The organism is Microbacterium aureliae (assembly GCF_054780155.1).
Genome location: NZ_BAAGWW010000001.1, coordinates 840,463 through 895,494 on the forward strand (window position 1 = coordinate 840,463; position 55,032 = coordinate 895,494).

At 71.7% G+C, this 55,032-nt stretch carries 55 protein-coding genes, 4 tRNA genes and 1 pseudogene (2 of these 60 cut by a window edge); 22 read left to right on the forward strand and 38 right to left on the reverse strand.

The annotated features are described in order from the left end of the window. Positions 1–417, reverse strand: partial view of a DUF2332 family protein gene (locus ACYVF4_RS04060; RefSeq protein ID WP_460719970.1) — the beginning only. It extends 558 nt beyond the left edge of the window; only the first 417 of its 975 coding nucleotides appear in the window; its start codon is at positions 415–417; its stop codon lies beyond the left edge, outside the window. Between the two features lie 86 nt (positions 418–503). Between ACYVF4_RS04060 and msrB the strand changes: the two genes are divergently transcribed. Next, entirely contained in the window at positions 504–911 is a 408-nt protein-coding gene (msrB, locus tag ACYVF4_RS04065; RefSeq protein ID WP_460719972.1) for a peptide-methionine (R)-S-oxide reductase MsrB, read from the forward strand. Continuing rightward, the gene (locus ACYVF4_RS04070) at positions 908–1,468 is read left to right on the forward strand and encodes a nitroreductase family protein (RefSeq protein ID WP_460719974.1); all 561 of its coding nucleotides are present in this window, start codon (positions 908–910) and stop codon (positions 1,466–1,468) included. Before msrB ends, ACYVF4_RS04070 begins: the two co-directional genes overlap by 4 nt. Here ACYVF4_RS04070 and ACYVF4_RS04075 read toward each other — a convergent pair. The 4 genes and pseudogenes from ACYVF4_RS04075 to ACYVF4_RS04090 all read right to left on the reverse strand — a co-directional run bounded on the left by ACYVF4_RS04075 (position 1,465) and on the right by ACYVF4_RS04090 (position 3,556). Continuing rightward, on the reverse strand, positions 1,465–2,235 hold the full coding sequence (locus ACYVF4_RS04075; RefSeq protein ID WP_460719976.1) for a DMT family transporter: 771 nt from the start codon (positions 2,233–2,235) through the stop codon (positions 1,465–1,467). The two genes, ACYVF4_RS04070 and ACYVF4_RS04075, sit on opposite strands and share 4 nt — an antisense overlap. A gap of 76 nt (positions 2,236–2,311) precedes the next feature. After that, positions 2,312–2,470, reverse strand: a pseudogene (locus ACYVF4_RS04080) (DMT family transporter); the annotation flags it as partial. A 2-nt stretch (positions 2,471–2,472) separates the two neighbouring features. Continuing rightward, positions 2,473–2,545 (reverse strand) — tRNA-Thr (locus tag ACYVF4_RS04085). A 42-nt stretch (positions 2,546–2,587) separates the two neighbouring features. Beyond that, positions 2,588–3,556: a DsbA family protein gene (locus ACYVF4_RS04090; RefSeq protein WP_460719978.1), complete on the reverse strand. Its 969-nt coding sequence runs from the start codon at positions 3,554–3,556 to the stop codon at positions 2,588–2,590. Between the two features lie 223 nt (positions 3,557–3,779). Here ACYVF4_RS04090 and ACYVF4_RS04095 point away from each other — a divergent pair, with 223 nt between their 5' ends. Together ACYVF4_RS04095 and ACYVF4_RS04100 are read left to right on the forward strand one after the other, a co-directional pair. Beyond that, positions 3,780–4,886: an ABC transporter ATP-binding protein gene (locus ACYVF4_RS04095; protein WP_460719980.1), complete on the forward strand. Its 1,107-nt coding sequence runs from the start codon at positions 3,780–3,782 to the stop codon at positions 4,884–4,886. Between the two features lie 70 nt (positions 4,887–4,956). Beyond that, positions 4,957–6,264, forward strand: a complete 1,308-nt coding sequence (locus ACYVF4_RS04100) for a DUF4032 domain-containing protein (RefSeq protein WP_460719983.1) — start codon at positions 4,957–4,959, stop codon at positions 6,262–6,264. Positions 6,265–6,288: 24 nt separating this feature from the next. Here the strand turns inward: ACYVF4_RS04100 and ACYVF4_RS04105 are convergent, their stop codons facing one another. From ACYVF4_RS04105 to cysS, 4 genes are all read right to left on the reverse strand, one after another. After that, positions 6,289–6,930 carry an NAD(P)-dependent oxidoreductase gene (locus tag ACYVF4_RS04105; protein WP_460719985.1) on the reverse strand — a complete coding sequence of 214 codons (642 nt, stop codon included), beginning with the start codon at positions 6,928–6,930 and terminating at the stop codon, positions 6,289–6,291. An 81-nt stretch (positions 6,931–7,011) separates the two neighbouring features. Next, positions 7,012–9,528, reverse strand: coding sequence for a glycogen/starch/alpha-glucan phosphorylase (locus ACYVF4_RS04110; protein WP_460719987.1), 2,517 nt, complete (start codon positions 9,526–9,528; stop codon positions 7,012–7,014). A gap of 112 nt (positions 9,529–9,640) precedes the next feature. Further along, positions 9,641–10,642 (reverse strand): 23S rRNA (guanosine(2251)-2'-O)-methyltransferase RlmB, encoded by a 1,002-nt coding sequence (gene rlmB, locus ACYVF4_RS04115; RefSeq protein ID WP_460719989.1) that lies wholly within the window; start codon positions 10,640–10,642, stop codon positions 9,641–9,643. After that, a complete protein-coding gene (cysS, locus tag ACYVF4_RS04120) occupies positions 10,635–12,041 on the reverse strand; it encodes a cysteine--tRNA ligase (RefSeq protein WP_460719991.1) in 1,407 nt (468 codons plus the stop codon). Before cysS ends, rlmB begins: the two co-directional genes overlap by 8 nt. Before the next feature lie 62 nt (positions 12,042–12,103). Between cysS and ACYVF4_RS04125 the strand changes: the two genes are divergently transcribed. Next, positions 12,104–13,018, forward strand: coding sequence for a DMT family transporter (locus ACYVF4_RS04125; protein ID WP_460719993.1), 915 nt, complete (start codon positions 12,104–12,106; stop codon positions 13,016–13,018). Further along, on the forward strand, positions 13,019–13,492 hold the full coding sequence (locus ACYVF4_RS04130) for a GNAT family N-acetyltransferase (RefSeq protein ID WP_460719995.1): 474 nt from the start codon (positions 13,019–13,021) through the stop codon (positions 13,490–13,492). Here the strand turns inward: ACYVF4_RS04130 and ispD are convergent, their stop codons facing one another. Continuing rightward, positions 13,493–14,698, reverse strand: a complete 1,206-nt coding sequence (ispD, locus tag ACYVF4_RS04135) for a 2-C-methyl-D-erythritol 4-phosphate cytidylyltransferase (RefSeq protein ID WP_460719997.1) — start codon at positions 14,696–14,698, stop codon at positions 13,493–13,495. Between the two features lie 94 nt (positions 14,699–14,792). After that, the gene (locus tag ACYVF4_RS04140) at positions 14,793–15,275 is read right to left on the reverse strand and encodes a CarD family transcriptional regulator (RefSeq protein ID WP_460719999.1); all 483 of its coding nucleotides are present in this window, start codon (positions 15,273–15,275) and stop codon (positions 14,793–14,795) included. Between the two features lie 148 nt (positions 15,276–15,423). On the opposite strand from ACYVF4_RS04140, the gene ACYVF4_RS04145 reads away from it, so the two are divergent. Next, a complete protein-coding gene (locus ACYVF4_RS04145; RefSeq protein WP_460720001.1) occupies positions 15,424–15,936 on the forward strand; it encodes a DNA modification methylase in 513 nt (170 codons plus the stop codon). 80 nt (positions 15,937–16,016) lie between these two features. On the opposite strand, the gene ACYVF4_RS04150 is transcribed toward ACYVF4_RS04145, so the two are convergent. Together ACYVF4_RS04150 and ACYVF4_RS04155 are read right to left on the reverse strand one after the other, a co-directional pair. Further along, entirely contained in the window at positions 16,017–16,700 is a 684-nt protein-coding gene (locus tag ACYVF4_RS04150) for a response regulator (RefSeq protein WP_460720003.1), read from the reverse strand. Then, positions 16,697–17,953 carry a sensor histidine kinase gene (locus tag ACYVF4_RS04155; protein ID WP_460720005.1) on the reverse strand — a complete coding sequence of 419 codons (1,257 nt, stop codon included), beginning with the start codon at positions 17,951–17,953 and terminating at the stop codon, positions 16,697–16,699. Before ACYVF4_RS04155 ends, ACYVF4_RS04150 begins: the two co-directional genes overlap by 4 nt. A gap of 169 nt (positions 17,954–18,122) precedes the next feature. Here ACYVF4_RS04155 and phoU point away from each other — a divergent pair, with 169 nt between their 5' ends. After that, positions 18,123–18,806, forward strand: coding sequence for a phosphate signaling complex protein PhoU (phoU, locus tag ACYVF4_RS04160; protein ID WP_460720007.1), 684 nt, complete (start codon positions 18,123–18,125; stop codon positions 18,804–18,806). An 89-nt stretch (positions 18,807–18,895) separates the two neighbouring features. Here phoU and ACYVF4_RS04165 read toward each other — a convergent pair whose 3' ends face one another. Next, entirely contained in the window at positions 18,896–19,642 is a 747-nt protein-coding gene (locus tag ACYVF4_RS04165; RefSeq protein ID WP_460720009.1) for a phosphoglyceromutase, read from the reverse strand. A gap of 59 nt (positions 19,643–19,701) precedes the next feature. On the opposite strand from ACYVF4_RS04165, the gene ACYVF4_RS04170 reads away from it, so the two are divergent. Then, the gene (locus tag ACYVF4_RS04170) at positions 19,702–20,526 is read left to right on the forward strand and encodes a class I SAM-dependent methyltransferase (RefSeq protein ID WP_460720011.1); all 825 of its coding nucleotides are present in this window, start codon (positions 19,702–19,704) and stop codon (positions 20,524–20,526) included. 156 nt (positions 20,527–20,682) lie between these two features. Here ACYVF4_RS04170 and ACYVF4_RS04175 read toward each other — a convergent pair whose 3' ends face one another. From ACYVF4_RS04175 to ACYVF4_RS04190, 4 genes are all read right to left on the reverse strand, one after another. Continuing rightward, positions 20,683–21,786, reverse strand: a complete 1,104-nt coding sequence (locus ACYVF4_RS04175; RefSeq protein WP_460720013.1) for an FUSC family protein — start codon at positions 21,784–21,786, stop codon at positions 20,683–20,685. Between the two features lie 19 nt (positions 21,787–21,805). After that, a complete protein-coding gene (ygfZ, locus tag ACYVF4_RS04180) occupies positions 21,806–22,891 on the reverse strand; it encodes a CAF17-like 4Fe-4S cluster assembly/insertion protein YgfZ (protein WP_460720015.1) in 1,086 nt (361 codons plus the stop codon). Beyond that, a complete protein-coding gene (locus ACYVF4_RS04185; protein WP_460720017.1) occupies positions 22,891–23,490 on the reverse strand; it encodes a nitrobindin family protein in 600 nt (199 codons plus the stop codon). Before ACYVF4_RS04185 ends, ygfZ begins: the two co-directional genes overlap by 1 nt. A 135-nt stretch (positions 23,491–23,625) precedes the next feature. Further along, complete coding sequence (locus tag ACYVF4_RS04190; RefSeq protein ID WP_460720019.1) at positions 23,626–23,916, reverse strand: hypothetical protein; 291 nt, start codon at positions 23,914–23,916, stop codon at positions 23,626–23,628. Positions 23,917–24,040: 124 nt separating this feature from the next. Here ACYVF4_RS04190 and ACYVF4_RS04195 point away from each other — a divergent pair, with 124 nt between their 5' ends. The 7 genes from ACYVF4_RS04195 to pstB all read left to right on the forward strand — a co-directional run bounded on the left by ACYVF4_RS04195 (position 24,041) and on the right by pstB (position 32,098). Next, positions 24,041–24,739, forward strand: a complete 699-nt coding sequence (locus tag ACYVF4_RS04195) for a winged helix-turn-helix domain-containing protein (RefSeq protein ID WP_460720021.1) — start codon at positions 24,041–24,043, stop codon at positions 24,737–24,739. A 58-nt stretch (positions 24,740–24,797) separates the two neighbouring features. Continuing rightward, positions 24,798–26,963, forward strand: a complete 2,166-nt coding sequence (locus ACYVF4_RS04200; protein WP_460720023.1) for an RNA degradosome polyphosphate kinase — start codon at positions 24,798–24,800, stop codon at positions 26,961–26,963. Then, complete coding sequence (locus tag ACYVF4_RS04205) at positions 26,960–27,898, forward strand: NUDIX hydrolase (RefSeq protein WP_460720025.1); 939 nt, start codon at positions 26,960–26,962, stop codon at positions 27,896–27,898. The genes ACYVF4_RS04200 and ACYVF4_RS04205 overlap by 4 nt, the downstream gene beginning before the upstream one ends. Before the next feature lie 145 nt (positions 27,899–28,043). Beyond that, the gene (pstS, locus tag ACYVF4_RS04210) at positions 28,044–29,153 is read left to right on the forward strand and encodes a phosphate ABC transporter substrate-binding protein PstS (protein WP_460720027.1); all 1,110 of its coding nucleotides are present in this window, start codon (positions 28,044–28,046) and stop codon (positions 29,151–29,153) included. 74 nt (positions 29,154–29,227) lie between these two features. Next, positions 29,228–30,181, forward strand: a complete 954-nt coding sequence (gene pstC, locus ACYVF4_RS04215) for a phosphate ABC transporter permease subunit PstC (protein WP_460720029.1) — start codon at positions 29,228–29,230, stop codon at positions 30,179–30,181. A 1-nt stretch (position 30,182) separates the two neighbouring features. Next, entirely contained in the window at positions 30,183–31,286 is a 1,104-nt protein-coding gene (gene pstA, locus ACYVF4_RS04220; RefSeq protein ID WP_460720031.1) for a phosphate ABC transporter permease PstA, read from the forward strand. 32 nt (positions 31,287–31,318) lie between these two features. Continuing rightward, on the forward strand, positions 31,319–32,098 hold the full coding sequence (gene pstB, locus ACYVF4_RS04225) for a phosphate ABC transporter ATP-binding protein PstB (RefSeq protein ID WP_460720033.1): 780 nt from the start codon (positions 31,319–31,321) through the stop codon (positions 32,096–32,098). 65 nt (positions 32,099–32,163) lie between these two features. Here the strand turns inward: pstB and ACYVF4_RS04230 are convergent, their stop codons facing one another. From ACYVF4_RS04230 to sigK, 4 genes are all read right to left on the reverse strand, one after another. Next, positions 32,164–33,048, reverse strand: a complete 885-nt coding sequence (locus ACYVF4_RS04230; RefSeq protein WP_460720035.1) for an aminodeoxychorismate lyase — start codon at positions 33,046–33,048, stop codon at positions 32,164–32,166. Between the two features lie 373 nt (positions 33,049–33,421). Then, entirely contained in the window at positions 33,422–34,060 is a 639-nt protein-coding gene (locus tag ACYVF4_RS04235; protein WP_460720036.1) for a DNA-directed RNA polymerase subunit beta, read from the reverse strand. 22 nt (positions 34,061–34,082) lie between these two features. Next, entirely contained in the window at positions 34,083–34,889 is an 807-nt protein-coding gene (locus tag ACYVF4_RS04240) for an anti-sigma factor (protein WP_460720038.1), read from the reverse strand. Continuing rightward, on the reverse strand, positions 34,886–35,488 hold the full coding sequence (gene sigK, locus ACYVF4_RS04245; RefSeq protein ID WP_460720040.1) for an ECF RNA polymerase sigma factor SigK: 603 nt from the start codon (positions 35,486–35,488) through the stop codon (positions 34,886–34,888). The genes ACYVF4_RS04240 and sigK overlap by 4 nt, the downstream gene beginning before the upstream one ends. A 96-nt stretch (positions 35,489–35,584) precedes the next feature. On the opposite strand from sigK, the gene ACYVF4_RS04250 reads away from it, so the two are divergent. The 4 genes from ACYVF4_RS04250 to ACYVF4_RS04265 all read left to right on the forward strand — a co-directional run bounded on the left by ACYVF4_RS04250 (position 35,585) and on the right by ACYVF4_RS04265 (position 38,119). After that, entirely contained in the window at positions 35,585–36,259 is a 675-nt protein-coding gene (locus tag ACYVF4_RS04250) for a fasciclin domain-containing protein (protein ID WP_460720042.1), read from the forward strand. 191 nt (positions 36,260–36,450) lie between these two features. Beyond that, entirely contained in the window at positions 36,451–37,839 is a 1,389-nt protein-coding gene (locus ACYVF4_RS04255; RefSeq protein ID WP_460720044.1) for a serine/threonine-protein kinase, read from the forward strand. Positions 37,840–37,861: 22 nt separating this feature from the next. Then, a tRNA-Lys gene (locus ACYVF4_RS04260) sits at positions 37,862–37,934 on the forward strand. 116 nt (positions 37,935–38,050) lie between these two features. Further along, positions 38,051–38,119: transfer RNA gene (locus ACYVF4_RS04265), tRNA-OTHER, on the forward strand. Between the two features lie 59 nt (positions 38,120–38,178). Here ACYVF4_RS04265 and ACYVF4_RS04270 read toward each other — a convergent pair. The 3 genes from ACYVF4_RS04270 to ACYVF4_RS04280 are packed head-to-tail and all read right to left on the reverse strand — an operon-like array spanning position 38,179 to position 41,245. Next, entirely contained in the window at positions 38,179–38,418 is a 240-nt protein-coding gene (locus ACYVF4_RS04270) for a nitroreductase/quinone reductase family protein (RefSeq protein ID WP_460720046.1), read from the reverse strand. Next, positions 38,418–39,002 carry an isochorismatase family protein gene (locus ACYVF4_RS04275; RefSeq protein ID WP_460720048.1) on the reverse strand — a complete coding sequence of 195 codons (585 nt, stop codon included), beginning with the start codon at positions 39,000–39,002 and terminating at the stop codon, positions 38,418–38,420. The genes ACYVF4_RS04270 and ACYVF4_RS04275 overlap by 1 nt, the downstream gene beginning before the upstream one ends. After that, entirely contained in the window at positions 38,999–41,245 is a 2,247-nt protein-coding gene (locus ACYVF4_RS04280) for an MMPL family transporter (protein WP_460720050.1), read from the reverse strand. The genes ACYVF4_RS04275 and ACYVF4_RS04280 overlap by 4 nt, the downstream gene beginning before the upstream one ends. 82 nt (positions 41,246–41,327) lie before the next feature. Here ACYVF4_RS04280 and ACYVF4_RS04285 point away from each other — a divergent pair, with 82 nt between their 5' ends. After that, positions 41,328–42,296: an EamA family transporter gene (locus ACYVF4_RS04285; protein ID WP_460720052.1), complete on the forward strand. Its 969-nt coding sequence runs from the start codon at positions 41,328–41,330 to the stop codon at positions 42,294–42,296. Here ACYVF4_RS04285 and ACYVF4_RS04290 read toward each other — a convergent pair whose 3' ends face one another. The 11 genes from ACYVF4_RS04290 to ACYVF4_RS04340 all read right to left on the reverse strand — a co-directional run bounded on the left by ACYVF4_RS04290 (position 42,297) and on the right by ACYVF4_RS04340 (position 52,009). Beyond that, positions 42,297–42,689: a hypothetical protein gene (locus ACYVF4_RS04290; RefSeq protein ID WP_460720054.1), complete on the reverse strand. Its 393-nt coding sequence runs from the start codon at positions 42,687–42,689 to the stop codon at positions 42,297–42,299. A 34-nt stretch (positions 42,690–42,723) separates the two neighbouring features. Next, positions 42,724–42,799: transfer RNA gene (locus tag ACYVF4_RS04295), tRNA-Thr, on the reverse strand. An 80-nt stretch (positions 42,800–42,879) separates the two neighbouring features. Beyond that, positions 42,880–44,418, reverse strand: coding sequence for an alpha/beta hydrolase (locus tag ACYVF4_RS04300; RefSeq protein ID WP_460720762.1), 1,539 nt, complete (start codon positions 44,416–44,418; stop codon positions 42,880–42,882). A gap of 11 nt (positions 44,419–44,429) precedes the next feature. Then, positions 44,430–45,602 carry a DNA polymerase III subunit delta' gene (locus ACYVF4_RS04305; RefSeq protein WP_460720056.1) on the reverse strand — a complete coding sequence of 391 codons (1,173 nt, stop codon included), beginning with the start codon at positions 45,600–45,602 and terminating at the stop codon, positions 44,430–44,432. A 10-nt stretch (positions 45,603–45,612) separates the two neighbouring features. Beyond that, positions 45,613–46,284: a dTMP kinase gene (gene tmk / locus ACYVF4_RS04310; protein ID WP_460720058.1), complete on the reverse strand. Its 672-nt coding sequence runs from the start codon at positions 46,282–46,284 to the stop codon at positions 45,613–45,615. After that, positions 46,281–48,974: a type I DNA topoisomerase gene (topA, locus tag ACYVF4_RS04315; RefSeq protein ID WP_460720060.1), complete on the reverse strand. Its 2,694-nt coding sequence runs from the start codon at positions 48,972–48,974 to the stop codon at positions 46,281–46,283. Before topA ends, tmk begins: the two co-directional genes overlap by 4 nt. A 75-nt stretch (positions 48,975–49,049) precedes the next feature. Continuing rightward, complete coding sequence (locus ACYVF4_RS04320) at positions 49,050–49,367, reverse strand: Rv3654c family TadE-like protein (protein ID WP_460720062.1); 318 nt, start codon at positions 49,365–49,367, stop codon at positions 49,050–49,052. Continuing rightward, a complete protein-coding gene (locus tag ACYVF4_RS04325; protein WP_460720064.1) occupies positions 49,368–49,670 on the reverse strand; it encodes a TadE family type IV pilus minor pilin in 303 nt (100 codons plus the stop codon). Positions 49,671–49,713: 43 nt separating this feature from the next. Next, positions 49,714–49,908 (reverse strand): DUF4244 domain-containing protein, encoded by a 195-nt coding sequence (locus ACYVF4_RS04330; RefSeq protein ID WP_460720066.1) that lies wholly within the window; start codon positions 49,906–49,908, stop codon positions 49,714–49,716. Between the two features lie 41 nt (positions 49,909–49,949). Further along, positions 49,950–50,927, reverse strand: coding sequence for a type II secretion system F family protein (locus ACYVF4_RS04335; RefSeq protein WP_460720068.1), 978 nt, complete (start codon positions 50,925–50,927; stop codon positions 49,950–49,952). After that, complete coding sequence (locus ACYVF4_RS04340; RefSeq protein WP_460720070.1) at positions 50,924–52,009, reverse strand: TadA family conjugal transfer-associated ATPase; 1,086 nt, start codon at positions 52,007–52,009, stop codon at positions 50,924–50,926. Before ACYVF4_RS04340 ends, ACYVF4_RS04335 begins: the two co-directional genes overlap by 4 nt. A 418-nt stretch (positions 52,010–52,427) precedes the next feature. On the opposite strand from ACYVF4_RS04340, the gene acs reads away from it, so the two are divergent. Next, positions 52,428–54,398 carry an acetate--CoA ligase gene (acs, locus tag ACYVF4_RS04345; RefSeq protein WP_460720072.1) on the forward strand — a complete coding sequence of 657 codons (1,971 nt, stop codon included), beginning with the start codon at positions 52,428–52,430 and terminating at the stop codon, positions 54,396–54,398. A 46-nt stretch (positions 54,399–54,444) separates the two neighbouring features. Here the strand turns inward: acs and ACYVF4_RS04350 are convergent, their stop codons facing one another. After that, complete coding sequence (locus ACYVF4_RS04350) at positions 54,445–54,912, reverse strand: RidA family protein (RefSeq protein ID WP_460720074.1); 468 nt, start codon at positions 54,910–54,912, stop codon at positions 54,445–54,447. A gap of 1 nt (position 54,913) precedes the next feature. Further along, positions 54,914–55,032, reverse strand: partial view of a DUF4177 domain-containing protein gene (locus ACYVF4_RS04355; RefSeq protein WP_460720076.1) — the 3' portion only. Its footprint extends 97 nt past the window's final position; 119 of the gene's 216 nt are visible here — the last part of the coding sequence; its start codon lies off the right edge, out of view; its stop codon occupies positions 54,914–54,916.

Here is a 55,032-nt window from a genome sequence, read left to right on the forward strand (position 1 = left end):
GCGCTCGTAGCGGTAGGAGTAGCGGTCCGGGTACAGGCACAGCCCCGCGCTCGCCCCGACCTCGAGCAGCGCCACGGGGCCCGCCACGAGCGACAGCGCCGGGAGCAGCGCCGCGCAGCGCAGCGGCTCGTTGGTCTGCAGCATCCGCCGGGATGTCTCGGCCACCACCTCGTCGGCGTGCCCCGACAGCCAGTCCGCCCACGTGCCGTACGGGCCCTCGGGGGCGCCGAGCAAGCGCGCGACGGCGAACACCAGCGGCGGCTGGCGGCGAGTGGCCGGGATGCGCGCGAGGATCGCCTGGGCGACAGGGTCGGCCGCGACCCCTGCCGCCCATTCGGCGTACAGCTCGCTGCGCCCGGGCGCCTCGTCGCGGGCGAACCGGGCGAACCGCTCGCGCACGGCGTCTTCTTCGGACATCCGCCCATTCTCGCGGCAGACGTCCAGGCGACGGGGAACACCCACCGGCGGGGTGGGGTTCAATGGGAGAGGACCGAGGAGGATCGATGACCTACGCCGTCAACAAGACCGACGAGCAGTGGCGCGCCGAGCTCACGCCCGAGCAGTACGCGGTGCTGCGCCAGGCGGGCACCGAGCGCGCGTGGACCGGCGAGCTGCTGGACGAGAGCCGCGCGGGCCTGTACACGTGCGCCGCGTGCGGCGCGGAGCTGTTCCAGAGCGGCACGAAGTTCGACTCGCACTGCGGCTGGCCGAGCTTCTACGAATCCGTCCGGCCCGAGGCGGTGGAGCTGCTCGAGGACCGCTCCCACGGCATGGTCCGCACCGAGGTGCGCTGCGCCGCGTGCGGCTCGCACCTGGGGCACGTCTTCCCCGACGGGTTCGGAACGCCCACCGGCGACCGCTACTGCATGAACTCGCTGTCGCTGCAGTTCACCCCGGACGACGAGGCGTGACCGGCGCGCTCGAGGCGGTGCAGTCGCGCCGCTCGTGGTCGAAGGTGACGGATGCCGCGCCCACCCGCGAGGAGCTGCTCACCCTCGTCTCGGCCGCCGGCCGCGTCGCCGACCACTCGTCGCTGCGACCGTGGCGGCTCATCGAACTGCGCGGCACCGACCGCGAGATCCTCGGGCGCGCGATCAGCAAGGCCGAGGGCGACAAGGGCGTCTCGAGCAAGCCTCTGCGCGCTCCGCTGCTGATCGCCGTCGTCGCAAGCTATCGCAAGACGGGCAAGGTGCCCCGGTGGGAGCAGGAGGCCGTCGCCTCGGGCGTCGCCCACGTCCTCAGCCTGCTGCTGGACGAGGCCGGGTGGGGCGTCATCTGGCGCACCGGCGGCTTCACCCGCTCGAAGGCCGTGGCCAAGGCCCACGGGCTGAAGAAGAACGAGGAGCTCCTGGGCTGGCTGTACGTCGGAGGCAAGCCCGAGCGCGAGGGCGGCGGCAAGCGGCACGTGCTCGACGCCCGCACCGTGCTGTCCCGGATGCCGGGATCCGCCGAGCCCGCCGAGGACTAAGCCGAGGGGGCCTGAGCGTCCGGCCGGCGTCTGGCGGATCGGCGCAGCAACCCGCGGGGCGTCGCGGCCACGACCACCGAGACCAGCGCGACACCGACCATCGCGGCGCCCTGCAGGAGTCCGGGGCCGGCCGGCGACGGCCACGCCGCGTCGAGCAGGAACGACGTCAGCAGCTGGCCGGTGACGGCGCCCAGCCCCAGCAGCAGGACCCCGGTCCGCTGCACCAGCGCGGCCGACAGGAAGATGTAGACGACTCCCACCGCTCCCCCGGCGTACAGCAGCGGATCCGCCGGGAAGGGCCTCGGCGGTCCCGCCACGGCGACGTGGATCGCGGCGGCCACCGCGAGGATCGCGGTTCCGCCGATGAAGTTGACCAGCGTCGCCACGAGCGGTGTGCCCACCCGCACGCGCAGCCGCCCGTTCGTGGCCTGCTGCCACGCGATGCCCGCACCGGTCAGGACGGGCAGCACCAGCATCCATGCCGGGATGCCGCTCACGCCCTCGCCGACCAGGGCGATCGCCACCGCGCCGAGCGCCAGCGCGCCGCCCGCCAGGCGGCGCGGGGTGACGGCGACGACGCCCGCCGGGCCGTAGCCCACGCGGTCCAGCACGAGGCCGTTGACGGTCTGCCCGGCCACGACCCCGACGGTGAACAGCGACACCCCGATGAGTCCGACGGCAAGGCCCTGCGTGGCGACGGTGAAGGCCCCGGCGGCGCCGCCGATCAGCATCCACGCGGGGATGGAGCCGTCCCGGATGCCGCGCAACAGCGTCGCGGTGCCGCGGCGCCCCCCCCGGCGAGGCGGCCGTCAGGACGACGAGGATCAGCAGTCCCGAGCCGAACGACACCACAGCGGCGACGAAGCCGTCACCCAGACGCAGACCGAGCTGGCCGTTGATCCGGGCCTGCAGGGCGGTGAGGACGCCGACGGCGACGGCGCCGGCGATCGCCGGCCACACCGGGGTGAGCGAGTGGGTGCGCGGAGGGGTGGAGCTCGCCATCGAGCCGACTACGGGACTCGAACCCGTAACCCCCGTATTACAAGTACGGTGCGCTACCAATTGCGCCAAGTCGGCAGGCCACCGAGTCTACCGGCGCCCGCGCGAGCCGCCGGAACGTCAGGGTGCGGGGGTGGCGCTCGGGGTGGGGGTCGGCGTCGGGGTCGACTGGTAGTACGCGTCGCTGGCGACGGTCAGGACGAACTGCGCGAACTCCTGTGGGTCGTTCAGAGCGCCGACGTACTGCGTGCCGTTGACGAGCACCGTGGGGGTGCCGGTCAGCGCGATGTCGGTGTCGGGCAGGCCGTCCAGCGCGCGCTCGGTCGCCGTCCGCGCCCAGGCCTGGAAGGTCTGCTGCTCGATGCACGCGCGCACCTCGCGGGGCTTGTCGGCCCCCGATGCGATGGCCAGCGACGCCAGCTCGCTGTCGGTGTAGCCGTCGGAGTCGACCTCGGGCTGCTGGCTGAGGAGGGCGTTGTTGTACGCGAAGAACCAGTCGGGCGAGTGCGTCGCCACGCAGGCGGCGGCGCCCGCGGCGCGCAGCGAGTACTTCGTGCCGTTGGACTTCGCCGTCAGCATCGACACCGGGTGGTAGGTCAGGGTCGCGGCGTCCTCGGACACCCACTCGGCGAGCTGCTGCACGTTCGCGAGCTGGAACTCGCGGGATCCGGTCGAGAGATAATCGACGTACACGCGGATGTCGACGGCGGGGCGGGCGGTCGGCGTGGGCTCCGGCTTCTCGTCCGCCGACTTCGACGTCGCCTCGGGGGTCGGGGTGGGCGTCGGAGTGGCGGCCGGGCCCTGGTCTGCGGCGCCGCTCGAGAGCGAGACGCCCGACACGCTCGAGACGGTGAAGCCGTCGTCGACGAGGTTGCCGGGGCGCAGCAGGGGCTTGGATGCCGCGGACGAGACGACCCAGGTGATCACGACGGCACCGATCACGACGACGGCGACGGCCGTGAGCGCGAGCGTGGCGACGCGGATGCGACGGGCGCGCGACTGGCGCACGTGCACCTGCTGGGCCTTCTCGCGCACGGCGTCGCGGCGCTCGCTCGGCGCGGGCGCATTCGCAGGATCGTCGCTCGACATGGAACCTCTCGGGACGTGAAGGGTGCCGGATCTCGGCGGAGGCCGCACGTCAGAGGCGGCCGGATCCGATGTTAACCAGGCAGTCTGGGAAATGCCCAGACGCGCGCGCGGGGCGCGCCGTGGCATACTGTGCTTGCGCCCGATGGCGGGCGCGCGGGAAAGCCCCCGCTCATCCTCACTACGGATCGTCCGGCACGTACCTGCCGGTGAAGGAGAAGAGAACATGGCGTCCGTCACTTTCGACAACGCAACGCGCCTGTACCCGGGGGGCACGCGCCCCGCTGTGGACAAGCTCAACCTCGAGATCGCCGACGGCGAGTTCCTCGTCCTCGTCGGCCCCTCCGGCTGCGGCAAGTCCACGTCGCTGCGCATGCTGGCCGGTCTCGAAGAGGTCAACGCCGGCCGCATCCTCATCGGTGACCGCGACGTCACCGACGTGCCGCCGAAGGACCGCGACATCGCGATGGTCTTCCAGAACTACGCGCTGTACCCGCACATGACCGTCGCCGAGAACATGGGCTTCGCCCTGAAGATCGCCGGCGTCGGCAAGGAGGAGCGCGCAAACCGCGTCCTCGAGGCCGCCAAGCTGCTCGACCTCGAGCAGTACCTGACCCGCAAGCCCAAGGCACTCTCGGGCGGTCAGCGTCAGCGTGTGGCCATGGGCCGCGCGATCGTGCGCCAGCCGCAGGTGTTCCTCATGGACGAGCCGCTGTCGAACCTCGACGCGAAGCTGCGCGTGCAGACCCGCACCCAGATCGCCTCGCTCCAGCGCCGCCTGGGCGTCACCACGGTCTACGTCACGCACGACCAGACCGAGGCCCTCACCATGGGCGACCGCATCGCCGTGCTCAAGGACGGCCTGCTGCAGCAGGTCGGCACCCCGCGCGACCTGTACGAGCGTCCGAACAACGTGTTCGTCGCCGGCTTCATCGGCTCCCCCGCCATGAACCTCTTCCCGGCCGACCTCGCCGACGGCGGCGTCCGCTTCGGCACCGAGGTCGTGCCGCTGGACCGCGACACCACCGGTCGCGCCCACGGCAGCGAGGTCACCATCGGCATCCGCCCCGAGGACATCGTGGTCGGACCCGCCGACGGCAAGGGCCTGTCGGTCGTCGTCGACCTCGTCGAGGAGCTCGGCGCCGACGGCTACCTGTACGGCCACACCGACATCAACGGCAAGCGCACGGACATCGTCGCGCGCGTCGACGGCCGCCGTCACCCCAACGCGGGCGAGACCGTGACCCTGGCGGCCACCGCCGGTCACGTCCACGCCTTCGACATCGAGACGGGCGAGCGCCTCAACGACGCCCCGGTGGTCTCGGGAAGCTGACCGATCCTGCTGCGGCGCGGGCGGGCGACACGCCCCCCGCGCCGCGGCGTTTCCGCTGACCGGAGGACCGATGCCCGACGCACTCAGCATCACCGCCAGCTCCGTCGACCCGGGACTGCTGGCGCTGCCGTGGTCGACGCCGCTCGGCGACTGGCCGTCGAACACGATCGTCTACCTGCCCAAGGGCATCTCGCGCCACCTGGTGCGGTTCGCGAACCTGTCGGGGCGGGTGGTGGCGATCAAGGAGACCACCGCCGAGATGGCGCGGCGCGAGTACGACATGCTCGGCAACCTCGCGCGGCTGGACGTGCCGTGCGTGGAGCGCGTCGCCGTCATCGACGGCCGTCGGACGCCGGCCGGTGAACCGCTGCCGGCCGCGCTGGTCACCGCGCACCTGAAGTTCTCGCTTCCCTACCGCGCGCTGTTCACCCAGGTGCTGCGTCCCGACACCGCCACGCGGCTCGTGGACGCCCTGGCCGCGCTGCTCGTGCGCCTGCACAACGTCGGGTTCTTCTGGGGCGACGTGTCGCTGTCCAACACCCTCTTCCGCCGGGATGCCGGCGCCTTCGCCGCCTACCTCGTCGACGCCGAGACCGGCGAGCTGCACGAGACCGGCCTGACCCCCGGGCAGCGCGAGCACGACCTCGAGGTCGCCCGCACCAACATCGCCGGGGAGATCATGGACCTCGAAGCCGGCGGCCGCCTCGAGGGCGGCGTCGACGCGATCGCCATCGCCGACGGCATCGTCAGCTCGTACCGGTCGCTGTGGGCGGCGCTGACCGACACCGAGACCTTCGGCGCCGACGAGGCGTGGCGCCTGACCGAGCGCGTCCAGCGCCTCAACGCGCTCGGCTTCGACATCGGCGAGATGTCCATCCAGTCCCAGGCCGACGGCACCCGGGTCTCGATCCAGCCGAAGGTGGTGGATGCCGGGCACCACCAGCGCCGTCTGCTGCGCCTCACCGGGCTCGACGTCGAAGAGAACCAGGCACGGCGCCTGCTCAACGACCTGGACGAGTTCCGCGTGCGGATCTCGCGGCTCGGCGACGACGAGGAGATGGCGGCGCACGAGTGGCTCACGCGCGTCTTCGAGCCCGTCGTGAAGGCTGTGCCGTGGGACCTGCGGGCAAAGCTCGAGCCGGCGGAGCTGTTCCACCAGGTGCTCGAGCACCGCTGGTACATGTCGCAGGCCCAGGGACGCTCCGTTCCGCTCGCCGAGGCGCTGTCCAACTACGTCGACGAGGTGCTGCGCCACCGCCGCGACGAGGCGACCCTCATGGCGCCGTCCACCGAGACCGTCTCGTTGCCGGTCGTGACCGCCGCCATCCCGGCCCTGGACGAAGAGGAAGAGGCCATCGACTGGCGCGACCTCGTGTGAGGCCGCGCCGGCCGACGACGCCGGTCAGTATCCGACGGTGAAGCGCTCGCGCGAGTGACGCGGGTTCTCGATCTCGTCGACGACGGCCACGGCCAGATCGGCGCCCGAGATGAACGACTCGCCGTCCTCGTCGGTCACCAGCACGTCGCCGCCGTCGCGGTACGAGCCCGTGCGCTCCCCCGGGTTCCACATGCCGAAGCCGCCCGCCGGGTGGATGTAGAACCAGTCGCGGCCCGAGGAGCCCGCCTGCAGGTCCTCGAGGACGCCGATCGCCTCGAGCGCCTCGGGCTTGTACTCCTCGGTGAACGAGGGCTGGTCGACGACCCGCTCTCCGCCCGGTGCCACGAGGCTGCCGCCCGCACCCCCGATGACCCCCACGCGCACGCCCTCGGGAAGGGAGTGGACCAGCTCGGCCATCGCCTCGCGCAGGTGGCCCAGCATCTCGCCGCGAGCAGCGACCGCCGACACCACGACGTCGACGCCCTCCAGCTCGCTGACGAGGGTCGGGACGTCCAGCAGCGTGCCCTCGATGTAGGTGGCCCCCTCGACGCGGTCGGTCGGCACGTTGCGGGCGACCGAGACCACCGTGTGGCCGCGGCTCACCGCCTCGGCGACGATGTTGCTCCCGGCGTAGCCGGTTCCTCCGATGACGGCGATGCGGGTCATGCTGGTCCTTTCCTGGCCGAACGGGTACCCCAGGTGCAAGCGCCCCGGGGTCCCGATCATTCCCGCGCGCGGGCGGTGGGCTCAGAATGCCGGTGGGGTGTGCCAGATCCGGTCGATGTAGTCCCGCATCGAGCGGTCGGACGAGAAGAACCCGCACCGGGCGACGTTGAGGATCGCCGACCGGGTCCAGCCGTCCTGGTCGCGGTAGGCGGCATCCACGCGCTCCTGCGCGGCGATGTAGGACGAATAGTCGGCGAGCACCATGAAGCGGTCGTGGTAGAGCAGGTTCGACACGATCGGCTCGAACATCGCCCGGTCGCCGCGCGAGAACCTCCCCGACGCGATCAGGTCGATCGCACGGCGCAGGTCCGCGTCCTCGCGGTAGAAGTCGCTCGGGGAGTAGCCGCGGGCGAACAGCTCCTCGACCTGCGGCTCGCTCATGCCGAATAGGAAGAAGTTGTCGTCCCCCACCAGCTCGCGGATCTCGACGTTCGCGCCGTCGTCGGTGCCGATCGTGAGGGCGCCGTTGAGGGCGAACTTCATGTTGCCCGTCCCCGACGCCTCCTTGCCCGCGAGCGAGATCTGCTCCGAGAGATCCGCGGCGGGGATGACGCTCTCGGCGAGGGTGACGTTGTAGTTCGGCGGAAACAGCACCTTCAGCCGGCCCTCGAGGACGGGGTCGGTGTTGACCGTCTCGCCGACGGCGTTGATGAGGTGGATGATTTCCTTGGCGATCCGGTACCCGGGCGCCGCCTTCGCGCCGAACACGAACGTCCGCGGCTGCAGGTCGGCGGCCGCCAGGCTCCCCGACGAGACGCGGTCGTACAGCGTCACCACGTGCAGCAGCTTCAGCATCTGCCGCTTGTACTCGTGCAGGCGCTTGACCATGACGTCGAGCATGTGGTCGTCGGCGACGCTGACGCCGTCACGGGCCTCGAGGACCCGGGACAGGCGACGCTTGTTGTGCGCCTTGATCTCGGCGAAGCGGGTGCGGAACTCGGGGTCCTCGGCGTAGGCCTCGAGCTCGCGCAGACGGTCGAGGTCCGTCAGCCAGGTCGACCCCAGCGCGTCGGTGATCAGCTCCGACAACGCGGGGTTGGCCAGGCGCATGAAGCGCCGCGGGGTGACCCCGTTGGTGACGTTGGTGAACTTGCCGGGGAAGAACTCGTCGAAGTCCGGCAGCACCTTCTCGCGCAGCAGCTGCGAGTGCAGCTCCGCGACGCCGTTCACCTTCGCGCCCGCGACGGTGGCGAGGTACGCCATGCGCACGGAGCGCTCGGGGTGCTCGCCGATGATGGACATGTTGCGGATCCGCAGCTCGTCGTCGCCGAAGCGCTCCCGCACGGCATCCAGGAACTCGTCGTTGATGCGGTAGATGATCTCGAGGTGCCGCGGCAGCAGGCGCCCCAGCAGCTCGACCGACCACACCTCGAGCGCCTCGGGAAGAAGGGTGTGGCAGGTGTACGCGAAGCACTGCTGGGTGATCCGCCATGCCTCGTCCCACTCCAGATGGCGGTCGTCGACGAGGCGGCGCATCAGCTCGGGCACCCCGATGACGGGGTGGGTGTCGTTGAGCTGGAAGATGACGCGGTCCGGCAGCTTCGACAGGTCGAAGTCCGGCAGCAGCACGTTGTCGAGGAAGTCGCCGATCGAGGCCGCCACGAAGAAGTACTGCTGCTGCAGGCGCAGCTCCTTGCCCTGCGGCGTGGAGTCCTCGGGGTAGAGCACCTTGGAGATGTTCTCGGCGTAGGTCTGCGCCCGCACCGCCTCGGTGTAGTCGCCGGAGTTGAAGATCCGCAGGTCGAACGCCTGCGTCGCCCGGGCGCTCCACAGGCGCAGCGTGTTCACGCGCCCGTTCTGGTAGCCGGGGACCATGTAGTTGTAGGGCACCGCCTGCACGTTCCAGGCCGGAACCCAGCGCGAGCGCTCCACGCCGTCGTCGTCGTACGTCTCGGTGTGGCCGCCGAACGAGATCACCTGCGAGCGCTCGGGGTGCGGGAACTCCCACGGCGAGCCCATCTCGAGCCACGCGTCGGGCTGCTCGACCTGGCGGCCGTCCTCGAAGGTCTGCCGGAAGATGCCGTACTCGTAGCGGATGCCGTAGCCGATGCTCGGAACGCCCATCGTCGCCAGCGAGTCCACGAAGCACGCCGCCAGGCGACCGAGACCGCCGTTGCCGAGACCGGGCTCGACCTCCTGCGCGCGCAGGTCGTCGATGTCGATCCCGCACGAGGCGAGGGCCCCGGTGGCGATGTCCATGAGGCCGGTCGCGAGCAGGTTGTTGTCGAGCTGCCGGCCGAGCAGGTACTCCGCCGAGAGGTAGCACACGCCCTTGGCCTGGGTCTCGCGCTGCCGCTTCTGGTCCTCGAGCCACCGCGCCATCAGGTAGTCGCGGACGGTGTAGGCCAGCGCCGTGTACTGGTCCGTGGCGTTGGACGACGACAGGGCGACGCCCCGGTCGAAGTTCAGGTTGAGCAGGAACTCCTTCACGAATCCGTCGACGCTGCTGGCGGGCGACGAGACGGGGGCGAGGGCGAGGGGATGCCGCGCGGGCGCCTGGGGGGAGGACGCCGGCTCGGGGTTCAGGGTGTCGGGCACCCTAAGAAGGTACTCTGCCTCGGCGGCGAGACCGAGAAAATGTCACGATCGCATCGCGGACGTCACGCGCCCGACACACGGCTCGGCCGGGCTGGGACCGCCCGCGCGGCGGCTACGCGCTCTGCGCGGCGCGGGTCGTGGCGACCTGGTAGAGGGCGACGGATGCCGCGATCCCGGCGTTCAGGGACTCCGTGGCCGAGCCGATCGGGATCGACACGATCTGGTCGCAGGTCTCGGTGACCAGGCGCGACAGGCCCTTGCCCTCGGAGCCGACGACGATGACGACCGGCCGGTCGGCCAGCTGGAGCGCCGGCAGGGGCACGTCTCCCCCGCCGTCCAGGCCCAGCACGAAGACGCCCTGCTTCTTGAAGTCCTTGAGCGTGGCGGTCAGGTTCGCCGCCAGCGCGACGGGCACGCGCGCGGCCGCCCCGGCACTGGTCTTCCACGCGGCGGAGTTCACGCTCGCCGAGCGACGCTGCGGCAGGATGATCCCCTGGCCCCCGAACGCCGCCGTCGAGCGGATGATGGCGCCGAGGTTGCGCGGATCCGTGATGCCGTCCAGCGCGACCAGCAGCGGCACATCGCCGCGGTCGACGATCTGCTCGAGCAGATCCTGCGGGTGGGCGTACTCGTAGGGCGGCACCTTCAGGGCGACGCCCTGGTGCACACCGTCGAAGCCGGCCATGCGGTCGAGCTCGGGACGCGTGACCTCGAGCACCGGGATGTCCCGGTGGGTGGCGGTGGCGAGCATCTCCTTCACCCGGTCGTCCATCTCGACCCGCTGCGCGATGTACAGCGTCGTGGCCGGGATGCGGGCGCGCAGCGCCTCGAGGACGGAGTTGCGACCGGTGACGATCTCGGTCTCGTCCGTCGACTTCGCCTTCGCCGCGGGGCGCGAGGACGACCCGGGCTTCGCGCCGGGGCGGCCCTTGCCGCCGGCGGCCGCGTAGCGCTCGGCAGCCGCCTTGCGCTTGCCGGCGACGTGCCACGCGCGGTCCTCGGCCTTGGGGGTCGGCCCCTTGCCCTCGAGCGCCTTGCGGCTGTGACCGCCGGTGCCCTTGACGGGGCCCTTCTTCTTGCCCTTGCTCGCGCCGGGGCGTCCTGGCTTAGCCATCGATACTCCAATGTGTTCCGTCGGCGCTGTCCTCGAGCGCGATTCCCGCCGCGGCGATCGCATCGCGGATGCGGTCGGCGGCGGCCCAGTCCTTGCCGGCGCGCGCCTGCGCGCGCTGGTCGATCATCGCCTGCAGCAGGCGGTCCAGAGCCCCCGCCTCCGCAGACTCGCCTCCCGAAGCCCACGCGGGGTCCAGCGGGTCGATGCCGAGCAGGCCCGTCATCACGGCGACCGCCGCGAACCGGTCGGCGACGGTGTCGTCGTCGGCGGCATCCAGGGCGGTGTTGCCCTCGCGCACGGCCTCGTGCAGCACGGCGAGCGCCTGCGGCACGGCCAGGTCGTCGTCCATCGCCTCGGCGAAGGCGGCCGGAGCGGCGGCGCTCAGCCGCCGGTCGGCGTCGTCCAGGCGCAGCATCCGCACCGCACGCTCCTGGAACGAGCGGATGCGGCCGACCGCCGCGGCGGCCTCGTCGAACGAGGTCTCGGTGATGGCGAGGCTCGAGCGGTAGTGCGCCGCCAGCAGCGTGTAGCGCACCACGAGGGCGTCGCGCTGGCGGAGCAGGTCGTCGGCGAGCATGAAGTTGCCCAGGGACTTCGACATCTTCTGGTCGCCCACGGTGACCAGGCCGTTGTGCACCCAGTAGCGGGCGAACCCGTCGCCGGCCGCCGTCGACTGCGCCAGCTCGTTCTCGTGGTGCGGGAAGCGCAGGTCGAGACCCCCGCCGTGGATGTCAAACTCGGCGCCGAAGAAGCGGCGCGACATCGCCGAGCACTCGATGTGCCAGCCGGGACGCCCGCGGCCCCACGCAGACTCCCATGCGGCCGATTCCGGCTCGTCGGACTTCACGCCCTTCCACAGCGCGAAGTCGCGCGGGTCGCGCTTGCCTCGGGGATCGGCGTCGCCCGCCGGCTCCATCGCGTCCGGCGACTGCCGGGTGAGCTCGCCGTAGGCGGGCCACGACCGGACGTCGAAGTAGACGTCCCCGGCGGCCGGGTAGGCGTGCCCGGCGTCGATCAGCCGGGCGATGAGCTCGTGCATCTGCGGGATGAACCCCGTCGCGCGCGGCTCGTAGGTCGGCGGAAGGATGCCGATCGCCGCATACGCCCGCGAGAACTGCTGCTCCATGCGGTACGCCAGCGCCCACCACTCCTCGGAGTCGGTGGCGTTCTGCAGCACCTTGTCGTCGATGTCGGTGACGTTGCGGACGAAGGTGACGCGGCCGAAGCGGTGGGCGAGCCAGCGCCGCAGCACGTCGAAGGCCAGCGCGCCGCGCAGATGGCCGATGTGCGGGCCGGACTGCACCGTCGGACCGCATACGTAGACGGTGACGTTCCCGGGGTCTCTCGGCACGAAGTCGCGCAGCGACTGCGCCTTGGTGTCGTAGAGCCTCACAGTCACCGCACCAGCCTACCGGCGGGCGCTGTCCGTTCGGAGGACGGCCGTGGCGGTAGAACTGGAGGGTGAATGTGCTCGCCGTCCTCGCCGCCGCCGTCCTCTTCGGCACCACCGGCACGTCGCAGGCGCTCGGCCCCGACGGCACGACGCCGCTGTCGATCGGCGTCATGCGGATGGTGATCGGCGGGACGGGCCTGGCGGTGCTGGCGTTCGCGCTCGCTGCGCGAGGACGCCGTTCCCGCCCGCGCAACCCCACGTGGGAACCGCGGCCCATCGCGCTGATGGTGCTCACCGGCGCATGCCTGGCGGTGTACCAGCCGTTGTTCTTCCTGGGCGCCGAACGCAACGGAGTGGCCGTGGGGACGGTGATCGCCCTGGGTTCCGCGCCGGTCCTCGCGGGAGTCCTGGAGTGGCTGCTGACGCGGCGGAACCCCACCGCGACGTGGCTGGTGGCCACGGCGGCGGCCACCGCCGGCGTCGTCCTGCTCGGCCTCGGCGGCGGCGGGTCGGGTGCCGCCGACCCGGTGGGCCTGCTGGGGTCGATCGGCGCGGGCGCCTCGTTCGCCGTCATCGCCAACGCGCAGCGTCGGCTGCTGGATGCCGGCTGGGATCCCTTCACCGTCGTGGGTGCGATGGGTGCCTCCGCCGCGGCGCTCACCATCCTCGCGCTGCCCTTCGTGGACGTGGGCTGGCTCGCCGAGCCGGCCGGCTGGATCATGGCGCTGTGGCTGGGGCTTGCGACGATCTCGATCGCCTACGTGCTGTTCACCTGGGGCCTCAGCGGCCTGACGGCGGCGACCGCCGCGACCCTCACCCTCGGAGAGCCGCTCACCGCCGCCGTCCTGGGACTCACCGTCCTCGGCGAACGCCTCGCCCCGCTCGCCGTCACCGGCCTCGTCGTCCTCGTGGTGGGGCTCGCGGTCCTCGCGTGGGGATCACGCCGGCCGCGCGACCCCGCCCCCTATGCCGTGGAGGGATAGATGCTGCTCATCCGGCCCGACGACCTGTCCTCGCCGCTGACGCGCGGGCTCATCGCCCGCCACCTCGCGCACATGCGGGCGACGTCGCCCGAGGACAGCTGCCACGCCCTGGACGCCGAGGCCCTCGCCGACCCGGGCGTCGTGCTGTTCTCGGCCTGGGAGGGCGACGAGATCGCCGGCATCGGCGTGCTGAAGATGTGGTCCCCCACCGATGCCGAGGTGAAGTCGATGCGCGTCGCCGATGGGTTCCTGCGCGCGGGCGTCGGCCGTTCCCTGCTGCGCCGGATCATCGACGCGGCCCGCATGCGGGGCGCGACGGACGTGTGGCTCGAGACCGGCAGCCACGACGACTTCACCGCGGCGCACCGGCTCTACGCGAGCGAGGGGTTCTCGGTGTGCGGACCCTTCGCCGACTACGCCGTCGACCCGCACTCGGTCTTCATGCACCGGCGGCTCGACGCACCCGGGGACTGATCAGGCCGGCAGCAGCAGCGCGACCGCCGTCGCCGAGACGCCTTCGCCGCGACCGGTGAACCCGAGCCCGTCGGTGGTCGTGGCGGACACCGAGACATCCGCCCCGCCGAGCGCCTGCGAGAGCACGCGCTCGGCCTCCTGCCGCCGGGCGGCGAAGCGCGGGCGGGTGGTCTGCACCTGCACCGAGACGTTGCCGATCCGCCACCCCGCCTCGCCGAGGAGCTCCCGCGTCCGGCGCAGGAAGGCGTCGGCGTGAGCCCCGGCGAACTCCGGCCGGTCCGTCCCGAAATGCGTGCCGATGTCGCCGAGGCCGGCCGCGGCCAGCAGCGCGTCGACGATGGCGTGGGCGACGGCATCCCCGTCGGAATGACCCGAGAGCGCCCGCTCGCCCGGCCACTCCAGGCCCGCCAGCCACAGCGCGCCGTCGCCGCCGAACGCGTGCACGTCGGTCCCGACGCCCACGCGCGGCGCGGTGCCGCGATGCCGGCTCGGGGCATCCGCGGCGGGCGCGGTCTTCTCGAGCATCGCGCGCGCGCGGTCGAGGTCGGCCGCCGTGGTGATCTTGAAGGCCGACGGGTCGCCGGCGACCGTGGTGATCGGATGCCCCGTCGCCGCGACGAGCGCCGCGTCGTCGGTGTACTCGGCCGTCGCGGCGGCGTATGCCGCTTCGAGCACGTCCCGACGGAATCCCTGCGGGGTCTGCGCCGAGGCGAGCTCTGCGCGGTCGACCCCCTCGACGACGGCCGCGCCGGCGACCCGCTTGATCGTGTCGACCACGGGAAGCACCGGGAGGACTCCCGTCGCGCCGGCGGCGACGGCGGCGATCACGCGGCTGAACACCGCCGGCGGGGTCAGCGCCCGCGCCGCATCGTGCACCAGCACGATGTCGACGTCGCCCCACAGCGCGGCGAGCCCGGCCGCGACCGACGCCTGGCGGGTCTCACCCCCGGTGACGACGTCGACGAGATCCCGGCGGTCCCCCGCGGCATCCATCGCCTCGGTGAGCGCATCGCCCTCGCGCCCGCGCGGTGCGACCACGACGACCTGCGCCGAGCACGCGTCGAAGACGCCCTGCAGGGCGTGGCGCAGGATCGAGCGGTCGTCCAGGCCCACGAAGGCCTTGGGGGCGGCGGCACCCAGGCGGGTTCCGGAGCCGGCGGCGACGACGATGACGGCCACGCGGGGCACGGGGGTGATGGAGCTCACACCAGCACTCTGCCACGCGTCGGACCGGCATCCGAGCCTCGGCAGACGAAAACGGCGGCGCCGAAGCGCCGCCGTTTTCGAAGTGATCCGCAGATCAGCTCGCGAGAACCTCGTCGAGCAGGACGCTGGCCTTCTCTTCGTCGGTCTTCTCGGCGAGCGCGAGCTCGGACACGAGGATCTGCTTGGCCTTGGCGAGCATGCGCTTCTCGCCCGCCGAGAGGCCGCGGTCCTGATCGCGGCGCCACAGATCACGCACGACCTCGCTGACCTTGATGACGTCGCCCGAGGCGAGCTTCTCGAGATTCGCCTTGTAGCGACGAGACCAGTTGGTCGGCTCTTCGGTGAAGGGGGCGCGCAGCACCTCGAAGACCCGGTCCAGGCCCTCCTTGCCGATGACGTCGCGGACGCCGACCAGATCGACGTTCTCAGCGGGAACCTCGATGATGAGGTCGCCTTGCGTGACGTTGAGCTTCAGGTACTTCTTCGTCTCGCCCTTGATGATTCGGTCCTTGACCTCGATGATCGTTGCGGCCCCGTGATGGGGGTAGACGACCGTCTCGCCAACCTCAAAAAGCATGGAGTTATGTCCTTTCGGCAACCTCCAGAATACCACAGGCGACATGCGCTAGAGTTTGCCGCCGCACTCCCGGGCCGCGCGCCGTCGCCGTCGCGCGCAACCCCATAGAATGCTGGGGATGCCGTCGTCCACCCTGGGAGGATCTGTCATGTCGAATCACCGCACCGTGGGCGCGGCGCTCGCCAGCACCAAGACCCGCCGCGCGCTCGCGCTGGCGGTCGCCGGCGCCGCCGTGGCGACGACCCTCACCGGGTGCAGCATGATCTCCACGCAGGCGACCACCATCCAGTACAACCCGTCGGACGGCGTCGGAGCCAGCGCCGGCCCCATCGAGGTGCGGAACGCCCTCATCATCGCCGACGATGAGGGCTCGGCCGGCAACATGCTTGCAGCCCTGGTGAACACCACCGACAGCCCCGCGACGATCACGATCGAGATCGGCGAGGGCGGGTCCATCCTCAGCGAGACCGTCCAGGTCCCCGCCCGGACGACCGTGAGCCTCGGCGCCGACGGCGAGGACCCGCTGCTGATCGAAGGCCTGGACACGATGCCCGGCGCCGACGTCCCGGCCTACTTCCAGGCCGGCGACGCCGACGGCTCGCTCGTCCGCGTCCCCGTCCTGGACGGCGAGCTGGAGTACTACGCGCCCTACGTCCCCTGATCGGCGGACGGACACGAGAAAGGCCTCTCCCGCGGGAGAGGCCTTCTCGTTGTCAGCGGTGACGGCTCAGACAAGAAGCATCAGGCTTCGAAGCGATAGCCGAGTCCACGGACGGTCACCAGCATGACCGGGTCGCCCGGGTTCTCCTCGATGCGGGAGCGGATGCGCTTGATGTGGACGTCCAGGGTCTTCGTGTCGCCGTAGTAGTCGCTGCCCCACACCCGGTCGATGAGCTGCCCCCGCGTGAGCACGCGGCCGGCGTTGCGCATCAGCACCTCGAGAAGCTCGAATTCCTTCAGGGGCATGTTGATCTCGGCGCCGTCGACCGCCACCGTGTGCCGGTCGATGTCCAGCACGACCCGGCCGCCGTCGAGCACGCGGTCCTCGAGGTCCGCCTCGGCCTGCGTCTGACGGCGCAGCACCGCCCGCATGCGCGCGAGCAGTTCCCGCGACGAGTAGGGCTTGGTGACGTAGTCGTCGGCGCCGAGCTCGAGGCCCACCACGATGTCGACCTCGGAGTCCTTCGCGGTGAGCATGATGACCGGGACCCCCGAGCCGGTGCGGATCTGCCGGCACACCTCGGTGCCCGGCATCCCGGGCAGCATCAGGTCGAGCAGGACGATGTCGGCGCCCCGCTCGCGGAAGACCGTCAGCGCGGTGGGCCCGTCCTCGGCGATCTCGACCTCATAGCCCTCGCGGCGCAGCAGGTAGGCCAGCGGGTCGGCCAGGTCGGGCTCGTCCTCGACGATCAGGACGCGGGTCATTGCGGTGCTCCGTTCTCGGCCGCAGACACGGCCGTCTTCACAGCCGCCGAGGCGGCCGGGCTGTCGGCCGCGGGAGCGGCCGCCTTCTTGGGCTTCTTGCGTCGCTTGGCGGCGAGCGGGACATCCGCGGGGGCGGCGGCTGCGGGCAGGCGGATCGTGAACGTCGAGCCGCGGCCCGGACGCGACCACAGCCGGACCTCGCCGCCGTGGCGGTTCACCGCGTGCTTGACGATCGACAGGCCGAGGCCCGTGCCGCCGGTGCGCCGGGAGCGGGCCTGATCGGTGCGGTAGAACCGTTCGAAGATGCGCTCCTGGTCGCCCTCGGCGATGCCGATGCCCCTGTCGGTGACGGCGATCTCGATGACCCCGTCCACGAGCTTCACCCCCACGCCCACGTCCGCGCCCGCCGGCGAGTACACGATCGCGTTGGAGATCAGGTTGCCGACCGCCTCGATGAGGATCTGCGCGTCTCCGCGTACGTAGAGGCCGCGTTTGCCGCCCCGCACGACCGTGACCCCCGCCGAGGCGGCCTGGATGGAATGGGCCTCGAGGGCGGCGGTGACGATCTCGTCGACGGCGATCAGCTGATCGGTCGTGAGGTCCTCGGCGGCCTGAAGCCGCGAGAGGTTCATGATGCGCGAGGTCAGCATCGACAGCCGGGCGGCCTCGGCGGTCAGGCGCGAGGCGAAGATCCGCACCTGTGGCGGGTCGTCGGCGGCGGATTCGATCGCCTCGGCGAGCAGGCTCACCGCCCCGACGGGGGTCTTCAGTTCGTGGCTGGTGTTGGCGACGAAATCGCGCCGCATCTGCTCGACCCGCTCGCGCTCGGTGATGTCGCGGAGGACCAGCAGCGCCAACCGCGGCGAGATCCGGCTCGCTCGCACGACCACGAGCCGCGGCTCGGCCGGCGGTGCACCGCGGCGAAGGCGCAGGGTCTCCTCGGCGGCCACGTCGGCGAACCGCGTGCGGCGGACGACGTCACGCAGGCCGTCGGGCGGCAGCACGGAGCCCTCGTCGAGACCGAACGGGCGCGCGGCGGCCGACGCGGCCATCACGGTGAACGAGCCGTCGACGACGACCGCGGCGTCGTCCATCCCATGCAGCACCTCGCGCACCCCTCGCGGGATGTCGGCGGATGTCTCGGCGCGCACACGGTCGCGGGCGCGCAGCGACACGGCGATGACGGCCGAGACGGAACAGCCGATGATGACTCCGGCGAGGAGGGCGAGCAGCACGAGCTGCGTCGTATCCATTCCCTCACTGTACGGTCCCCGTCCACGCGCCGTCGGACGGTCTTCGATGCCCGACCGCCCGCGGTCGGTACTATTCACTCCCACGGCACCGATCGTTAACCTTCGGTGGCGACAATCGCCAGGGCCCGCGGGAGCGGCTCCCCCGCGACGGAATCAGAAAGGTGCCGGCATGCGCGAAGTCTTCCACCAGTCCCTCGAGGACGCCCAGTCACGCCTGGTCGAGATCGCCGAGCTCGTCACGATCGCCATCGACAAGGCGACGCGGGCGTTCGAGTCGAGCGACGTGGGGCTCGCCGAGGAGGTCATCGAGTCCGACGCCATCATCGACGAGAAGGCCATCGCCCTCGACGAGCTGGCCATCGAGATCCTCGCCCGGCAGCAGCCGGTCGCGCGCGACCTGCGCATCGTCGTGGGCGCGCTGCGCATGAGCGCCTCGCTGGAGCGCATGGGCGACATCGCCGAGCACATCGCCCAGCTCACCCGCATGCGCTTCCCCGAGCGCGCCATCCCCCGCGGACTCAAGGCCACCTTCACCAAGATGGGTCAGCTGGACGTCGAGGTCGCCCGGACTCTCACCGAGCTGCTGCGCACCCAGGACATGTCGCTGGCAGAGAAGATCCGCAACGCCGACGACGCCGTGGACGAACTGCACGCCAGCGTCTTCGAGAAGGTCCTGAGCGACTCGTGGCGGGGTGAGGCCGCGGCCACGGTCGACGCCACGCTCGCCAGCCGGTACCACGAGCGGTTCGCCGACCACGCCGTCTCGGTCGCCAAGAAGGTGGCCTACCTCGCCACCGGCGAGTGGGAGACGGTGTCCGAGGTCGTCGACAGCACGTCCTTCCCGCTGTCGTAGCGACAGCGCCGGACCCAGAGCCAGAGAGCGGATGCCCCCGGGGGGAGGCATCCGCTCTCTTCTGCGTCGCGAGTCTGCGTCGTGCGGGGCTACTTGCCCTGGTTGGCGACGGCGGCGGCACCCGCGGCGGCGGCCTCGGGGTCGAGGTACTCCCCCGGCCCGAGCGGCATGAAGTCCTCGCCCAGGCGGTAGACCAGCGGGATGCCGGTGGGGATGTTCAGCTCGGCGATGTCGGCGTCGCTGATGCCGTCGAGATGCTTCACCAGCCCCCGCAGCGAGTTGCCGTGCGCGGTGACGAGGACGGTCTTGCCGGCCTTGAGATCCGGGATGATGTCGTTCTGCCAGTACGGCAGGAACCGGTCGATGACGAGCTTGAGCGACTCGGTGCGCGGCACCTCGCCGTCGATGCCGGCGTAGCGGGGGTCGCCGACCTGGCTGTACTGGTCGTCGTCGGCGAGCTCGGGCGGGGGCACGTCGAAGGAGCGGCGCCACAGCATGAACTGGTCCTGGCCGAACTCCTCGAGGGTCTGCGCCTTGTCCTTGCCCTGCAGGGCGCCGTAGTGGCGCTCGTTGAGACGCCACGTGCGCTTGACGGGGATCCACAGCCGGTCGGCGGCGTCGAGGGCGATGTTGGCGGTCTGGATGGCGCGGCTCAGCAGCGACGTGTGCACGATGTCGGGCAGCAGGCCCTTCTCGGCCATCAGCTCGCCGCCGCGCTGGGCCTCGGCCTTGCCGAGGTCGGTGAGGCGGACGTCGACCCACCCGGTGAACTGGTTGGACTTGTTCCATTCGCTCTGGCCATGGCGGAGCAGGATCAGCGTGTAGGGCGCAGTCATGACGCCCATGATATCGACGGATGCCGGCCCCTCCCGGCCGGTGCTGGCATCATGGGGTGATGCCCCGAGGAACCGCGCCGCTCGGCCGGATCACCCGGGGCACCACCGGCACCAACCGCCTGCGACGGGTCGACCGCTGGATCGCCCGGCATCCGGTGCTGCGGCGCGCGCAGGACCCGCTCGTGGTCGACCTCGGGTACGGCGCGAGCGCCGTGACGACCCTGGAGCTGCACGCTCGCCTCGCCCGCACGCGCCCCGACGTCGAGGTCCTCGGCCTCGAGATCGCGCCCGAGCGCGTCGCACGGGCCCGCGAGCAGCTCGCCGCCGTCCGCGCCGGCCAGACCCCGTTCGCCCCGGACGCGCGGGTGTCGTTCGCCCGGGGCGGCTTCGACGTCCCGGCTCCCGCCGGTCGCCGCCCCGTCGTCGTGCGCGCGATGAACGTCCTGCGCCAGTACGACGAGGACGAGGTGCCCGAGGCGTGGCGACGGATGGCCGAGCGGCTGGCCCCCGACGGCATCCTGGTCGAAGGGACGTGCGATGAGCTGGGCCGCATCGCGACGTGGATCGAGGTGAGTCCGGACGGCGAGCCCCGGACCCTGACGGTCTCGCTGCGGCTGCGCGACGTGGACGCGCCGTCGGTCGCCGCCGAGCGGCTGCCGAAGGCGCTCATCCACCGCAACGTGCCCGGGGAAGCGGTGCACGAGCTGCTCGCCGCGATGGACGCGGAGTGGACGCGGGCCGCTCCTCTGGCCTCGTTCGGGCCGAGCCAGCGGTGGCGGGCCGCGATGGACCGGCTTCAGGCGGCGGGGTGGCCGCTGCTCGAGCGCTCGCGGTGGCGGCTGGGCGAGCTGACCGTGCCGTGGGAGGCCGTCGCGCCGCGCTGAGGCCCGGGCGGGCACTCCTGTGCCGGGCGGGCGCGGGCGCGGGCCGTTCAGGACTCCGCAAGCCCGGGCGGATCCGGCCCCGTCGGGGCCTTCGGGGCGCGGCCGGGGCCCGAATCCCGTGGAGTTCTGAACCGGCGCCGACCCCGGCGGCGGGGGTCAGATGCGGGGGACGGCGGCCCTTGCCTCGGCGGGCGTCATGCCGGTCGCCGTCAGCAGGTCGACCGCGAACGGCCGCAGCGCGGCGATGAGGTTCTGATCGCCGACAGACGCGCCGGGCATGACCTCCTGCGGGTCCAGGTGGGCGGCGACCGCGAGCAGCAGGCTGCGGGCGGCGGGCCCCGCCGCGATGTCCTCGTGGAGCGAGGCGCCGACGAGCGAGGTCGCCCTGCTGATGTCGGCGAGGATGTCCGCCGCGACCGGGCGCGGCTCGCCGTCGTCGCACAGGTACGACGTCCGCCGGGCGACGACCCTCAGGTTGCGCGTGGCCAGATCCATGGCCTGGTGGACGTGGGCGTGCCGCTCGAGTTCGGCGCGCTGGCGGCGCAGGAACGGCGAGATGCGCGCAATCGCCATGCCGGAGTCGATCGAGGCGCGCCACTGCTCGAGCACGGGCTGCAGGGCCCGGGCCTTGGCGAGGCCCCGCTCCGCACGCATCCGGTCCCCGCGGCGGAGCGCCTGGACCACCGCGGCCGCCGCAGCCTCGGTCGCCCCGAACACGGTCGCGGCGTCGCGGGCGGCGGCCCGCAGCGCGCTCCGCGGGATGAGGGCTGTCGCCAGCAGGGCCGCCACGCCCCCGACGAGGCCGTCGACGAGCCGCAGGAACGGCGAGCTCGCGGGGATGATCATGACGATGAGCGACTGGATCGCCGCGGCAATCGCGAAGCTCGCCTGCGGAGACAGGAACCGGGCGACCACCAGCGTCGCGGCGAGGGTCAGCGCGAGCTGCCACCACCCCGACCCCGCGACGAGCAGCAGGAGCTCCGCGACGAGGATGCCGACCAGCATCCCGACGACGGTCTCGAGGACGCGGCGCGGGCGGGCGTCGCGGACGAGCCCGAGGCTGGACACCGTCACGGTCGCCGCCAGCAGCGGCGCGGTGTGGCCGAGCACGAAGGCGGCGAAGGCGTAGGCGCCGGTCGCGGCGACGACGATCTGGACGATCGCGAGTCCAGAGTCCCGCACGCGGCGGAAGGCGGGGCGCGGGTCGATCCGGGACCGCCACCCGGTGGGGATCGCCGCGGTCTGCGGCGGGACGCTCACCTGACTCCCCGCACCCGTGTCATCCCGACGCGGCCGCGCGGCGCGAGAGCCGGGGAAGCCGGGGGACACCGGCGGTCGCGCCCGCCTCGGGCGGCACGATCGTCTCGGCGGCGGCCGAGACGACTCCACCCTCGACGTCGACGGTCAGGACGGCATCGACCAGGGTGTTGCGGCGGAGCAGGGCGAGGGCGATCGGACCGTCCTCGTGGTGGCGGGCGACCGAGGTGACGGTGCCGACCTCGGCCTCGCCCGCGCGGACCGCCGCTCCGCGCTCGGGGAGCACCGCGTCGCTGCCGTCGAGGTGCAGGAAGGCGAGCCGGCGCGGCGGATGGCCGAGGTTGTGGACCTTCGCCACGGTCTCCTGACCGCGGTAGCAGCCCTTCTGCAGGTGCACGGCGGTGCGGAGCCAGTCGACCTCGTGGGGCAGCGTCCGCTCGTCGACCTCGGCAGCCCACCTCGGACGCCACGCCGCGACCCGCAGCGCATCGGCGGCAAGCAGACCTGCCAGCGCCGCTGCCCCGCCCACGACGCGGTCGCGCTCGGCGCGCGTCACGATCGCCTCGGCCCAGTCCCGCGCGGTGCCGGGGTGCGGGTCGGTGAGCGCGTAGGCGTGGCCGCCGGGTGCGACCGCGGGCCACGGGTCGTGCCAGACGAGTGCCGCGCCGGCCGGCGCGAGGGCGCGGACGGCCTCGGCTGTTCCCCCCACGACGGCGTACTCCGCGCTCGCGTCCCGCGGGTCCACGCGCAGCCGGAAGCGCATGCGCGTCAGCCACTGCAGCAGCCCCGGGGCGTCGTCGCGGTCGACGATCAGCCACGTGCTCTCGCCGTCGTCGATGACGGATGCCGCGTGCTCGACGTGACCGTGAGGATCCAGCACGAGCAGCTCGGTGCTCGCGCCCGGTGCGAGGGTCGCGAGGGCCTGAGAGGTGAGCGAGTCCAGCCACGTCAGCCGGTCCTCGCCGCCGACGACCAGCACGCGCCGGTCATCGAGCGGGGCGACGGCGCGGCCGGCCTCGAGCGCGCGCTGCTCGCGGATCGGGTCGCCGAGGTGCACGATCACGTCGTGGTCGACCACCGCTCCCGGCGGCAGCGCGATGTCGGCCATCACTCCACCCGCGCCAGTCGCGCCGACGCGTGCGAGGCGAGGTCGGAGCCGAGCGCGGCGACATCCCACGCCCACAGCAGGTGCGCGTCGACGAGGCCGTACATGCGGGTCGCCGCGGCGTACACCTTCGCGCCCGCGGGCCGGACGACGGCGTCGGTGGCGAGGTCGATGCGCGGCCCCCGGATCTGTCCGAGGTAGAGCTCGCTGACGGCATCCGAGTGCACGATCGACACCGCGAGGTCGAAGCCGCCCTCGGCGTTGCGCAGCGCCTCGACATCGTCCACGGTGCGCGCGGGCGCCGAGGCCGTCGGCGGCAGCAGGGCCGGCCCGGCATCGGCCGCGGTCGCCGTGCGCGCCAGCCGCCAGTAGCCCGACTCGGCGACGAGCGGGGTCCGCCCGGCGCCGTCGTGCAGCCACGCGTGGCCGGTGTAGTTGAGGTAGTCCCCGCCGTCCTGGCTGAAGCTCACGCGGTGGGTGAACTCACCCGTGAACCGCTCGCCGCCCGCTTCGTAGTCGATGACGCCGGTGCCCTCCCACACCCCCAGCAGCCACGACAGCGGCGCGAGGTCGGCGGGAAGGTCGGTCGGCAGATCGAACACGACGCCGCCCGTCAGCGCTGGCCGCGGTACAGGTTCTTGATCACCACGCCCGAGACGAAGACGATCGCGAGCGAGGCGAGGCCGAGAAGGCCCACGAAGAACAGTTCGAGCGCGACGAGGTCCATGCCGACCACTCTAGCCGGGAACGACGACGGCCAAGCCGAATCCGAGGCTGATGACACCGAGGACCACCATCGCCCCGAGCACGCTCGCGCCCACGCGCTGGGTGAAGCCGTGCGAGCGGCCGTACGACAGCTGCACCGCGAAGGCGAGGATCAGGCTGGCCCCGAGCCCCACGGCCATCCACGACGAGCGATCGGATGCCGGTACGACGACCCCCACGACGATGCCCACGATCGCCGCGAACACCCAGATCGCGACGATGCCGCGCACGGTGCGCGGCGGTGCCAGGTCGGGGAGTGCCATGCCTCCATCATCCCCCACCGTCGCCGCATCCCCAAGGAGGTCGGCGTCCACGGCGTCCCGTGAGGCGCCCGGCCACGCCCTACACTGTTGCGCACGGCGCTTTCCGCGCCGGAAGGACGGCGTCTTGGCACAGCTTCTGGTTCTGAGCTCCACACAGGGAGGCGGCGCGGTCCTGCCCGCCCTCGAGCTGCTCAGCCATCGCGTGCGGCAGATCCCCGCCGAGCCGGCGCAGCTGGTGAACGCCCCCAGCGCCGACGTGATCTTCGTCGACGCCCGCATCGACCTGGTCGGGGCGAAGTCCCTGTGCAAGATCCTCAACACGACCGGCCTGGACGCGCCGCTCCTGCTCGTGGTGACCGAGGGCGGTCTCACCGCGGTGTCGACGGACTGGGGGGTGGACGACGTGATCCTCGTCACGGCCGGCCCCGCCGAGGTCGACGCACGCGTGCGCCTCGCCGTCGGGCGCATGGCCAAGGAGCAGGTCTCCACGCGCATCCAGACCTCGGGCATCACGATCGACGAGTCGTCGTACTCGGCCAAGGTGCACGGCAAGCCGCTGGACCTCACCTACAAGGAGTTTCAGCTGCTGCACTTCTTCGCGACGCATCCGTCGCGGGTGTTCACGCGCGAGCAACTGCTGAGCGAGGTGTGGGGCTACGACTACTTCGGCGGCACCCGCACGGTCGACGTCCACGTGCGGCGGCTGCGCGCCAAGCTGGGCGACCTCGAGCAGCTCATCGGCACCGTCCGCAACGTCGGCTATCGCTTCAACGTCTACGAGGAAGATCAGCTCCCCGCGTCCAAGGAGCGCTCGCAGGCCTGAGCCCCCGGCATCCGCGATGGTTCACATGGCCGTCACGACTCCCTGCAATGATGAGGGCATGATCGAACGCGACGTGCTCGACGCCGGCCTCGGCGATGCGGACGATGACGACTTCGAACTCGACGAACCCGTCGACGCCGAACTGCCCGAGCATCGCTACCTCGATCGGGAGCTCAGCTGGCTGGCGTTCAACCAGCGCGTGCTCGAACTCGCCGAGGACCCGGCGCTGCCCGTGCTGGAGCGCGCGAACTTCCTCGCCATCTTCGCCAGCAACCTCGACGAGTTCTTCATGGTGCGCGTGGCCGGCCTCAAGCGCCGCATCATCACCGGCCTCGCCGTGCCGACCAACGTGGGCCGCGCGCCGCTGGAGGTCCTCGGCGACATCTCCGAGGCCGCGCACACCCTGCAGCTACGCCACGCCGACGCGTGGACCTCACTCGTGCGGCCGGCGCTGGCGGATGCCGGCATCGTCGTGGTCGGGTGGGGCGACCTCTCCGACGACGAGCGCTCCCGCCTCTACGACTACTTCCAGGCGCAGGTCTTCCCCGTCCTGATGCCGCTGGCCGTCGACCCCGCCCACCCCTTCCCGTACATCTCGGGGCTGTCGCTGAACCTCGCCATCCGGATCCGCAACGCCCGCACCGGACGGCAGGAGTTCGCCCGCCTCAAGGTGCCGCCCATGCTCCCCCGCATCGTCGAGGTGGGCCGGGACGAGCAGGGTGTGCGCTACCTGCCGCTGGAGGACCTGATCTCGAACAACCTCGGGGACCTGTTCCCGGGGATGGAGATCCTCGACCACCACGCCTTCCGCCTCACCCGCAACGAGGACGTCGTCATCGAGGAGGACGAGACCGAGAACCTCATCCAGGCGCTCGAGGCGGAGCTGCTGCGCCGCCGGTTCGGGCCGCCGATCCGCCTCGAGGTGACCGAGGACATGGATGACGTCACCCTCGATCTGCTCATCAGCGAGCTCGACATCACCGCGCAGGAGGTCTACCGCCTGCCGGGGCCGCTGGATCTGCGGGGCCTGTTCGACCTGGGACGCCTCGAGCGGCCCGACCTGCGCTACAAGCCGCACGTGCCCACGACGGCACTGGCGTTCCAGCCCGGCGACAACAACGAGCGCGGCGACATCTTCACCGCGATCCGCAAATCCGACATCCTCGTCCACCACCCGTACGAGTCGTTCGCGACGAGCGTGCAGGCCTTCCTCGAGCAGTCGGCGAAGGACCCGCACGTCCTCGCGATCAAGCAGACCCTGTACCGCACGTCCGGCGACAGCCCCATCATCCAGGCGCTCATCGACGCCGCCGAGGCCGGCAAGCAGGTGCTGGCGCTGGTGGAGGTCAAGGCGCGCTTCGACGAGGCCGCGAACATCGTGTGGGCGCGCAAGCTCGAGAAGGCCGGCGTCCACGTCGTCTACGGGCTGGTGGGGCTGAAGACCCACTGCAAGCTCGCCCTCGTCATCCGCGAGGAAGAAGGGGTGCTGCGCCACTACAGCCACGTCGGCACGGGCAACTACAACCCCAAGACCAGTCGCATCTACGAGGACTTCGGGCTGTTCACCGTCGACGACCAGGTCGGCCGGGACCTCACGCGCCTGTTCAACGAGCTGAGCGGCTATGCGATCGAGAAGAAGTTCAAGCGCCTGCTGGTGGCCCCGCTGCACCTGCGCAAGGGCCTGCTGCGCCTGATCGACAAGGAGCGCCGCAACGCCCTGGACGGCAAGCCCGCCCGCATCCGGATCAAGGTCAACTCGATGGTCGACGAGCAGATCATCGACGCCCTCTACCGGGCGAGCCAGGCAGGTGTGCCCGTGGACGTGTGGGTGCGCGGAATCTGCGCGCTGAAGCCCGGCGTCGAGGGCATGAGCGAGAACATCACCGTCCGCTCCATCCTCGGCCGCTACCTCGAGCACTCGCGTCTGTTCGCCTTCGAGGCCGACGGCGACCCGCAGGTCTACATCGGCAGCGCCGACATGATGCACCGCAACCTCGACCGCCGCGTCGAGGCCCTCGTCCGCGTGGTCGATCCCGCCCACGTGAAGGAGCTCACGGCACTGTTCGACGTCGCGATGAGCGACGAGACGAGCTCATGGCACCTCGGGCCGGAAGGCGAGTGGATGCGCCACCACCTGAGCGACGAGGGCAAGCCCCTCATCGACCTGCAGGACCGGACGATGTCGCAGGTGCAGCGCCGTCGCCGGTCGCGGGCGGTGCGATGACCGAGACCGCCGTCTACGCCGCCGGCGGAGTCGTGTGGCGCATGGTGGACGACAAGCTGCACGTGCTGCTGATCCACCGCACCCGCTACCGCGACGTCACGCTGCCCAAGGGCAAGGTCGACCCCGGCGAGATGCTGGCCGAGACGGCGGTGCGCGAGATCCACGAAGAGACCGGCATCCGGGTCGCACTCGGCGTGCCGGTCGGCGTCTCGCGCTACCGGCTGCCGAGCAAGCGCACGAAGATCGTGCACTACTGGGCGGCCGAGGCGACCGCCCCGGCGATCCGCGCGTCGGGGTTCGTCCCCAACAAAGAGATCGCGGCCCTGGAATGGGTGACGCCGAAGAAGGCGCGCAAGCGCCTGAGCTACCCGGTGGACGTGGAGATCCTCGACAACTTCACCCGGCTGCTCGACGAGGGCGTTCGCGCCACCTTCCCGCTCATCGTCCTGCGGCACGCCAAGGCCGTCGACCGCGACGACTGGGAAGGCGAGGACTCCGACCGGCCGCTCACCCCGCGCGGACGCCGGCAGGCCGGCGCGATCGTCGGCCCGCTGCTGGCGTTCGGGGCGCGCCGGATCATCTCGAGCCCCGCGGTGCGGTGCGTCAAGACCGTCAAGCCGCTGGCCGCGGCCCTCGGCCGCACGATCGACAAGACCACCCTCCTCAGCCAGGACGCGTGGGAGCGCGGCGAATCGGATGCGCGCGCGATCATCGGCCAGCGCGTGCGCGCTCGCAAGGCGGCGGTCCTGTGCAGCCACGGCCCCGTGCTGCCCGACATCCTCAGCGAGCTCGCACTGGCGACCGGCACGCTGCGGGGGTCGTACCTCGGCAGCGCATCGGCGCTCGAGCCCGGGGCGTTCTCGGTCGCGCACCTGTCGGTGGACAACCCCGGATCAGGCATCGTGGCGATCGAGACCCACGTCCCGACGGCATGACCGCCCTACCCCGTTCACCTTCTGTTCACCATTCCAGCGCAGTCTCTTAAGAGTCCCCTCCTACCGTCGGTGCGTGCCCTGCACCAGGGCCGCCACCCGAAGCCCCATCGGGGCCTCTTTCCCTGACACGTGAAGGATTCACACAGTGAAGATCTCTCGCATCGCCCAGCTGGGCGCTGTCGCCGCCATCGCGGCACTCACGCTCACCGCCTGCGCCGCGAACGAAGGCACGCCCGGCGGCAGCGCCACCGAGCCCGGCACCGACGCTCCCGCCCTCTCGGGCGAACTGGTCGGCGCGGGCTCGTCGGCCCAGGAGGTCGCCGTCCAGGCGTGGGCCGCCGGCTTCCAGACCACCAACCCCGACGTGACCGTCAGCTACGACCCCGCCGGCTCCGGCGCGGGCCGCGAGTCGTTCCAGGCCGGCGCCGTCGCGTTCGCCGGTTCGGACCGCGCGTTCAAGGCCGACGAGATCGAGGCCGGCCCGTTCGACGCGTGCGTCGACGGCTCGGGCATCATCGAGATCCCGTCGTACATCTCGCCGATCGCCGTGATCTTCAAGCTCGACGGCATCGAGACGCTGAACCTGGATGCCGCCACGATCGCGGGCATCTTCGCCGGCGACATCACCAACTGGAACGACGAGGCCATCGCCGCCACCAACGAGGGCGTCGAACTGCCCGACCTCGAGATCACCCCGGTGCACCGCGCCGACGACTCGGGCACCACCGAGAACTTCACCGACTACCTCTACCAGGCCGCGCCTGAGGCATGGGAGTGGGAGGCCGACGGCGTGTGGCCGGTCGAGTCCGGCGAGGCCGCGCAGGGCACCTCGGGTGTCGTCGCCGCCGTCGAGGGCGGCAACGGCACGATCGGCTACGCCGACGCGTCGCGCGCCGAGGGTTTCGGCACCGTCGCCGTGCAGATCGGCGAGGAGTTCGTGAGCTTCACCCCCGAGGCCGCCGCCGCGGTCGTCGACGCTTCCCCTCGCGAGGAAGGCCGCACCGAAGGTGACCTCGCCATCGCCCTGGACCGCACCCCGGACGAGGCTGCGTACCCCGTGGTGCTCGTGAGCTACATGCTCGCGTGCGAGGAGTACGCCGACCCGGCTCAGGCCTCGCTGGTCAAGGGCTTCCTCGAGTACGTCATCAGCGAAGAGGGCCAGCAGGCCGCGGCCGAGGCCGCGGGCAGCGCCCCGATCTCGGAGGCCCAGCGCGGCAACATGCAGGCCGCCCTGGACCTGATCGTCACCGAGTGACATCCTGATGCCCGGCTCCGCGTTGCTGCGCGGGGCCGGGCATCACCCCTGTCCACCCACGAAAAACGGACGTCATGACCACGACAACCGCCCCGGCCGCCCCGCCCGCGCAGAAGGCCAAGACACGCCCCGGAGACCGCTGGTTCTCGGGGACTGCGCTGTTTGCAGGGTCGATGATCCTCGTCACCCTGGCCGCGGTCGCGCTCTTCCTCATCGTTCAGTCCGTCCCCGGACTCCTCGCCACGAGCGAAGACGCCTCGGTTCTGCGCGGCAACTTCTGGGAGTACGTCTGGCCTCTCGCCTTCGGAACCGTGTGGGCGTCCTTCCTGGCGCTGCTCATGGCTGTCCCCCTGTCCGTCGCGGTCGCCCTCTTCATCTCGCACTACGCCCCCCGCCGGCTCGCGCAGACCCTCGGCTACATCGTCGACCTGCTCGCCGCCGTGCCGTCGGTCGTCTTCGGCCTGTGGGGCATCCTCGTCCTCGCCCCCGCCGTCCAGCCCGTCTACGCGTGGCTGAACCAGAACGCCGGCTGGTTCCCGCTGTTCAGCGGCTCGGTGTCCGGCACCGGGCGCACCATCTTCACCGCCGCCATCGTGCTCGCGGTCATGGTGACCCCCATCATCACCGCCATCTGCCGCGAGATCTTCCTGCAGACCCCTGTCCTCCACGAGGAGGCGGCCCTGGCCCTGGGCGCCACGCGCTGGGAGATGATCCGCATGGCCGTCTTCCCGTTCGGCCGCAGCGGCATCATCTCTGCCTCGATGCTCGGGCTCGGCCGCGCCCTCGGCGAGACGATGGCCGTGGCCATGGTGCTCTCGATCGCCAACGTCGTGTCGTTCCGGCTGTTCACGTCCGAGAACCCCGGCACGATCCCCGCCAACATCGCGCTCACCTTCCCCGAGGCCTACGGCACCAACATCAACGTGCTGATCGCCACGGGCCTGATCCTCTTCATCGTCACCTTCGCGGTGAATGCGCTGGCGCGCTGGGTCGTCAGCCGCCGCAAGGAATTCTCGGGAGCGAACTGACATGACCACCACCATCGCTCCCCCGCAGCAGCCGCGCACCATCGAGCGCGAGTCGCCGAGCCTGACCAACGGCAGACTCGCCAAGTGGGTGCCGTGGGCGATCCTCGCCGCCTCGGCCGGCATCGGCGCCATCGTCTTCGCCGTGCCGGTCCTCACCGCCGACGCCGGCTTCAACTTCGCCGGCTTTGCGATCGTGACCGCCCTGGTGTATCTCGCGATGGTCACCACCGTGTCCACCCTCGTCGAGGGGCGCCGCAAGGCCGTCGACCGCCTCGTCACCGGTGTCGTCACCGTCGCCTTCCTCATCGCCATGGTGCCCCTCATCTCGGTCGGCTGGACCGTCGTCGTCAACGGCGTGGCGGGGATCTCGGCGGACTTCTTCTCGATGTCGATGCGCAACGTCGTCGGTGAGGGCGGCGGTGCGCTGCACGCCATCATGGGGACGCTGCTGATCACCCTCGCCGCGGCCGTGATCTCCATCCCGATCGGCATCTTCACCGCCATCTATCTGATCGAGTACGGCGAGGGCAAGCGTCTCGCGCGCGGCATCACGTTCCTCGTCGACGTCATGACCGGCATCCCGTCGATCGTGGCGGGTCTGTTCGCCTACGCGCTCTTCGTCCTCTTCTTCGGCCAGGGCGTGCGGGTCGGCATCATGGGGTCCGTGGCTCTGTCGGTGCTGATGATCCCCGTGGTCGTGCGTTCGACCGAAGAGATGCTGCGCCTGGTCCCCAACGAGCTGCGCGAGGCGTCGTACGCCCTGGGCGTGCCGAAGTGGCTGACGATCGTGAAGGTGGTCCTGCCCACCGCGATCGCCGGCATCACCACGGGTGTCATGCTCTCGATCGCCCGCGTCATCGGCGAGACCGCGCCGCTGCTCATCACCGCCGGGTTCACCACGAGCATGAACTACAACCTGTTCGAGGGGCGCATGATGACCCTGCCGGTGTTCGCGTACACGCAGTTCATGAACCAGGGCATCCCCGCGCAGGCCTTCATCGACCGCGCGTGGGCGGCCGCCCTGACCCTCATCGTCATCGTCATGACGCTGAACCTCGTCGCCCGCCTCGTGGCGAAGATCTTCTCCCCCAAACTCGGCCGCTGAGCGGCCCACCCGAATACGACAGAGGAACGAACGTGTCCAAGAGCATCGAAGTCAACGACCTCAACGTCTACTACGGCGACTTCCTGGCCGTCGAGGGCGTCTCGCTCGACATCGAGCCGCGCAGCGTCACCGCCTTCATCGGCCCGTCCGGCTGCGGCAAGTCCACCTTCCTGCGCACCCTCAACCGCATGCACGAAGTCATCCCCGGCGCACGCGTCGAGGGCGAGGTCCTGCTGGACGGCGACAACCTGTACGCCCCCAACGTCGACCCCGTGCTCGTGCGCCGTCAGGTCGGCATGGTCTTCCAGCGCCCGAACCCGTTCCCGACGATGTCGATCAAGGAGAACGTGCTGGCGGGCGTGAAGCTCAACAACAAGAAGATCTCCAAGTCCGACGCCGACGACCTGGTCGAGCAGTCGCTCAAGGGCGCCAACCTGTGGAACGAGGTCAAGGACCGCCTCGACAAGCCCGGCTCCGGCCTGTCCGGCGGCCAGCAGCAGCGTCTGTGCATCGCACGCGCCATCGCCGTCTCGCCCGAGGTCATCCTGATGGACGAGCCCTGCTCGGCCCTGGACCCCATCTCGACGTACGCCATCGAGGAGCTGATCGGCGAGCTGAAGAAGGACTACACCGTCGTCATCGTCACCCACAACATGCAGCAGGCGTCGCGGGTGTCGGACAAGACGGCGTTCTTCAACATCGCCGGCACCGGCAAGCCCGGCAAGCTCATCGAGTACGACAACACCCGCACGATCTTCACGACCCCCTCGGTGCAGGCCACCGAGGACTACGTCTCCGGGCGCTTCGGGTGATCCCGTTCAACCGAAGCCGGTTGTCGAGCAGCGCGCAGCGCGTGTCGAGACACGGCTGATCCCGGTCAGTCGCGGGGGCTCAGCAGGTACTCGTTGAGGGATGCCGTGAGCTCACGGTCGACGTCCATCGCCGTCCCGTCGATCGCGCTCACCGGCGCGGCCAGTCGCACGCTCGAGACGAGCCAGGCCGCGTCGGCGTCGGCCAGCGCGGCGGCGGGAAGCACCTCGTAGGCGGTCTCGAAACCGCGGCGCGAGAGCTCCTCGAAGACGCTCATCTGGGTCGTCCCGTGCAGGATGCCCGCGCCGGGCTCGGGAGTGACGAAGCGTCCCCGCACCCGCAGGATCAGGGACGAGGTCGGTCCCTCGAGCAGCACGCCGTCGGACGAGACGAACACCGCGTCGTCCGCCCCGCGGCGCTTGGCCTCACGAATGGCGGCCATGTTGACCGCGTACGACAGCGTCTTCGCGCCCAGCAGCAGCCACGGGGCTCGCGCGGGCGCGCCGGAGTCGAAGCCGCGATCGAGGGTCACGACGCGGATGCCGTCGGTGCGGACGGCGCGGAAGTCCGGCGCCGACGCGACGGTGACCCACGCGGTGGGGGCGGGGCCGTGCTCGACCCCGCGGCTCAGGATCAGCTTGAGCACCGCTTCACCCGCGGGCGCCTGGGCCGCCGCGGCGGCCACCGCCTGCCGCCACTGCTCCAGGTGCGGCTCGGGAAGGTCGCACAGCCGCGCGGAGTGCGCGAGGCGCTCCAAGTGCGCCTGCACCTCTTGCGGATGCCCGTCGACGACGCCGATGGACTCGAAGACACCGTCCCCGCGCTGGGTGCTGAACTCCCCTACGCTCAGCGCCGGGGCCTCGGGGTCGATGGGTGTCAGTGTCGAGGAGTAGTCCGCGCGGGCGTCCGCGGCCGCCACCGGATCGATCACGAGTGCGCAGCGCCAGGCCATGCAGAGAGCTTAGGGGCCTGGGAGCTTCGGGAATGCCCGGCGGACGCGGTCGGTTACACTTGTTCGGCCGGGCCGCAGTAACCCCGGGCTCCAACTTCTGCCGCCGTGAGCGGCCACGCGCCGAGAGGCGTTCTGCGGCCCGGCACTCTCCTGTCCGGGCACCGGCGGCGCCAGGGCCCCACATCGCCCCGCTGTCCGCCCCGCCCACTGCCCGCTGCGGCTGAGAATTCGCTGCGGCGCCTCTTCGCTGTTGTGGCACCACGGATCTGTGGCGCCCGCACAGGAAACTGGCGCCGTTCAGCAATCCGGATGCCGCGAAGAGGCGCCGCAGCAGCGAGAAGGCGCCACTCAGCGAGGTGGGCGCCGGGGAGCGTCAGGCCAGCGCCTCGCGCCGCCATAGGGCCGCGCACGCCGCGAGGTCGGCGGCGTAGTCCGAGAGCCGCAGCGCGCGGGTCGTGAAGGCGCTCGCGCGCTCGGGCTCGGTGGCCTCGTAATCGTCGGCGACGTGGGTGGATCCCGAGGCCTGCACGCGGCAGAACGCCGCGGCCCGCTCGAGAGCGACGGCGAAGTCGCCATCGAAGAGCCCGCGCAGGATGGCGTCGACGAGCGAGACGAGCTCGTCCGGCCCCGCGGGCGTCGGTGCGCCGGCGACGAGGTCGTCGGCCGAGGCGAGCTCGGCGCGGCCGCGCTCGTACAGCAGCGCGGCCGTCCGCGGGTCGTCGTGGATCATCAGCTGCAGCAGGTACAGCCGCCACAGCGCGCCCGGCAGTGAGCGAGCCGGCGAGCGCGACCAGAGCTCCGCGATGTCGTCGATGCCGTGCAGGTCCGTGAACGAGACCAGCCGCTCGACCACGTCGTTCTCGGGCGCAGCGCGCACCCGCGACAGCAGCGCGTGCGCGGTGGAGTGCGCCACGCGCGAGACCTCAGCAGGATCCGCCGCGGCGAAACGGCGATCGAACGTCTCGCCCGGCCGGCGGACGGGCTTGTGGAAGTCGCGGGAAGGGTCGGTCATCCCCTCCAGGCTACTCGCGGCGTCAGGCGGTCGGGATGGCGGCGATAGGGTCGGTCGTGGGCACGCCCTCGGGCGATCCGCCCTCGGGCTCCACGGTGATCGCGATGACGTCACCGGCCTGCACCGCGTCGTCCAGCAGCACGGTGGCCTCCCGTCCCCGGGGCGGGTCGTACACGCCCACCGAGATCGGATCGCCGTCGCGCACCAGCCACAGCTCGAAGCTCTGGTCGTCCGCGATGGCCGGAAGGGAGTCCGAGACGAACACCGCCTTGCCGAGTTCGTCCGACCAGTATGCGGTGGCCGTGCCGCCGCCGCTGAGATCGGCGGTGGCGGAGCGCATGTCCGCGGCATCCTCGATCTCGGCCAGCGCGATGGTGGCGGGCGTCCGGCTGAGGTATTCGTTGAGCGTCACGGCGCCGAATCCCAGGGCGACCAGCAGCACCAGGCTCGCGGCCAGGCCGAACAGGCCGCGCGTCCAGTTGCGACGGCTGACCGCCTGGATCATCGCGGTGTCCGGCGCAGGCTCGCGGGGTTCCACCGGCGACGGCGCGGGCGGGCGGGGCGGGACGGCGATCCCGTCGACCACCGCGGCGGACTCGTCCTGCGGCAGGGCCGCCACCTGGGCGAGCACCCGCGCGCGCAGCTCCTCGGGCGGCGAGACGTCGCGGACGGTGTCGGACAAGGCGGCGGCCGTCGCGGCATCCGCACCGACCAGCTCCTCCCATTCGGGATGCTGGGCACGAGCGGCCTCGAAGCGGGCGAGGTCGTCGGGCGACAGCGCATGCAGGGCGTACCCCGCCGCGAGTTCCGCGAACTCCTGCTCGTTCATACCGTCACCCCCATCTGTGCACGCAAGCGGGACAGTCCGTCCCGCATCCTGGTCTTGATCGTCCCGAGCGGCGCTCCGACGAGCACCGCGATCTCGCTCTGCGAGTACCCGCCGTAATAGGCCAAAGTGAGGGCCTCGCGCTGCGGATCGGGAAGCGACGCCAACGCCTGGGTCACGCGTTCGCCCTCCATTCGCAACTCGACCTGTTCCGCCACCCCGTCGTGGGCGACGGCGAGGTCCCGGACACCGACGCGGACGTCACGATCCGTGCTCGCCTGCGACGACCTCACCCGGTCGACCGCCCGGCGGTGCGCGATCGTGAGCACCCACGACCTACCCTGTCCCTTGTTCGGTGCGAAGCGGGATGCGGATTGCCAGATCTCGAGGAAGACCTCCTGCAGCACCTCTTCGCTCTGCGCGCGGTCGACCAGCACGCGCAGGATGAGGCCGAACACGCGCGGCGAGATCATGTCGTACAGCCGCGCGAACGCCCGCTGATCGCCCGCGGCGATCCTGCCCAGCAGGATGCCGACGTGGTCCACGGGGTCGTCGCCGGACTCTGGCACGTCCACACCGTCGATCACCATGTGCACCAGCATGCCAGCACACCGCCGGGAAGATCGTCCAATCCGATCCCGGCACGTCCTCGAAGAGTCTGTGAATGCCGCCACCGGCGGCCCCAACCGGAGGTAGTCATGCTCAGCACCAAGAAGAAGATCACCGCAGGTCTCTCGCTGGCCCTGGCCGGCGCGTTCGCGCTCTCGGCGTGCACCAGCGGAACGGCGACCGAGACGGACGAGGGCGCAGCCCCCGAGATGTCCGAAGAGACGCAGGCCCCGACCGACGAGGGCATGGATGCCGGGATGGACCCGGCCGCCAGCCTCGTCGGACCCGGTTGCGCCGACTACGCCGAGGCGGTGCCGGACGGCGCCGGGTCGGTCGAGGGCATGGCGCAGGACCCCGTCGCCACCGCCGCGTCGAACAACCCGCTGCTGACGACGCTCGTCGCCGCCGTGAGCGGGCAGCTGAACCCCGACGTGGACCTCGTCGACACCCTCAACGGCGACGAGTTCACCGTGTTCGCGCCCGTCGACGACGCGTTCGCCGCCATCGACCCCGCCACCATCGAGGCCCTGAAGACCGACAGCGACACCCTGACGCAGATCCTCACGTACCACGTGGTGCCCGGACAGCTGTCGCCGGACGAGATCGTCGGCGAGCAGGCCACCGTGCAGGGCGGCTCGGTCGAGGTCAGCGGCGAGGGCGACTCGCTGATGGTCAACGACGCCAACGTCATCTGCGGCGGCGTGATGACCGCCAACGCCACCGTGTACCTCATCGACGCTGTGCTGCTGCCCCCGGCGCAGTGACCTGACGTGTTCGGCGGCGGGGGTGCCGCCGGATGCAGGGCGGCAGGGACCGCCGGCGCTGCGAGTCGCCGGCGGTCCCTGTCATATGCACTTTTGCCCGTGCACGTCAAGCCCGTCCTGCCGGTCAGGCGGTCTGGATACTCTCGCGACATGACCGGAGCTGGATACCCGAGCACCTGTGGGACGGCGCGATGACCGACCTGCGTGAGGTCGCCGATCCGCTTGCGGGCGAGCTGCTCGACGGGCGCTATCGCCTCGAGGAATGCATCGGCGAAGGCGGCATGGCCCGGGTGTACCGCGCCGAGGACACCCTGCTGCAGCGCTCCACCGCGGTGAAGATCATGCGCGGCCACCTGGACGAGCTCAGCACGATCGAGCGCGCGCGATCCGAGACCACTCTTCTGGCCGGCCTCAACCACCACGCGCTGGTGACCCTGTACGACGCGCAGATCACCGCCGACGAGGGCAGCTACCTCGTGATGGAGTTCGTCGACGGCACCACGCTCCGCGAACTCATCGCACAGGGCCCCCTCGACCCGCAGCTGGCGGCGACGCTGCTCGCCGACATCGCCGAGGCCCTCCACGTCGCCCACGATGCCGGCGTGGTCCACCGCGACATCAAGCCCTCCAACGTCCTGCTCGGCCGTTCTCCTGTTCCCGGGCGGCCGTGGCGGCCGAAGCTCGCCGACTTCGGCATCGCCTACCTCGTCGACTCCACGCGCGTCACCACCCCCGGCCTCATGGTCGGAACGATCGCCTACCTCGCTCCCGAGCAGGCCAACGGCGCCCAGCCGGCCCCGCCGGCCGACGTCTACTCGCTCGGCATCATGATGATCGAGGCGCTGAGCGGCGCCCGCCCGTGGGCTGATGCCGAGGGCATCGGCACCCTGATCGCGCGCATGCACACTCCCCCGTCGATCCCGCAGACGCTGCCCGAGCAGTGGCGGCAGCTGCTGCGCGGCATGACGGCCACGCGTCCCGATGACCGGCCCACCGCGCTCGAGGTGGCGGTGACCGCCGCGAGCCTCGCAGGTTCCGCTCCGGCGGCACCCGCCGCGGATCTCGCCACCGCCCCGGTGCCGGTGCCGGCCGCCGCGGCGCTCGCAGAAGAAGCCCCGCAGGCCGACGACGACGCCGCCCACACCGTGCTGATGCCTGCGCCGTCGGCATCCCGATCCCGCGCCCGCGCCGCGGCGCGGTCGGACCGGGACGGCAGGAACCGGCGGAGGGGACTCATCGCCGCCGTCGTGGCCGCTGCGCTGCTCGTCGCGGCGCTCGTGGTGGTCATGGGCGTGTGGGCGTCGGGATACGACGCCGTCCCCGAGCCCGAGCCCTCTCCCACGAACCTCGTCCAGGAGCAGGGCCCCTCGCCCGAGCCCACGCCCGTCGCCGAGGAGGAGCCCGTCGCCGAGGAACCCGGGACCGAACCGGTCGCCGAGCCGGTCAGTGAGCCCGTGGCTCCCGCATCTGGGAGCGGAAGCGGCTCCGGGGGCGGCAACGGCGGCGGACAGGGCGGCGGCGGCGGCAACCCCAACGCCGGCCCCGGCAACAACAGCGGCGGCGGAAACGGCAAGCCCTGACCCCCGGTAGGCTGGACGGCGAGGGCCTCTAGCTCAGTCGGTAGAGCATCGGACTTTTAATCCGCGGGTCGTGGGTTCGAGCCCCACGGGGCCCACTCACACGAGCGCATGCGGACTTCTCATCCGCGGGTCGTGGGTTCGAGCCCCACGGGGCCCACTCACACGAGCGCATGCGGACTTCTCATCCGCGGGTCGTGGGTTCGAGCCCACGGGGCCCACTCACATGAGCGCATGCGGACTTCTCATCCGCGGGTCGTGGGTTCGAGCCCCACGGGGCCCACTCACATGAGCGCATGCGGACTTCTCATCCGCGGGTCGTGGGTTCGAGCCCCACGGGGCCTACTCACATGAGGCACCGCCCTTGGACGCCACGAGGACGATGCGGCCGCCCTCCTGCACCGGTGCGGACAGCAGCGTCGAGCGCCGCCGGCCCGAGCGCCGGCCGACGGTGTGCAGCTCGACGGTGTCCATCCCGAGCAGGCAGGCGCCGACGCGCCCGCCGCTGACCTTCAGGATCACGCGGTGCAGCGCCGTCATCGCCCGGATGACCCGGTCCGACGGGGCGCTTCGGGGCGCCATCAGTCCGCGCCCGCCGGCACGATGTCGGCGCCCGCGTGGGCGAGTTCGGCGAGCGCGCGTTCGCTGGACTCCGCCGCGACCCCCGCGATCAGGCCCTGCAGCACGCGCACGTGGCGACCGTGCGCGATGGCGTCCAATGCCGAGGCCCGCACGCAGTAGTCGGTGGCGATGCCGGTGACGTCGACGTCGATGACGCCGTGCTCGTCCAGCAGCTCGCCGACGGTGCGGCCGTCGTCGGTGGTGCCCTCGAACAGCGAATACGCGGGGACGCCCTGCCCCTTCTTGACGTGGTGGGTCACCGCCGAGGTGTCCAGACCCGGGTCGTAGTCGGCGCCGGGGGTGCCGGCGACGCAGTGCACGGGCCACGTGTCGACGAAGTCGGGGTCGCCCTGGGCGAAGTGCCCGCCGTTGTCCGAGTCCGCGTCGTGCCAGTCGCGCGAGGCGATGATCAGCGCGTAGTCGCGGGCATGCTCGGCGAGGTGCCGCGAGATGCCCGTGGCGACCGCGTCGCCGCCGACCACTCCCAGCGCCCCGCCCTCGGTGAAGTCGTTCTGGACGTCGACGATGAACAGCGCCTTGCTCATCCTTCGAGGGTACGCCCGCCCTGAGCGCTCGTCTCGGGGCCGCGGCTCCACAGCTTCGACGGCCACCAGATCGCCCGGCCGATGTCGTACGACAGCGCGGGGACCAGCAGCGAGCGCACGATGAAAGTGTCCAGCAGCACGCCGAAGGCGACGATGAACGCGATCTGCGCGAGGAAGAGGATCGGGATGACCCCGAGTGCGGCGAAGGTCGCCGCGAGGACCAGTCCGGCCGACGTGATCACCCCGCCGGTGGCGACCAGGCCCCGCAGGATCCCCGGCCGCGTGCCGTACCGGAGGGACTCTTCGCGCACGCGCGACATCAGGAAGATGTTGTAGTCCACCCCCAGCGCGACCAGGAAGACGAAGCCGTAGAGCGGGACCGACGGGTCGGCGCCGGGGAATCCGAAGCCGTACTCGAACACCAGTGCGCTCACGCCCAGAGCCGTCCCGAAGGACAGGATGACGGTGAGGATCAGCAGCACCGGCGCGAGGATCGACCGCAGCAGCAGCATCAGGATCGCGAGGATCACCACGAGGATGACCGGGATGATCAGGGTCCGGTCGCGGATCGAGGTGTCGTTGCTGTCCACGTCGGTCGCGGTCTCGCCGCCGACGAGGGCGGTCGACTCCCCGAGCGCGTCGTCCAGGGCGACCCGGAGTTCCCGGACGGTGTCCTCTGCGGCGAGCGAGTCCGCGGCATCCGTCAAAGTGCCGATGAGGAGCACGTCGCCCCCGGACACGGTCGGCTCGGGCGCGGGAGTGCCGGGAGGACCCGCGGGCAGCACGACGAGGGCGTCGCCGTCGAGCTCGACCCCGGCCTGCCCGTCCGGTGCGTCCTCGGCGGCGATGGCGACGGAGTCCACACCCGCGCTGCTGTCGAGGGCGTCCACCACCTGTGCGGCGTCGGATTCGGCCACGACGACGTACACCGGGCTGCCGGACCCGGCCGGGAAATGCTCGGCGAGCGCCACCTGCCCGTCGCGGGCCTCGGACGCCCCTAGCACCAGTTCGCTGGCCGGCACGCCGTCGGCCTTGAACTGAAGGATGCCGGCGGCCCCGGCGAGCAGGACGAGCGTCGAGACGATCCACACCGCGCGCGCGTGGCGGGCGACGAAGCGCGCCTGCCGCGGCCAGACGCCCTTCACCGGCTGGGAGAGGTCGTCGGGCACGGTGGCGATCGGCGAGCGCGGGATGAAGGGCCAGAAGGCCGAGCGCCCGAAGAGGGCCAGCAGCGCCGGCAGGAAGGTCAGCGCCGAGAGCATCGAGAACGCGATGCCGATCGAGGCGATGGGGCCGAGTGCCCGGTTGGTGGCGAGGTCCGACAGCAGCAGGCAGAGCAGGCCCGCGATGACCGTGCTCCCCGAGGCGAGGATGGGCTCGAACGCGCCACGCCAGGCGGAGAGCGCGGCCGGCCAGCGACGCTCGCCGTCGGCGATCGCCTCGCGGAACCGGGCGACGTAGAGAAGGGCGTAATCGGTGGCCGCGCCGATGACGAGGATGAAGAGGATGCCCTGCACCTGGCCGTTGAGGACGACGATGCCCGCGAACGCGAGCCACCACACCGTCAGCAGCGCCACGCACAGCGCGAACACGCTGGTGAGGAGCACGAGGATCGGCAGCAGCGGCGAGCGGTAGACCACGACGAGGATCACGAACACCGCGATGAGCGCGACGGCCAGCAGGAGGCCGTCGATCCCGAGGAACCCCTCGGCGAGGTCGGCGGTGAACCCCGCGGGCCCCGTCACCCATCCCTCGACGCCGTCGGGGAGTCCGTCGGCGAGCACGGTGCGCAGCTCCGCGACGAGTTCGCCGACGTCGCCCTCGGAGTCCAGCGGCACGAAGATCTGCACCGCCTCGCCGTCCTCGGACGGCAGAGCGGGCGACACCCCTTCGACGACCCCCTCGAGATCCGCGATCTCGTCGACGACGGACCGGATGCCGGTGAGCTGGTCCTCGGTCAGCGCGTCGTCGGCGGCGGCGATCACGACCGCCGGGATGCTCTCGTCGCCGAGGAAGTCCGCCAGTCGTTCATTCACCTTCGTGGCGTCGGCGCTCTCGGGAAGGAAGGAGGACCGGTCGTTGGTGGAGACCTCTTCGACCTTGCCGAAGTAGGGGCCGCCGAGCGAGCCGCCCACCAGCCACACCAGGACGAGCAGAGCCGGGATGCCGACGCGCAGCCAGCGCGTGGGCTGGGCGACGCGTCGCCGGTCGGAGCGGGTGCGGAGAGGGGTGCGCTGCGCCATGTCGCTAGCTTATCTAGCAAAACGGGCACGTCGCGTCCGCGCGGGGAATTCGCCGTACGGGCGCGTCCCTATGCTGGAGCGGATGCTGTCCGCCGCGCTCGCCCTGATCGGGGCCGTCGTCTACGGCGCGGCCGACTTCCTGGGCGGCCTCGCCGCCCGCCGGCTGCGCTCGATCGTCGTCACGGCGGCGGCCGCGGCATCCGGACTCGTCGTGCTCGCCCTGGCCCTTCCCCTGGCCGGCGGCAGCGCGACCACGGCGGATCTGCTGTGGGGCGCGCTGGCGGGAGTCTTCGGACTGATCGCCATCGTGCTGCTGTACGCGTGCCTGGCGATCGGCCCGATGAGCATCCTCTCGCCGCTGACCGCCGTGGTCTCGGCGATCGCGCCGATGCTGTGGGGCCTGCTCGTCGACGCCGAGCAGCTGTCGCCGGTGGCCACCGGGGGTCTCGGCGTCGCACTCGTCGCCGTCGTCCTCGTCGGGGTCATCCCCGGCGAGAAGGCCGTGCGCCCGAGCGTGCGGGGCCTCGTGATGGCGGTGGGCGCGGGCATCGCGATCGGCGCGTTCCTCATCGTCATCGATCAGACCGGCCCCGACAGCGGACTGGCCCCCCTCGTGGCGAACCGGCTCACGAGTCTCGTGATCACCGGCGCCATCGTCGCGGGGCTCGTCGTCGCCGCCCGGCGGGCCGGGCGTCCGGCATCCGCCGCCCTGGATGTGCGCGGACCCGCCCTCGGGGCGGCGCCGTCGGGGCATGCGGACCTGGAGCACGCGATGCACGCGCACGAGACCCCGCGCACCCTGGCCTCGATGACGCGCAGACGCGCGGGGCTGCTCGCACTGGCCTGCGGCGTGCTGGACGCCGCCGCCAATGCCCTGCTCCTGCTCGCACTGCGAGACGGCCAGCTGTCCGTCGTCTCGGCGCTCACCGCCCTCTATCCGGCCGGGACGATCCTGCTCGCGGCGGTCATCCTGCGCGAACGGGTGTCGCCCGTGCAGGGCGTCGGGCTGTGCCTGGCCCTCATCGCCGGCGGCATGCTCGCCGTCGGCTGATCACCCGGCGAACAGCGAAATCGCCGACACGGTCAGCGCCAGCGCTCCGAGCCCCAGGAAGCCGACGGCCAGCAGCGCCACGCCGCGCACCACGGGGCTCCCCTGCGTCAGCCGCAGCCTGTTGCGCGCACCCCGGCGGTGGAAGACGTCGGCCATGTCCTTACCGGCCAGCGCGTGGGCCTGCTCGTGGGTGAGCGGAGCCTCGTTGACGCCGCCGTCCTCGTCGAACCAGCGCGCCAACCTTCCGTCGGGGCCGTCCTCGAGCACGGCACGCGCGGGCACCCACGTGCCGTCGAAGAGGTAGAGGACGAGCGCGACGCCCGCCAGGAGCGCGCCCGCGCCGAAGCCGATCCACGAGAAGATCTCGACGATCCCGTCGACGCGTGCGTCCATCGACCCTCTTCGTCCGCGGAACCGAGTCCCTGTCTGGAGCCACCTAAGGGAATCGAACCCTTGACCTATTCATTACGAGTGAATCGCTCTGCCGACTGAGCTAAGGTGGCGCGCGCCGCTTGCGCGATGCACGATCAACGATCTTACCCTGTCGCCGGGACCGTCGCGAACCACGCGGGACGGGCGGGCGTCAGTTGCAGACCCGGTCGCTCTCGGGCACGTCACCGTGGATCAGGTAGTCCTCGACGATGCCGTCGACGCACGCGTTGCCCTTGTTGTAGCCGGTGTGCCCCTCGCCCTCACGGGTGACGAGGATGCCGGAGGACAGCTGCGCGGCCAGCGACACGGACCACTCGTACGGCGTGGCCGGGTCGTTGGTGGTCCCCACCACCAGGATCGGGGCGGCGCCGTCGGCGGTGATCGGCTCGCGCACCCCGGTGGCCTCGTGCGGCCAGCTTTCGCACGGATCCGGGCCGATCCAGTAGGGGGCGATCGTGGGCGCTTTCTCGGAGATCAGCGCCTCGGCGGCGGCCTCCTGCTCGGGCGTGGCGTCCAGCGGGTAGTCCATGCAGTTGTAGGCGCGGAAGGCTTCGGTGGAGTTGTCGAGGTACTGTCCGTCCACCCGGTTGTAGTAGAAGTCCGCGAGGTAGAACGCGGGGTCCGCATCGCCCTGCAGCACCGCCGTGAGCGCCTGCGAGAGGAAGGACCAGCTGTCCTGGGAGTACAGGGCCGCGACGATCGCGGTGGTGAGGGCGTCCGCGCCGAGCATGCGGCCGTCGCCGCCCGGGAGGGGGTTCTCGTCGACGCTCGCCAGGAGCGATCCGAGATCGGCCATGCCGTCGTCGACCGTCCCCCGGAACGGGCAGTCCTGATCCTCGAGGCAATCGGCCATGTACGCCCGCAGCGCCGATTCGAACCCGATCGCCTGGGTCGTGCCGACATCCAGGCCCGGGATCGCCGGGTCGATCGCGCCGTCGAGGACGAGCCGGCCGACCTTCTCGGGGTACAGCTTGGCGTAGGTGGCACCGAGGAACGTGCCGTACGAATAGCCGAGGTAGTTCAGCGCACGGTCGCCGAGGACCGCGCGGATGAGGTCCATGTCGCGCGCGGACTGCTCGGTGGTGATGTAGGGCAGGATGCCGTCGCTGCCGGCCTCGCACGCCTCGGCGAACGCGGCGTTGCGCTGATCGAGTTCAGCCTCCCACTCGGCGGAGCCGCGCGGGTCCTCGGGGATGCCGAAGAGGTAGTCGTCCATCTCGGCGCCGTCGAGGCAGCGCACGGGGGTGGACTCCCCCACGCCGCGGGGGTCGAAGCCGATCACGTCGTACGACTCGGCGATCCGGCTGCCCACGGCGTAGTTCAGCGATTCGCGGACGAGTTCGATGCCGCTGGAACCCGGGCCTCCGGGATTGAGCAGCAGCGAGCCGACGGCGTCGCCGCCCTCGGCGCGGCTGCGGATGATCCCCAGATCGATCTCGCCCGCCTCGGGGTCGTTCCAGTCCAGCGGCGCGGTGAGGGTCGCGCAGTCGAGGGACCCGCACGAGCTCCACGACACGGTCTGCTCGTAGAACGGCAGCAGGTCGGCCGCGACCCCCTCGGTGTCGGGAGCGGCGGTCGAGGTCGCCGCGGGGCGCTCCTCGGGGATGAGAGCGTACAGGCACCCGCTCAGCGAGAGGGCGGCGACGGCGGTCATCGCGACGGCGGCGAGGGCGCGGCGCGCCCTCTTCATCAGGAGGGCGTTCACGGGATCCTTCCGCTGGCGACGGTCACGAGCAGGCTTTCGAGGGCGAGGGTCGGGGCGACGTTCTGCTCGAGGTTCCGGCGCGTCTCGGCGAGCCGGTCCAGAACGCCGAGCGTGCGCTCCGTCGTCCAGTCCGCTGCCACCGCGCGCAGTTCGGGCTCGAGTTCGCGGTTGATGAGGTCGTCGTCGCGCTGGAACCCCAGCATCAGGACGTCGCGGTACATCGCCTGCAGATCGGTGAGCACGCGATCGATGCCGTCGCGCAGGCTGCGGGTGGCGCGGCGCTTCTGGTCGTCCTCCATCGCGGAGAACTGGGAGCGGAAGGCCGGCGGCACGGCCGCGCCGTCGGCGATGCCGAGCGTCCGGCGCAGCTGCGCGCGCTCGGCGTCGTCCCGCTCGGCGGTGAGAGCCTTGGCGTCCTCGGTGGCGGCCTGCACGATGCGGCCGGCGCACTCGACGGCGTCGCCCACGCCCCGCACCCGCAGCACCGCACGCAGCGCGTCGTCCCGGCGGGCGCGGGACGCGGCATCCGTCGCCAGCCGCTGCGCCATGCCGATGTGCCGCTGCGCGTGGCGCGCGGACTGCTCGGCGATCACCGGGTCGGCGCCGGTGCGCTCGGTGATCAGCCGGGCGACGTCGCCGATGTCGGGCTCACGCAGGCGGAGCGTCCGGACGCGGGAGCGGATCGTGGGCAGGAGGTCCGCCTCGCTGGGGGCGCACAGCACCCACACGGTGTGCTCGGGCGGCTCTTCAAGCGCCTTGAGCAGCACGTTCGACGTGCGCTCGGTCATGCGGTCGGCGTCCTCGACGACGATCACGCGATGCCGCCCGATCGAGGGCGCGAAATACGCCCGCTCGACGAGGTGACGCGCCTCTTTGATGGTGATGATGACCGCCTCGGTGCGAAGCGACGTGAGGTCGGGATGGGTGCGGGCGACCACCTGGCGCATCGCCGCCTCGTCACCGGGCTCGGCGATGAGCGCGGCGGCGAAGGCGTACGCCAGTGTCGAGCGCCCCGAGCCCGGCGGGCCCGTGATGAGCCACGCGTGGGTCATCGACTCCGGATGGGCGGCGGCGGACTGCAGCACCCCGACCGCCTCGTCCTGGCCCCACACCTCGGCCCACGGGCCCGCCGGCGGAGTCCGGGGCGGCGCGGCGACCTGTGAGTCCATGGCGCCCAGCCTAATCCGCGGCGCCGACCTCGCCGGCGGGTGCCCGCAGGGTGGCGAGGCGTTCACGGACGGCTGCCGCGAGAGCCTCGCGGTCCGCGGTGGCATCCAGCACGAGGAAGCGGCCGGGCTCGGCGGCGGCGAGGGCGAGGAACTCCTCGCGGACCCGGGCGTGGAAGTCCTCGCGCTCGGCCTCGAGCCGGTCGAACGGCTTGTCGTCGGCATCCAGGCGGCGCCTCGCGGCGGCCGGATCCAGGTCCAGCAGCACCGTGAGGTCGGGCAGCAGACCACCCGTGGCCCACAGCGACAGTTCGCGCACCTCGTCCCGGCCGAGGACCCGGCCGGCGCCTTGATAGGCCACCGACGAGTCCAGGTAGCGGTCCTGGATCACGACGTCGCCGCGCGCGAGAGCGGGACGCACCACCGTCTCGACGTGGTGGGCGCGGTCGGCGGCGTACAGCAGCGCCTCGGCCCGCGGGGCGATGTCGCCGCGGTGATGCAGCACGATGTCGCGGACCAGGACGCCCACCTCGGTCCCGCCGGGCTCACGCGTGCGGACGACGTGACGGCCGGCATCCGTCAGCCAGTCCTCCAGGAGCGAGGCCTGGGTGGTCTTGCCCGCGCCGTCGCCGCCCTCGAAGGTGACGAACAGCCCGCGGCGCTGGGGCCGGGGCTCGGCCGTCACTTCTTCGCCGCGGTCTTGCGCGTCGTGGTCGCCCGCTTGGTGGTGCGCTTGGGCGCAGGGCCCTTCGCGCGCTTGTCGGCGAGCAGCTGGACGGCACGCTCGAAGTCGACGGCCATCGCGTCCTCGCCGCGCGGCACCGTGGCGTTGGTCTCGCCGTCGGTGACGTACGGGCCGAAGCGGCCGTCCTTCAGCTTGATGGGCTTACCGCTGACGGGGTCGGCGTCGAACTCCTTCAAGGCGCTCGACGCGCGGCGGGCGCCGTACTTCGGCTGTGCGTAGATGGCCAGAGCCTGCTCGAGGGTGATGTCGAAGATCTGCTGCTCGCCGTCGAGAGAACGGGACTCCGTGCCCTTCTTCAGATACGGGCCGTAGCGGCCGTTCTGCGCGGTGATCTCGGCACCCGTCTCGGGGTCCGCCCCGACGACGCGGGGAAGATCGAGCAGGCGCAGCGCCGTGTCGAGGTCGATGGTGTCCACGGACATGCTCTTGAACAGCGAAGCGGTCCGGGGCTTGGGGGCGACCTCTTTCTTCGCGCCCCGCTTCTTGGGTGCGGGCTCGGCGACCTCGCCGGTGGCGGGGTCGGCGGCGTCGGGGTCCACGGGGTCGGTCTCTTGCACGTAGGGACCGAAACGGCCGTCCTTGACGACGACGAGCTTGCCGTTGGCGGGGTTCTCACCGAGGACGCGGTCGCCGGCGACCGGCGCGTCGATGAGCTCCTGCGCGCGGGCGGGCGTGAGCTCGTCGGGCGCGAGGTCCTCGGGGATGTTCACCCGGCGGGGCTCCCCCTCGGGGTTCCCGGCGTCGGCGACCTCGAGGTACGGACCGTACTTGCCGAAGCGCAGCACGGCGACGTCCCCGATCGGCGTAGAGTTCAGGGCTCGCGCGTCGATCTCGCCGAGGTTGTCGACGATGTTGCGCAGTCCGACGTGCTCGTCGGAGCCGAAGTAGAACTCCTTCAGCCACTCCTCGCGCTTCTGCTCGCCGCGGGCGATGGCGTCGAGGTCGTCCTCGAGGGCGGCCGTGAAGTCGTAGTCGACGAGGTCCGAGAAGTGCTGCTCGAGCAGGCGCACGACGCTGAAGGCCAGCCAGCTGGGGATGAGCGCCTGCCCGCGCTTGCTGACGTAGCCGCGATTGAGGATCACGTCGATGATACTCGCGAACGTCGAGGGACGACCGATCCCCTTCTCCTCGAGCGCCTTGACCAGCGACGCCTCGGTGTAGCGGGGCTTCGGAGAGGTGGCGTGGCCCTTGGCCTCGACATCCTTCAGGCGCAGATCGTCGCCCACCTCGAGGGCGGGCAGCGACTGGTCGTCCGACTTGTCGGCGTCGGTGCGCTTCTCGTCACGGCCCTCCTCGTAGGCCTCGAGGAAGCCCTTGAAGGTGTACACCGTTCCCGAAGCGGTGAACTCGGCGCGGCGCTCGCCCGCGTCGGCGACCAGCGTGACCGTGGTGGTCTCGTACTTCGCGTCGGACATCTGGCTGGCCATCGTGCGCTTCCAGATGAGGTCGTACAGGCGCTGCTCGTCGCGGTCGAGCTCGCCGGAGACCTCGGACGGCGTGCGGAAGGTCTCGCCCGACGGGCGGATGGCCTCGTGCGCCTCCTGCGCGTTCTTGGACGAGCTGCGGTAGGTGCGCGGGTTCGGCGGGACGGCCTTGTCACCGTACATCGCCACCGCCTGAGCGCGCGCCGCCTGCACCGCCTGGGTGCTCAGCGCGATCGAGTCGGTGCGCATATAGGTGATGAACCCCTTCTCGTAGAGGCGCTGGGCGACGCTCATCGCGTGCTTGGCGCTCATCGAGAGCTTGCGCCCCGCCTCCTGCTGCATCGTGGAGGTCGTGAACGGGGGCTTGGGGCTGCGGGTGCCGGGCTTGGCCTCGACCGCCGAGACCGTCGCGGTGCCGGCCTGCTCGATGGCGGCGGCGAGGTCGCGCGCGGCCTTCTCGTCCAGCACGACGACGGCCTTCTTGAGCTGACCGCGGTCGTCGAAGTCGCCGCCGCGCGCGAGGGCCGCCCCGTCGACGCGGGCGAGCCGGGCCGCGAAGCCCGCGGCATCCTTAATCGCCGTCGTCTCGATGTCCCAGTACGAGGCGCTGACGAAGGCCATGCGCTCGCGCTCGCGATCGACCACCAGCCGCGTGGCGGCGGACTGCACGCGTCCCGCGGACGTGCCCTGCTGGACCTTGAACCACAGCACGGGGCTGACATCCCACCCGTAGAGGCGGTCGAGGATGCGACGGGTCTCCTGGGCGTCGACGAGCGCGAGGTCGAGTTCGCGGGTGTTCTCGACCGCGGCGCGGATGGCGTCCTTGGTGATCTCGTGGAACACCATGCGCTTGACCGGCACCTTGGGCTTCAGCGCCTCGAGCAGGTGCCACGCGATCGCCTCGCCCTCGCGGTCCTCATCCGTGGCGAGCAGGAGCTCGTCGGCGTTCTTGAGCGCGCGCTTGAGTTCGGCGACCGTCTTCTTGCCGCGCTCGCTGGGGACGTAGTAGGGGTCGAACCCGTTGTCGATGTCGATGGAGTACTTGCCGTACGCCTGCTTCTTGTCGGCGGGGATGTCCTTCTTGTCCGCCAGGTCGCGGATGTGACCGACCGAGCTGAGCACCTCGTAGTCGTCGCCCAGGTACCCCTGGATCGACTTCATCTTCGTCGGGGACTCGACGATGACGAGCTTCTTGCCTTGTGCCAACGGTGGTCCTTTCGTCGTTGCACACCATACACAGTGCCCCGATGGGCGGCGCTGTGAGGATGCCGAAGCGCCTGGTCACGGCGGCGGGCCGGCGCGGGCGCGCGCCGTGACCGGCAGCGGACCGAAATCGATCTCGACCCGGACGGTGGCCACGAGCTCGTCGAGGTCGCACGATGCCAGGCGGATGCCGTGCGCCTCGGCCACCTGCTCGGCCCGCGCGCACGGGTAGCCGGTGATGGCCCCGGACGCGGCGTCGGCTGCGGCGAGCGCTGCTGCGTCGGCGGCGGCGGCCGCTCGCTGACCGTGCAGCGCCGCGGTCGCGACCCCGGCGAACGCGAGGACGGCGGCGGCTGCGGCACCGGCGATGCCGACCGCGAGGGCGGATCCCGGCATTCAGCGCCCGCCGTCCAGAGCGCACCCGGTGGCGCGGACCTCGCCGAGGATCGCCAGCGGGGCCGGCGCGGTCGCGGTGACGCACACGAGGTCCTCGCGGACGGTGCGCGTGGCCGAGGCTCCTGGGACGGCGGCGCTCACGGCGGCGCTCACCCGCTCCGGGCTCTCACCGCGGGCGGCGAGGCGCGCCGCGTCGGCCGCGGCGTCCTGCAGCTGCACGTGACGGACGCCCGTCCCCAGCGCCCCCAGCCCGAAGGCGAGGACGAGGACGACGGCGGGGAGGGCCACGGCGAACTCCGCCACGACCGCTCCCCGCTCGCCCAGCGCGCCGCGCGCGGAGCCGCACTCAGGCGACGGTGAGCGCACGACGGACCAGCTCGGTCAGGATGCCGCGCACCTCGTCCGAGCGCATGATCACGACGAGCAGTCCGGCGAAGGCGACGGCGGCCATCGTCGCGATGGCGTACTCGGCGGTCGCGGCGCCGGTGTCGTCGGTGAAGAGGCGTGCGGAGTTGCGGCGGGTGAGGCGGGGAAGGGACATGGGGACTCCTCGGGTCGGGTTGGTCGGGTCGGGTCAGTGGGTCAGAGGCGCACCGGGACGGCGCCGACGACGCTGAGAAGCATCGGCGCGACCCCGAGAAGGAGGAAGGCAGGGAGCGTGCAGACCCCGAGGGGCAGCAGCAGCCGCGACGACAGGCGCGCCGCGCGCAGGCGCGCCGCCGTGCGGGCGCGGTGGCGTTCGAGGGCGGCCGAGGCGCGCAGCAGCTCCACCGCCGGGACTCCGGCGCGACGCGAGAGATCCAGGAGGGCGTCGGCAGCGGCATCCGTCTGCGCACCGCACGCGTCGGCCACGATCGTCTTCGCCCGCTCGATCGACGCACCCGAGCTCAGCGCGATCGCCAGCGCATCGGACCCGAGCCCGGGGATCGCCGCGTCGGCTCGTGCCCGGCGGACCAGCACCGCACTCCAGCGGTGCGCGGCCAGGACCAGGAGCAGGCCGGCGACCAGGCAGCCGACGCCTGCGACGCTGCCTACGAGGACGCCGAGGGTGTCGAAGCCGAGCGCCAGCCCGAGCACCACGGCGACCAGCGGCAGCCACGCCATCAGGCGTGCGGTCCCGGCGGGCTCCGCGAGAGCGACGGCGACGTCGTCACGGGCCTCCTGGGTGTCGCGGAGCGCACCGGCGATGCTGCGGAGACTGTCGGCGAGCGGTGCGCCCACCACCGTCGCCACGCGCCAGATGCCGGCGAGGTCCCGCCAGGCCGTCGCCTCGGTCCCCTCGTCGTCCGCGGCGGTACCCCCGTCCGCGCCGGCAGCGCCGGCAGCGGCGATCGCCTCGCCGAGGGGCGCTCCGGCGGCCATCGCCGACGCCACCCTCACCGACGCGGGGTCGCCGGACTCGGCCAGATACGCCCACGCGCGGGCGGGTGCGATGCCGGACTGCAGCAGGACGGCCAGCCGCAGCGCCGTCTCGGCGACGGCGGCGGCATCGGCGGACGCAGCGCGCCGCCTGCGGCGGACCAGCGCCGCGACCCGGGATCGCCGCATCGGAGCGCTCATGGAAGCGGGACCTCCTCGACGACCAGCCGTCCGTCGGCCCCGAGCACCGGTCGCCCCATGCCGCCCAGCACCCGCGTGCCGTCGGGGCGGCGTTCGACGTGCAGCACGCACGAGATCGCGCTCACGGTCTGCCGCGCGAGGGCGCGGTCATCCATCCCCGCGAGGGCGCCGAGGGCCTCGAGCCGCGCGGCGACGTCGGCGAGCCCGTTGGCGTGGACCGTCCCCGCTCCCCCGTCGTGCCCGGTGTTGAGGGCGGACAGCAGCTCGCGCACCTCTTCTCCCCGGCACTCCCCGACGACGAGGCGGTCGGGGCGCATCCGCAGCGCCTCGCGCACGAGGCGCGCGAGGCCGACGGCGCCGGCGCCCTCGAGATTGGCCTGGCGCGCCTCGAGCCGCACGTGGTGGGGATGCTCGATCGTCAGCTCCGCGACGTCCTCGATCGTGACGATGCGCTCGGTGCCGGCGGCGCGCGAGAGCAGCGCCGCCAGCAGCGTGGTCTTGCCCGCCCCCGCCGCGCCAGTGACGAGCAGGTTCCGACGCCGGGCGATGAGGTCCTCGAGCTCGGCGCGCGTCGCGGCGGTGAACATGCCGCCGCGCTCGAGCGCGGCGAGGTCCGGCCGGTCGAGCCGGGGGACGCGGATGGAAATGACCGTCCCGCCGGCCGAGACCGGCGGCAGGACCGCGTGGACGCGCAGCCCCGCCTCGAGCCTCACATCCACGCACGGGCTGGCGTCGTCGATGTGCCGCCCGCCGGCGCCGATCAGGGCCACGGCGAGGTCGCGGACCTCGTCTTCGCCGGCCCGCCAGCCGCGGACCTGCTCGGGCCCGCTCCCCCGGTCGACGAAGAGCCCCGCCGCCCCGTTGACGAAGACGTCCGAGACGTCCGGATCCTCCAGGTACGGCGCGAGCGGCGACATCGCCTCGGGAAGACGTCGCCGCACGCGAACGGCGGGCTCGCGGGGCGCGGGGGTCTGCCGGGCGGATGCCGGCATCGCGCGGGTCGCCGGCGGCCCCGGCGTCCGCGCGGGCGCGGCGGGCCGGCTGAGCGCGTCGCGTGGGCGGACGACGAAGGGCTGCGTCATGCCAGGCACGCTAGGCCGGCCGAACCCGCCGGAACCGCCTGTCCCTTGCCCGGTGGACAAGCCCGGGCCCGGTCCGCGCTGGGGAGGAGAGGACGCGCCGAGGCCGCGGACGCAAAGAGGCGGCATCCCATGGGGGGAATGGGATGCCGCCTCGAGCGGCACCGCACTTCGGGGGGTGACTCGGGTGCCGCGGATGCCAGAATCGATGTTCGGCCGAAGCAGATCTTATTCGATGGGATAGGTCCCGACAAACGATTCGGCCGGAACCGCACGATATATCGCTCTGAGTGTGCGGATCGCACCCCCCACTATCGGAGGTAGTCACGCCCGCCGACGCTGGGTAACGTCCGTGTCAGACTCGCCGATCACCGGCATCCCGTCTGACGCACGACCGTCTGCCCGCAAAGGAGCGCGCCGCATGACCAGCCAGATCGACCACCTGCTGACCGAGACCCGCCGGTTCGCACCGTCGCCCGAATTCGCCGCGGCCGCCGTCGCCGACGCGTCGCTGTACGACCGCGCCAAGACCGACCGCGAGGGCTTCTGGGCCGAGCAGGCCCGCGAGCTGCTGCACTGGCACAAGCCGTTCACGCAGGTGCTGGACTGGTCCAACCCGCCGTTCGCGGAATGGTTCGCCGACGGCGAGCTCAACGTCGCCTACAACTGCCTGGACCGCCACGTCGAGGCAGGCTACGGCGACCGCGCGGCGCTGCTGTGGGAGGGTGAGCCGGGCGACGAGCGGCGCGTGACCTACGCCGAGCTCACCGACGAGGTCAAGCGTCTGGCCAACGTGCTGGGGCGCCTGGGCATCGGCCACGGCGACCGGGTGGCGATCTACATGCCGATGATCCCCGAGGCCGTCGCCGCGATGCTCGCCGTCGCGCGCGTGGGCGCCATCCACTCCGTCGTCTTCGGCGGGTTCTCGGCCGACTCGCTGCGCGCGCGGATCGACGACGCCGGCGCGCGGCTGGTCATCACCGCCGACGGCGGCTACCGCAAGGGCAAGGTCTCACCCCTCAAGCCCGCCGTCGACATGGCGCTGTCCGACCGCAACGGCTCGGGCGTGCAAGAGAGCGTCGAGCACGTCCTCGTGGTCAAGCGCGGCGGCAACGAGGTCGAGTGGACCGAGGGCCGCGACCTGTGGTGGCACGACGTCGTGCCGCAGGCCCCGGCCGACCACGTGGCCCGGCCGTTCCCCGCCGAGAACCCCCTCTTCATCCTCTACACCTCGGGCACGACCGGAAAGCCCAAGGGCATCCTGCACACCTCCGGCGGCTACCTCACGCAGGCGACCTTCACCAACAAGGTCGTCCACGACCTGCACCCGGCGACCGACGTCTTCTGGTGCACCGCCGACATCGGCTGGATCACCGGCCACTCCTACGTCACGTACGGCCCGCTCGCCAACGGCGCCACCCAGGTGCTCTACGAGGGCACGCCCGACTCCCCGCACCCGGGCCGCTGGTGGGAGATCATCCAGAAGTACGGCGTGTCGATCTTCTACACCGCCCCGACCGCCATCCGGTCGTTCATGAAGATCGGCCGTCAGGTGCCCGCGCAGTTCGACCTCTCCAGCATCCGCCTGCTGGGATCGGTGGGTGAGCCCATCAACCCCGAGGCGTGGATGTGGTACCGAAAGGTCATCGGCGCCAAGCACGCACCCATCGTCGACACCTGGTGGCAGACCGAGACGGGCGCCATCATGATCTCGGCGCTGCCCGGCGTCACCGAGACCAAGCCCGGCTCGGCGCAGGTCGCGCTGCCCGGCATCGCGGTCGACGTCGTCGACGAGGACGGCACGCACGTCGGCAACGGCAACGGCGGGCTCCTGGTGGTCACCGAGCCGTGGCCGAGCATGCTCCGCGGGATCTGGGGCGACCCCGAGCGCTTCGTCGAGACGTACTGGGAGAAGTTCCGCACGCAGGGCTTCTACTTCGCCGGCGACGGCGCGCGACTGGACGACGACGGCGACGTGTGGCTGATGGGCCGCGTCGACGACGTCATGAACGTCTCGGGCCACCGGCTGTCGACCACCGAGATCGAGTCGGCGCTCGTGGCGAACGAGGCCGTCGCCGAGGCCGCCGTCGTCGGCGCGTCCGACGAGACCACCGGACAGGCCGTCGTCGCGTTCGTCATCGTCAAGCAGAGCTACCTGCAGGCGCACTCCGCCGAGGGCCTCGCGCACGCGCTGCGGTCGTGGGTCGGCGAGCAGATCGGTCCGATCGCGCGCCCCCGCGACATCTACATCGTGGGCGAGCTGCCCAAGACCCGCTCGGGCAAGATCATGCGACGCCTGCTGCGCGACGTCGCCGAAGGGCGCGAGGTGGGCGACACCACGACCCTCGCCGACACGGCGGTGATGAGCGTCATCTCGGCCCAGGTCAAGTGAGGCGGCACCTGGTCGCCCCGCGAGGGTGATCAGCGGATGCCGGGTCTCACGCCAGTGAGAAGACCACCTCGACCTCGACCGGGCTGTCCAGCGGCAGCACCGGGACCCCGACGGCCGAGCGGGCGTGACGCCCGGCATCCCCGAAGATCTCGCCCAGCACCTCGCTGGCGCCGTTGATGACGCCCGGCTGACCGGTGAACTCCGGGACCGAGGCGACGAAGCCGGTCACCTTGACGACGCCGGCGAGCCGGTCCACGCCGCCCGCGGCGGCTGCCGCGGCGGCCACGGCGTTGAGCGCGCACTGACGCGCGTACCCCTTCGCGTCGGATGCCGGGACGAGACCGTGCCCGTCGCCGACCTTGCCGGTCGCGGGCAGCGCGCCGGCGACCATCGGCAGCTGGCCGGACGTGTAGACGAGGTCGCCGTGGGCCTTCGCCGGGATGTAGGCGGCGACGGGCGGGACGACGGCGGGAAGCTCGATGCCGAGTTCGGCGAGGCGCTGCGAGATCCCCATGTCAGCTGCCCTCGAACTGGCGGGCCGCCTCGGCGGCCGCGCCGAGACCGGCGTTGGCCGCACCGCCGCCGGAGGGGCGCTTGAAGTAGGCCACGAGCCCGCCCTCGGGCCCCGGGACCA

Bases quoted from the DNA above. Each gene is read 5' to 3' on its own strand.
- ACYVF4_RS04240 (WP_460720038.1), bottom strand. From the start codon at position 34,889: ATGAACGAGCAGGAGTTCGCGGAACTCGCGGCGGGGTACGCCCTGCAT.
- ACYVF4_RS04170 (WP_460720011.1), top strand. From the start codon at position 19,702: ATGCCCCGAGGAACCGCGCCGCTCGGCCGGATCACCCGGGGCACCACC.
- ACYVF4_RS04290 (WP_460720054.1), bottom strand. From the start codon at position 42,689: ATGGACGCACGCGTCGACGGGATCGTCGAGATCTTCTCGTGGATCGGC.
- ACYVF4_RS04155 (WP_460720005.1), bottom strand. From the start codon at position 17,953: ATGGATACGACGCAGCTCGTGCTGCTCGCCCTCCTCGCCGGAGTCATC.
- ACYVF4_RS04150 (WP_460720003.1), bottom strand. From the start codon at position 16,700: ATGACCCGCGTCCTGATCGTCGAGGACGAGCCCGACCTGGCCGACCCG.
- ACYVF4_RS04340 (WP_460720070.1), bottom strand. From the start codon at position 52,009: ATGACGCAGCCCTTCGTCGTCCGCCCACGCGACGCGCTCAGCCGGCCC.
- ACYVF4_RS04130 (WP_460719995.1), top strand. From the start codon at position 13,019: ATGCTGCTCATCCGGCCCGACGACCTGTCCTCGCCGCTGACGCGCGGG.
- ACYVF4_RS04100 (WP_460719983.1), top strand. From the start codon at position 4,957: ATGCCCGACGCACTCAGCATCACCGCCAGCTCCGTCGACCCGGGACTG.
- ACYVF4_RS04250 (WP_460720042.1), top strand. From the start codon at position 35,585: ATGCTCAGCACCAAGAAGAAGATCACCGCAGGTCTCTCGCTGGCCCTG.
- ACYVF4_RS04230 (WP_460720035.1), bottom strand. From the start codon at position 33,048: ATGGCCTGGCGCTGCGCACTCGTGATCGATCCGGTGGCGGCCGCGGAC.
- ACYVF4_RS04105 (WP_460719985.1), bottom strand. From the start codon at position 6,930: ATGACCCGCATCGCCGTCATCGGAGGAACCGGCTACGCCGGGAGCAAC.
- phoU (WP_460720007.1), top strand. From the start codon at position 18,123: ATGCGCGAAGTCTTCCACCAGTCCCTCGAGGACGCCCAGTCACGCCTG.
- ACYVF4_RS04095 (WP_460719980.1), top strand. From the start codon at position 3,780: ATGGCGTCCGTCACTTTCGACAACGCAACGCGCCTGTACCCGGGGGGC.
- ACYVF4_RS04335 (WP_460720068.1), bottom strand. From the start codon at position 50,927: ATGAGCGCTCCGATGCGGCGATCCCGGGTCGCGGCGCTGGTCCGCCGC.
- ACYVF4_RS04280 (WP_460720050.1), bottom strand. From the start codon at position 41,245: ATGGCGCAGCGCACCCCTCTCCGCACCCGCTCCGACCGGCGACGCGTC.
- ACYVF4_RS04305 (WP_460720056.1), bottom strand. From the start codon at position 45,602: ATGGACTCACAGGTCGCCGCGCCGCCCCGGACTCCGCCGGCGGGCCCG.
- ACYVF4_RS04320 (WP_460720062.1), bottom strand. From the start codon at position 49,367: ATGCCGGGATCCGCCCTCGCGGTCGGCATCGCCGGTGCCGCAGCCGCC.
- ACYVF4_RS04300 (WP_460720762.1), bottom strand. From the start codon at position 44,418: ATGAAGAGGGCGCGCCGCGCCCTCGCCGCCGTCGCGATGACCGCCGTC.
- pstC (WP_460720029.1), top strand. From the start codon at position 29,228: ATGACCACGACAACCGCCCCGGCCGCCCCGCCCGCGCAGAAGGCCAAG.
- msrB (WP_460719972.1), top strand. From the start codon at position 504: ATGACCTACGCCGTCAACAAGACCGACGAGCAGTGGCGCGCCGAGCTC.
- ACYVF4_RS04090 (WP_460719978.1), bottom strand. From the start codon at position 3,556: ATGTCGAGCGACGATCCTGCGAATGCGCCCGCGCCGAGCGAGCGCCGC.
- ACYVF4_RS04140 (WP_460719999.1), bottom strand. From the start codon at position 15,275: ATGCTTTTTGAGGTTGGCGAGACGGTCGTCTACCCCCATCACGGGGCC.
- ACYVF4_RS04275 (WP_460720048.1), bottom strand. From the start codon at position 39,002: ATGAGCAAGGCGCTGTTCATCGTCGACGTCCAGAACGACTTCACCGAG.
- ACYVF4_RS04145 (WP_460720001.1), top strand. From the start codon at position 15,424: ATGTCGAATCACCGCACCGTGGGCGCGGCGCTCGCCAGCACCAAGACC.
- ACYVF4_RS04270 (WP_460720046.1), bottom strand. From the start codon at position 38,418: ATGGCGCCCCGAAGCGCCCCGTCGGACCGGGTCATCCGGGCGATGACG.
- ACYVF4_RS04285 (WP_460720052.1), top strand. From the start codon at position 41,328: ATGCTGTCCGCCGCGCTCGCCCTGATCGGGGCCGTCGTCTACGGCGCG.
- ACYVF4_RS04235 (WP_460720036.1), bottom strand. From the start codon at position 34,060: ATGACCGACCCTTCCCGCGACTTCCACAAGCCCGTCCGCCGGCCGGGC.
- ACYVF4_RS04330 (WP_460720066.1), bottom strand. From the start codon at position 49,908: ATGTCCCTTCCCCGCCTCACCCGCCGCAACTCCGCACGCCTCTTCACC.
- pstA (WP_460720031.1), top strand. From the start codon at position 30,183: ATGACCACCACCATCGCTCCCCCGCAGCAGCCGCGCACCATCGAGCGC.
- ACYVF4_RS04350 (WP_460720074.1), bottom strand. From the start codon at position 54,912: ATGGGGATCTCGCAGCGCCTCGCCGAACTCGGCATCGAGCTTCCCGCC.
- ACYVF4_RS04165 (WP_460720009.1), bottom strand. From the start codon at position 19,642: ATGACTGCGCCCTACACGCTGATCCTGCTCCGCCATGGCCAGAGCGAA.
- ACYVF4_RS04205 (WP_460720025.1), top strand. From the start codon at position 26,960: ATGACCGAGACCGCCGTCTACGCCGCCGGCGGAGTCGTGTGGCGCATG.
- ygfZ (WP_460720015.1), bottom strand. From the start codon at position 22,891: ATGGCCGACATCGCGCTGCCGCCGGGAGCGGTGGTCGACCACGACGTG.
- sigK (WP_460720040.1), bottom strand. From the start codon at position 35,488: ATGCTGGTGCACATGGTGATCGACGGTGTGGACGTGCCAGAGTCCGGC.
- acs (WP_460720072.1), top strand. From the start codon at position 52,428: ATGACCAGCCAGATCGACCACCTGCTGACCGAGACCCGCCGGTTCGCA.
- ACYVF4_RS04255 (WP_460720044.1), top strand. From the start codon at position 36,451: ATGACCGACCTGCGTGAGGTCGCCGATCCGCTTGCGGGCGAGCTGCTC.
- ACYVF4_RS04200 (WP_460720023.1), top strand. From the start codon at position 24,798: ATGATCGAACGCGACGTGCTCGACGCCGGCCTCGGCGATGCGGACGAT.
- ACYVF4_RS04190 (WP_460720019.1), bottom strand. From the start codon at position 23,916: ATGGCACTCCCCGACCTGGCACCGCCGCGCACCGTGCGCGGCATCGTC.
- rlmB (WP_460719989.1), bottom strand. From the start codon at position 10,642: ATGGCTAAGCCAGGACGCCCCGGCGCGAGCAAGGGCAAGAAGAAGGGC.